This window comes from uncultured Kordia sp. (genome assembly GCF_947489565.1).
Lineage (GTDB): Bacteria > Bacteroidota > Bacteroidia > Flavobacteriales > Flavobacteriaceae > Kordia.
The window spans coordinates 1-45799 of sequence record NZ_CANLEA010000033.1 but is presented as its reverse complement, the minus strand read 5'-3'; the positions used below and the strand labels follow the sequence as shown (position 1 = coordinate 45799).

Sequence of the window (45799 nt, the reverse complement as noted above, 5' to 3'; positions counted from 1 at the left end):
CTGCAGAAATGTGGGAGAGTATGTCGCCGCCTTTTTTTAAAACCCTTATCTTAACTGATAAGGGTTTTTTTGTATCATAAACTCAATGTTTTCTTTCTATCTTTCTCAAATGATTAGAAACAACCAACTTCAGACTTTAATACACTCTTTAAATCCTTCGTATTTATTTGTTAGAATACTTTAATTGCCTTTCTAATAGATTGTCGAGACATCAGTGAAAAGTATCTTGAGAGGTATTTAAAATTTATTATAGTAATCTTATCTTGATTTGTTTTTATAAAGAAAAGATTCTTTTAGTTGAATTTTAGATATTTTATTACAGAGGAGAGTTTCTACATAAGTAGGCAAGTAACTATCTAATCGTTTTATTATGATTTAGTGATGAAGGAAAATTGGGATAAGAGATTTTTCAAAACCTATAGATGTATGCAATAAGTATAAAAAAATAAACCTCTTGAGTGATCAACTCAAGAGGTTTGTGAAACAAAAAATAGAAGCTTATTATTTTACAATAAGCTTTTTAGTAGTCTTTATATCATTAGATGTTATATTGATTAGATATAACCCAGATGCAATGTTACTTACGTCTATAGTATTATCAGCAGATAATTGCATATCAATTACTTTTCCTGTATTATCAAATACTTCGATTTCAATATCTTGTATTCCATTTGGAAGTTGAATTTTAACAATATCACTAGCTGGATTTGGATATAATGATAAACCAGATAGTTCATTTTCTTCCTCAACAGATAAAGTGTTAAAGTCAAATGTACTCATTCCAGAGACAGCAGAAGCATTTGGGTCTACTACATTTGCAAATTCTGCCATTCCATTATCAATCATATCCGCTTGCATGAATGATTTTAGAGGTGTTACTGTGTTTGCTAATGCAGAATTATTTTCCAATATATACATAGTTCCAGTTGTTGGACTTCCATTTACTGTAAACGTATACATATTAGAGTTCGTTGCAGCAGAAGGCGCAGGCAATGATGCAGGCGTTCCTAAAGTTTCTGTAACTAGATACCCGTCAATAGTCGGTTGTGCAACATTATTTCCATCAAAGAACGTCGCACTTGCGGCACTTCCTAAAGAAGTAGCCGATCCTGTATCAATGGTTACTCCATCTGGAAGTATAAGTGTAAATCCATAACTCTGAACAGAGGTTGCAAAGTTATTTGAACTTGTATTTGGTACTGCTTGTACTGTAAAACTGTACCCGCCGTTATGCATCAACGTATATGTGTATCCATCTTGTGCATTCAGCTGGAAAGCTAAAAGACAAATACAACTCACGATAAATATTCTTATTGTATTTTTCATAATATTAGTTTTCTGGTAATTGTTCTTGAATTTGATATGTACTAAAGTTTAGGAAATTCCCTGGATGTGCTAATACATTTTGTAATAGTATTGGTGTATCAGGACTTGTTCCAGTATATTGTGTATTTCCGTCCATGTTAATATCATTTGTATTATAACCATTTACTACATAAGTAGGGAAGTTTAAAAAGTTCCCAGGATCATTCAACACTTCTGATAGTATACTTGGTGAATCAGGAGTTGTTCCTGAATATTGTACCATGGTATCACCATTCGCATTTCCAGCCCATAATGCCATATCTCCACTAGCTAATTGTACACGTGAATTTGTTCCAAATACAGCAGTACTATTTCTAGTAAAATCTGTAATCCCTGTAGTAGCTACCGATAATGCTCTGGTAGTTTGTGTCATTACACCTAAGTGATTTCGATGTTTTACTGTAATAAAATAGTTGCCAGTAATTCCTCTTAAGATTACATCCGATGTTCCATCTAAGGCAACAATATCTCCATCACGTTGTACTAAAGCTGATGTACCATCAATAACAGTTGTATTGTTTGCGCTACTTCTGATTTCAATCCATACCCAATCAACAATATTATCTTCAGGAGTACCTACTCCAGAGATTCCTCCATCATTAAATACATTAGAGTTATTGATTACATCTCCAGCATCATAAGGACTTATTTTTGGAATTAAGTTTCCAGAACGTAAGTTATCATTCATCAAGTCATCATCAACAGAGTTTAAAATAGGACCCTGTAAGAAGACTACTGCTCGTACTCTTAGATCTACAACTTGATTTGGATCCAAGAATCCATTGAATTGATCAACATCAAATCCGTCACCATTACTACCTTCATAAAGTACAGATAATTGTAAATTATCAAGTGTCGTTGAAGGTAATAGTCTTAAAGAAAACCCATCACCGTTACTTCCGTCATATAATACCGCTAAATCTGTATTTTCAAGTGTAGTGGCAGAGAGAGTTCTATTAGAGAACCCATCACCATTACTACCATCATATAATACTGCTAAATCTGTATTTTCAAGTGTAGTGGCAGGTAATAGTCTTAAAGCAAATCCATCACCATTACTACCTTCATACAATACTGCAAGTGAAATGTTTTCAAGTGTAGTGGCTGTCAATATTCTATTAGAGAACCCATCACCATTACTACCTTCATACAATACTGCAAGAGAGATATTTTCAAGTGTAGTGGCTGTCAATATTCTATTAGAGAACCCGTCACCATTACTACCTTCATACAATACTTCTAATGAAAGATTGGTTAATGTGATTGATGAGACAATTTCTCGGTCAAATCCATCACCATTACTTCCTTCAAATTGAGCAGCAACTTGCATACTATACAGGAGAGAAATAGACAATAAGAAAATAATTCTTTTTTTCATCTCCTTCATCTTATGGTGCAGTTCTAGCAGCTCTAAATCCTAAACGGTTATTTCCAGAAGCGATTATTGATGCTCCGTCAAATCTATCTGAAACTCTAATGAAGTCTGATCCATTTAACCAGCTTCCACCTCTGTAACTATATCCGTCTCCAGTAGTATTGTTTGGCCAGTTAATAGCGGTACCATTTCCGGTAGAACTGATAATTCCATTTCCATGTACACCTGTAAAGTTACGACCTTGCACAGTTCCTACAGTTATAACTCTTTCATATAAATTTCCTGACATTTCCATAACACCGTAGTATGAACCACCAGTTTCTTCACGATTGTTATTTACAGCACTTGCAGCAAAGATTCCATTACGTAATGGTCCGCTAATTGTACCATTCGTATCGGAATAGATGGCATTTCCAGTATTTGTTTCTGGATTTGTGATTCGCTCACTTGAAAAACCTGAGTTGACTAAAGTATACGCGTTGGAAGCAATATTAGCACTTCCCCAAGCAAATTCACCTGGTTTAGGTAATATTGGTCCCCTACAGGCTTTTTCGTATTCCAATTCTGTCATAGGACGCATTCCAGTCCAATCCATATAAGCATTCATGTCTCCAGGGCTTAAATAACTACAAGCTCTGTCGGGTGCTGAAGTTGTGGCACTTGCAGAACCTCCTGTCCATGAAATCGTATTTCTACTAATTACTGCATCACTGTTTTTGTGAGTGGCATCAGTAACATCTCTGTTCGTTTTTTGTGTTTCTGTTAAACTATTGAAGAATCCTAACCATTGTGCTTCTGTTACTTCATATTTCATGCTATAAAAAGCACCAAATCCTTTAGGGTATGAAGCACTCAATGATCCTGTTTGGTCTCCACCGTTTGAATTATCAGCCGTATAGTATAAGTTTCCTGATGTGTTTGCAATAGTTAACACACTTTCAGAAGTAATTCGGTATGAAGAACTTGTTGAAAATCCACCAGAGTGAAATTTATTTGCTTCATCACCCGTAGTTCCTCCTACATAGAACGAACCTTCTGGTACATATACCATTTCTATAGCAAATACTTGAATGTCAATAATGTCATTCGTATCTGTAGAACCAAAGTTCCAGCGTAATTGTGTGTTTTGAAAATTCACGTTTCCGCTACCGTCAGCAGATCTGTAGATAAAAGCTCCCATTCCATCAGATGTAACATCTAAAGTAGATCCAGCTGCAGCTACAGAACTTGCTTGACTCACAATACCGTGTGTCCAACTTCCATTATTTACTCTGTATTTAATAAATACCCAAGCAGCGTCCCAATTTGATGGACCTGAACTAATTCTCCATGAGTTTTCCCAAAATAGGTCAAATTCTACATGAACCCAGTTAGAAACTTCATTTAAGTTTTCAAGTGAAATATTGTTCACTTGGATGTTGTTTGCTTTTGTATTTGTGCTAAAGGCAAAACAAATTAACATTAAGAATAGTGTAATTTTTTTCATTACTTTGATTTTGATTGTTAGTATTAGATAAATTGTATTATAGTTTTACATGTGCGCATAACGTACATTTCTTAAATTACATAGCTATCAAAATTTGGGGTGGGCTTAATAACGATTCAAATATATGTGAAGAAAAAGTTAATAAGTTCAGTTTTTGTATAAATGGAATCAAATGTTGTATAGTTTGTTTTTACTGAAAAAAGGTGAAAATCCCCTTGTTTGTTATCTATTTAAGAAACTAAACCGCATATACATATTTTTGAACCAATGATACGAACGGCGTCAGAAATTAACCCGAAAAGTGTACCTTTAGACTATAAAACCATACTTATGTTAAAAGCAATTTTAATAGATGACGAACCTAAAGCTCTTGAAAGCCTTTCATGGGAGCTAGATAATTTTAGCGACGAGATTGAAATACTCGCTACATTTACCGATCCGGAAGAAGCTTTAAAGTATATAGAAAAAACTCCATGTGATTGTCTTTTTTTAGATATAGAAATGCCCACTATGGATGGTTTTCAGTTCTTAAACATGTTAAAATCAAAGGATTTTGCTGTGATCATCACAACTGCTTATAATGAATACGCTATTAAAGCGTTAAAAGAAGAAGCGATCGATTATTTGTTGAAACCGATTGATATGGATGACTTGAAAGTAGCCATTTCGAAAGTGAAAAAATATATTTCTAGAAATGATGTTTCTACCGAAAAGTTTGAACGCATTTTATCTGATTATAATAGCCGATTCAATAAAAAACGAATTACCATCAATACGGATGGAAAACTAATTTTTCTGGACTTAGATGATTTACTTTTTGCAGAATCTGACGGAAACTACAGTACATTATATTTGACCAATTCAAAGAAAATAGTGCTGACAAAAAAACTGAAAGAAGTAAATGCAATGCTGCCTGATGAACGTTTTTTTAGAATCCACAATTCATATATTGTCAATTTAGACAAAATCAAAGAGTTTATAAAATCTGATGGCTACGTCATTTTGGTTTCCAATCATAAAATACCAATTTCAAGACAACGCAAAGCAGCGTTCTTAGAAAAATTATAAAGAAAATTTAAAGTGTATGTGCCAATTACCTAAGAATGTATTACTCATTCTTTCCCTCTTCTTATCTACCCTTAGCTTTTCACAAACTGTAGACAATACGTTGGTGAAGGAAGCGAATGCACTTTTACAAGAAAAAGTTAAAGAATATGGAGAAATAGATGGAAAACTGAGAGCTTATAAAAAAGATTCTCTAAAACTTCAATACATCTTAGACCTTTATAAAGAAAAGAAATATCTAGAAGGAGAAAGTTATACGCTAAATGCAATAGGCGAATATTGCCGAAATACTTCTCAATATGACAAAGCTATTTTATTCCATGACAAAGCTTTAACCAAAGCGCAAGAAGCCGAAAACAAACAACTACATGTACGATCATTGAATATGCTAGGTGTAGTGTATCGTAGACTTGAAGATATACGAAAAGCATTAGATTATCACCAAGAAGCATTAGTACTTGCAGAAAGTATCGAAGAACGTACAAAAGTTGTCAAGAAAAGTATTGCTGTTTCCCTGAATAGTATGGGAAATATTTATTTGGCTTTAGAACAATACGATTTAGCGATACAGCGTTTCCAAAAATCAATGAAAATTGAAAAGAGTGTCGATAATAAACTGGGCTTGGCAATTAATTACCATAATATTGGGTATGCTAAGGAAGCCACTGGAGATTTAGAAGGCGCACTTGTTGATTACAGAGAATCGTTGCGCTACAACAATGAGATTGATTCTGATTTAGGACGTCTTATCTGTAATTCTACTATTGGTAGAATCTACATTCAGCAAGAAAAATATCAAGAAGCCGTTAAAATTATTACCAAAGCCTTAAAAATTGGAGAAGGACTGCGAGACAACTTCCATCTTTCAGGCGTTTACCTTAATTTAGGTTGGGTATATCTGGAATTGAAAAACTATAAACTCGCGGAGAAATTCTTAAATGAAGGTTTGGAACTTTCGAAAGAATTCAATCTAAAAAGTGCTGTTGCAGAAGCCTATATGCATCTATCTACGTTGTCTCAAAGACAAGGAGAATTTGAAGAAGCTTTATCGTATAGAGAGCAATCATACGAATTGAATGAAAAGATTAGAAATGATCAAAATTTTAGGTATGTCAATGATTTGATTGTAAAGAACGATCAAGAAAGATACAGTCAGAAAATAGAAAATCTTGAAAAAGAAAACGCTACCGTAAAGGAAACGTTGCAACGAAATAAAAATATTTGGGTTACAAGTAGTGTAGTGTTGGCATTTTTGGCAATTATGATTTACATTTTGTACAGACAGCGTTTGCTAAACAATGAAAAGAAGATTTTAACGCTAGAACAAGACATGCTTCGAAGTCAAATGAATCCGCATTTCGTATTTAATTCGTTGAACTCCATCAAACAATATATCATTAGTAATGAGCAAAAAAATGCGGTACATTACTTGAATAAATTCGCAAAACTCATTCGTAAAATACTAGATGCTTCCCGCGTAAAAGTAGTTTCTTTGAGTGACGAATTGGAAACCATGGATTTGTACATGAGTATTGAAAACATTCGTTTCTCTAATGAGATTAATTTTGAAGTATTGGTTGATGAATCTATCAATCTTGAGCAAATAAAAATTCCATCACTTGTATTGCAACCTTTCTTAGAAAATGCACTTTGGCATGGATTATCGTCCAAAAAAGGAGAAAAAAACATAAAATTGTCCGTGTCAAAAACACAAGGAGATTTTGTGACTATTGCAATAGAAGATAATGGAATTGGTCGTGAAGCTGCACAAAAAATCGCAGCCAATAAAATTGTAAAACGAAAGTCTATCGGGATAACACTCACCAAAAATCGTTTGACAAATTTTGTAAAAGGTTTCAAAAACAGTTTTACCATTCACTTCATGGATTTAAAAGATCAATATGAAAATCCAAGAGGAACCGAAGTTGTTCTCAATATTCCGCTACGATAGTTTTTAGAGTATTAAATAATAGATTTTACTAATTGCCTCCGCGACTTCTGCTTCTACTTTCTGTAGCTCTTGATGATGTTATTGGACAACCCGGAACGGCTGAATAAGTACACTCTTCTTGTGTGTCGCAAAAACGAGTTTCTTGGGTTCCAGCAGCACCTCCCGTAAGTTGATGTAAATTTTCCATGCTGGAAATTGTCTTTTTCGTAAAATGAAGTTTTTTCATAAGGTTTCTAGGTTTAATTAAATAGGTATGTAAATGTATGCGATTGAACCTTATGAAAATAAAAGTTAGCTTGACAATTTATAAATTATCATATTTTATCTTCTTTAAATAGTAGGAAGGAGAGATGCCTGTTTGCTTTTTAAAAACTCTGCTAAAGGTTTCATGACGAGCAAAACCAAACTGTTCGGCAATATATTTTAGGGTGTATTGTTGATAGTGTTTTTCAGATTTTAATTTGACCAATACTTTATTAATTCGATATTCATTCAAGTAATTTGCAAATGATTTCCCTTTATATTCATTCACAATTTTGGAAAGGTAAGACGTATTTGTATCAATTTCTTTGGCTACGGAATTTAAAGTACAACTTACGGCTAAAAAGTATTCGGTATTTTCTAATTGTGCTAAAGAAGCTAAAATACGTTTCACTTCTACATCTTCAATTTTTTTAGTGTGAACTGTGGTAAGATTGTGTGTTTCTTTACGAGTTTTAGTGTCAATTTTTTCAAGAATCTCCGCTAACTTTTTACTATTATAACGATTCTTTCTATAATAAAATAACGCAACGATTCCGATCCCAATAATTCCAATGATGGTAATTAATAAAATAATTTTTTGTTGATAGGTAGCCTGAGTTTCTATCTGAGAAATCTTTTTTTCTAACACAGAAACATTATACGCATTCTGCAATTTTGCGTATAACTTTCGATTGTCTTGTTGCACTTTACCACTTGAGTTTTTGTATTTCTCAAAGTATTGATCTGCTTTCTCGTGATTATTTACATGAAAATAGTTTTTAGTGAGCAATAAGAAGATTTCAGCAGTGTCATTAAAATGAAAATCTTTAGTAGCTAAAAGAGCACTTGCTTTTTCGAGTATGTCAATAGCAGCTTGATGTGCTTTGGTTTCATCATGCAATCGTCCTAAATATAAGTACAAAAATATCTTCCATTTGGCATCATTGTTTTCTTCAAAATAGTGCAATGCCTCCTGAAAAGCTTTCAAAGCTTTGTCGTATTGTTTTGTAGCTTGAAACCATTGTCCTTGTGTGCTTAAGAACAGAAAATATCCAAAAGTATCATCGTATTGCTTGCTTTTCTTTAGTCCGGAGTCTACATAAAATTGCGTGGAGTCTAAATATTTAGCATTTGCTTCTACGCGAAACATATCTAAATATAACTCTCCAATAAGATGCATGGCACTAATTTCACTGTAGAACTCTTTTTCTTTTGCAAAACCTTTTAACGCAATATGTACATCTTTTAATGCTTCTTTAGGTGTTTGCAATTCTTTCTTGATGAGTGCAATATTATTCAACGCAACCCAACTCATATACGGATCGTCTGAATTTGCATTTACGGTAATGATTTTTTTATAATTAGAAAAAGCAGTCTCCAAATCTCCATCTTCATAAGCTATTGTTCCTTTCAAGTTATAACAACTGACAAGCATGTAGGAGTCATTAGCTTTGGTTGCATAATACTGAAGACTATCAATAGCTTGTGTTAAGTTTACTTTTTTTCCTTGTCGTTTATATGCTAAGGCGAGTTTGTAAAACGCTATATTCTTTTGATCTAAATCGTTCGATTTTCTAGCGATTGCCAACATTTTTTGCGCATATATTTCTAAGGATTTAAAATCAGTATTCTGATCCGTCATGAATAATGAATCGAGTTCATCGAATGAAAGTGAACTGAGGTTAAGTTGTTTTATTTCTGTTTGAGCAGATAATTCTAATGAAAGAAAAGAAAGTAGTATTAAGAAGTATCTGTAAATGCGCGGTAGGCTATTTTGTATCATTTGTTATAGCAAAGATTTATTCGCAAAATAGAGATATTGAATTGTTTACCAAAATTTCATTCCAAGTAAAACAGCGTAAAAAGCACTTTTTGACCAAAGAAATTTGACTTTTTATAAATTATCAAGACGTTTCATAAATTGGCAAGAAGCTCTTTTTTTTCTCTCAAAATTCCCCTGTTATTTAGCGGCATTGTTAACCAAACAAAACTAAAACAATGAAAAAAAAAGACCTGAAAAACTTGACACTGACTAAGAAAACCATTTCTAAAATAACCACAGAAATGTTGCAAGGAGGCGCTATTGATACCTTAAGAGCGTCCAAACCATACAGACCTGTTCCTATTTCGGCAAGATATAGTAATTGTGCATCGTATTGTTACGCGTGTCAATAACAAAACAGAATGAGCGGCTTACATAGGAATGCATAGTATTTCTATTTCTCTACATATTAATACCACAACAATTTATTACGAACCCTTTTAAACCTTATTAAAATGAAAAAGCAGAATTTAAAAAATCTAAAATTGACAAAGAGCGTTATTTCTCAATTAGAAATTATCAACGGAGGAGCGCAAGATCGTAGAACAAGAGGCGATGGCTGTGTTCCAGTTAGGCCATTGACTTATCAGCGTACTTGTCCAGTATCAGCATGCTATGAATGTTCATAATTATATAGTATTGCTTTAAAAGAAAGAAGCGACTGCAAGTCGTTTCTTTCGTTATAATGACTCATTATAAGCGGCTAATTCAAAAAATGGTTTTCTCCTACAATTCCCAATACTGTTTATCTATAAATCTTTTAAATCAAAACAAAAATGAAAAAACAGAATTTAAAAAACTTGACTTTTACAAAGAGAACAATTTCTAATATGAATGCTATCAGCGGAGGAGAAGCTCAAAGAACCAGAGGAGGTTGTGTTCCACCAGCATCTACAATGCCATGGGTAGATTCGTGCAGAATATCAGCATGTTATGAGTGTAAATAATTTAATATAGTATTGTTGAAATGAAAGAAGCGGTTTTTTAACCGTTTCTTTTACAAGTCAATACTTAAATTATTACAAGCGATTTAATTTCAATAGAATACACGGTTTCCCCAATAATTCTATAACTGTCTTTATTTTATGAACCTTTTAAATTAAAACCAAAATGAAAAAGAGAAGTTTAAAGAAATTAAAAGTATCGAAGAAAACGATCGCAACTATTCAAGAAACATTAATTAATGGAGGCGCGCGTCCTTCAAAACCAATTCCGCCTGCTTCAACGTTACAAGTACTTACTTTATGTAAAAAAACATTGTGTTTTGCTTGTGACTAATTCAAAGCGAATAATTACAAACTGAACTAAAATCAAAATCATGGTTGAAAATTTTCTCAACCATGATTTTTCATGAATTATCGTGTGCAAATTATATGAATGGCATCAACGATTTGTATGTGTTCGTAAGTGTGTTTATTTCAAAGTATCGTTAACAATAGTATCTTTTACAACGGTCGTAGAATCAATTTCCGGTGTGCGTTTTCTGTTTGGATAGATGTCTGAGTCGGATAATTTTTCACTTATTTTCCAAGTTTCTCCCAATTGATTGACAATTTGTTCATTCCATTTTGAAGGATGTTTTGCATCAATCCAAACGACATCTTTATACGAAACATCAACCAAAGCTAAATCGGGTGTAGAACCACCATCAAACTGATTGCTGTTTTCACGTTTTGCAGCAATAGTACTCAACATGAACAAACGTCTTTTTCCTGCAATATCTCTAATAAAAGGTCTAAATTCAACAGGTTTATTCACGTTCCAATCGTATTCTTTGCGTGATTCCATTACTTTGGCTGGCATTGCAGAAACTCCTGCCAAACCTTCTTTTTTGTTAGCGTGGTTATAGTAATACACTTTGTCGCTTCCGTCTGCAGGAATAAAAACACTGATTGATAAACCTGTACGTTCATTTCCAATAGGTTCTAAACCAAACCAATGATACAAACCGTCATAAGCACTATCAGTTGTTCCTGTAAATTTAAAATCGGTTACAAAAGGTTGCTGATTTTGATCTTCTTTTAAATCTGGAATTTTCACTGCCGTTTTCTTATTCCACGGAAGTGGATCTGTAAATCCGCCTAAAAACATCATTGATTTTGCTTGAATGCGTGATACTTTTTCCGATAAGGTATTTTGACGTGTTAAATATGGATACTTGTGAACTTCTTCTGCGGGAATAAAAGTTCCTTTACCAATCAACAAGCGTTCTAAATAATCATTAAAATCGTGTTCTCCAGTTTCTACAACCATCACACCACCAAAAGTTGGATATGGGAAAAAGAAACCATTCCATTTAATCAAACTAACCACCTGAACCCATTTTCCTTGATCGTTTTTCATATAATACGCTTCATGCGGCTCATAATTAAACAACTGCCAAGGATTGAAACGTTGTACAACCGCATTATAGGTGTTTCTACTAAAGGCTAACGATTCACCAATAGAGAATGTTGCTTTAATTCTATTATCGTTTGAAAAACGAGGAGAAGGCGACGTACTTGACACTGAAAATAATTCTTCAATATTGTCTTTTGTACGCTGTATAAAATATTCTTGAGAAGGTTGCACGGCCATAGTCCATTGGTTACGATCGTCTACACGAACCAATTGCGGAGCCGAAACTTCTTGTGTTTCTGTAATAGATTCATACGCCATTGTTTTGATATTATTGTATGGCTGAATGCGCTCGTTTCTACTCAATGGTAAATCTGCAATTTCTTGCAAATTCATATTGTTGTATACGTTATAGGTCTGCATATATTCATACATTCCTACGGTAAATAAAACAATATAAACCAATACGATACTGGCTAAGGTTAAAAAACCTTTGAGTATTTTTTTGGGTGTACTGACTGTTCTTCGAACAAATCTGATTCCAAAAAACAGAATCACACCAAACAATAATAATACAAATAAGTACTTTCTTAAAAAGAGCAAAAACGGCTGATATTCATCTCTTAAAATAAAAAGCGCACAGAAAAGAATCAATCCTACAACAATAAGAATGATTTTTTGTTTTGTTCCACGGTTCCAAAATCTTTTTAACATAGTTCTTACTTTATTAGTCCTTTATCTTTTAAACGTTCTCTAGCACTCTTTTTTGGTGCTTCTGGTTCTTCGGTTGTTTTTTCTTCGGTTGTTTCCGCTTTTTTATCATCAGATAAACTGTCCACAGCTTCTTTCCCTTTGGTTTTTAGATCGTCAATAATTTCTTTGCCGGTATCAACCACTTGATCAATGATTTCTTCAGATTTATCTTTAATGCTGATCATAAAATTACCTAGATAGATTCCGATCATAATTCCAATCAAAGCAGATACATATTGATATTGGATTCCAATATTTTTTATAATAGGAAGAAATAATACCACAATCAACACAAAAATTAAGAAAATATTTATGTAGATAAATCTTGGCATAAATCCTTGTTCTATGATAAATCCTTTTTTGCTATTTGCGGGTATTTGCAATTCCTTAGAATTGAAAAGTTTATTGAAAAATCGATATAATTTATTGTTTTTAGATTCTAACCAGTAAATGCTGATTCCAAAAACAACGCTTGAAGCAAATATGATAACTTCTAATATGTTCATGAGTTCCAGGTGTTTTGTTTAATTAATTTTATGACCCAATCTTGATAGGAGCCATCCCAAGAATTATATTCTTTATAAAATGTTTCCTTGTCGTACCAATACAAGAAAAGTGGATCTTTATATGCGGACGTTTTTACAATAAGCTTCCAAATAAGTTCCTGTAATTTCACAGGAATGTCTGGAGATGGTATTTGAATACATGCCAATATTTCTGGAGTCAATCCGCCTTCAACAGCCAGCGCATTGGCATCTTTTGCTTTGAGTTGCATACGATTTATAATCATAAGTTGCTTACGCGTATCTGGGCTTAAGCGATTCAAATATCGTTTGTATACATTTGAGTTCTCTATAATATCACTTAATGAATGTGTAGCATCTTTAATATGTGATAAGAAAATTATTTTTTTCACACGTTCAAAATATCCAATTTCATCGCTTTTTTCAGGATCTAGAATGAGCATTTTTTCAGCGGCCAAAGCACTAAAAAAGCGTCCATCACTAATGTGAAATGATTTTGTTTTGTTCGAAGTTTTTACTTTGTCAGCTTCTTCTTTATTTTCAAAAATTAAAATATTTTTTCCGCTTTCTTGCTTTCTAATCACGTATACGCCACCAAAGGCTTTTGTGTAAAAAGAAGTCGTTAAGAAATTCATGCGATCCATTTTGAGCGTTCGCGAACGTAAATCTCCATGTTTTCTAGCAGAAGCTAAAATTTTTAAATGCAGATTTTCTTCTAAAAAATTATCTTCTTCATGAAACTCTTCAATCAACTTTAATTGTTGTTGTTGTATGTTGTATAAATCTTCAACAACCGTAAAATCAACAGAAATCTGATTGTATTTTAATAAGTCTTCAGGTTCATAAAAAGCATCTATATATTGGTTTAAATCAACACAAATTGCGGCATCACGCGTAATGTCTTTAATAATGTGATTTTGCTTTTTAAATATGTGATGCATAATGTCTTTATCAAAACTATGAAAAGGCGAATATGCAGGTTTTTCGTTTTGTTTAGGCGAAAGAATAATAGCATTTGGATTGGCTTCCCCCGAATTTAAATATAAAAAATCATCTTTTTCATCAGCAATTTCTGGACTCCAACCTGTGACATCAATATGAAAACTTTTGAGTTGTGTTGGCGCAGTTCCAATAAAAGAAAGACATTTATTATAGCGTTCTACCAAAGCACCAGTTACAGGGACTAAGGCAGCGCCAAATAATTCAGATCGTTTTAATTTTTCCATGTGTTAATTTAATTCACCTTTTTTCAAAAATAAGGTATCTCTTGCTAAGATACTTTATAAGTAGCTAATTTTTGTTGCTTGTTACAGCGAATGCACTATGCAATTTAAAATTCTTAAAGAAAAATGCTGCTTTATAATAGAAAAATAAAGTTTTTTTAGACCATCTGCACAAAAATGAGATTCCTGTTTTGTGGTCGAGATTTCAATAATTTCGACTTGTGATTGTTGAATGTCGAGTAAGCGCTGTTTTTTCAACAAACTCTGCAATATATCTTTGATTCGTATTAATCATTAAAATATTTAAAAAGATGAAAAAGCAACAATTCAAAAGTTTACAATTAAACAAAAAGTCTATTTCTAGTTTACAAGAATCTTCAGTAAAAGGAGGAACGTTTATTACACTTATTTCATGTCCGGGAGTTGGAATTTGTGCTCCAACAGGAGGAGGTTCTAATAATACATGTCCGCCACCACCACTGACAAATGGATGCCCAACTATTTCTTGTGACGATGTAGGTATTTGTGCTCGTTAAAAAGAAAAAAGGGAAAGCGACATATATTCGCTTTCCCTTTTTTTTTGAAGTCAACTAGTACTGTTATCCTAATCCTGGACACGTAGCTGAAAGTTTGATACTTGAGTTAGGTCTCGAATCACCTGGATTTGTTTGATTACAGCTTGCAGGTTGGTTGGTTTGTTCATCACAACTATTTGTATGACAAGTGACTGAAACCTCACCAGTTTCTTCACAAATTGTGATTGCATTTGAGTTTTCAGAGCCACCCAAAAGAAGATTAGGAGTGTTTATTGCAGCAATTTTATACTTATATAATTTTAATTTTCGCATGATTTAAAGTATTTGTAAAGGAAAAATGAGTGTTTTTTTAAATAAAAATTTCTTTGTTCTTAGTTTTTGAATCAAAAACTATCCTTGTAAATCAGGACAAGTTGCAGATAGTTGAACACTATTGTTAGGTCTGGTATTACTTGGATAACCTGTTTTACAACTATTGGGTAAGTTTGTGATGTTATTACCACAATTACAGTTAGTAAAACATGTGACTGAAACTGCTCCTGTTTCTTCACAAATTGTGACTGCATTTGAGTTTTCAGAGCCGCCAAATACTGAATGGATATTTCCAATTTTGGCAATTTGCATCTTTTTTAAGCTTAATTTTTTCATATGTCTTAATGTTATTTTTTGATGCTAATATAGAAGCACATCTCTTTGAAATCAAGGGTTTATAGTCGAAATCCAATAATTTCGAGCACTATTTGGTTTTTTAGACTTCAGTTTCGTTTATTTTTTTGATATAATACGAAGGATATAATTTGGTTCTTCTTTTGAAGTCTTTCGAAAACGATTCTGCAGAATTATAACCAAGTTCAGCAGCAATTGATCTGATGTTATACGCTCTAAATTTTCTGTCGTTGGTTAGTTTCTCCAAAGCATAATCAATACGAAGATCTGTGATGTACTGAATGAACTTTTTTTGTTTGTGTGTTTGAATGACTTTGGATAAATACGTACTGTTTGTATTAATTTTATTTGCCACAAAACTCAAAGAACAATTTTTATTTAGAAATAATTTGTTGTCTTCGAACTGTGTTAAACCTTCTAGAATTTTTGAAATATTCTCTTGACTGATATTTATTTTTTTAGGAGAAGATTTTTTCTGATTCTTTTGCTTCAATTTCTCTAAAACACGTTGGAAATGTTGTTGATTTTGTGATTGCTTTCGTTTGTAATACACCACAATTCCAAGAATGACAAACAACATACATCCCAAAATAATACTATAATGATAACTTTTTTCTTCAAGATTAGTTTCTAAGGTCTCAATAGAATCTTTAAACTTAACAACATCATATTTATGATACAATTTATCTAAACGTTGCTGATTTAAATCATCGTTTCGCGCATCTTTTTGATGAAACAAATTAAAATATTTGATGGCATTTTCAGAATCGTTTTGTTGCTCGTACGATTTTGCCATGAGAATGTACAATTCTTGAATATCAGGAAAATCGGTTTTTGTTTGCTGTACTAAAGAATCTGTTTTTTTAAAATACGAAAGCGCTTTTTTATACTTGCCTGTGACATAATAATTTTTACCTCTGTATAAGTATAGAATGATGAGTCGACTCGGAAGATTTAAATTCTGAATTAACTCTTCGGCCTTTATCAAATCGGTAGTAGCTTGTTCAATATTGCCTTCTTCGTGATGAATAATTCCTTTGAGTCCAAGCGAAATGGCAAAACCCAAATCGTCATTATATTGCAAGCTCTTTTTGATGGCAATCGTATTGTAATATTGTGCAGAATCTAAATATCTTGTATCTGCTTTTCTTTGATCAATAAACATATTTGTATAAATGTCACTGATCGTCATTAGCGAATTAATATATGGCAAGCCATACTGTGCACCATCTTTTTGATTCACTAAATCTTCATAAAATGGAATGTTTTTCTTTACCAATTGTAATGCGTCTGCATTTTGACCTATTTGCGTTTTGATCAAAGCAATATCGTTGGCAATATTTGCTTGTGCCAACAGATCATTTTGTTGTTTTGCGATCTCGTATACTTTGGTGTAAAATTCAATTGCTTTTAAATAGTCGCCAAATTCATAATAGATACCTCCTTTAAAATAGATATGATTGACAAGGAATTTTTCATCATTTTCAACTTGTTTGATGGCAATATTTATATGATGTAACGCACTGTCTTTATTTCGCAACGTACTATACATATTCGCCAACTGAAAATGAATTTTATGCGCGATGATTTCTTTTGAATCACTAGAAGATTGTTTTAAAAGTGCAATTAAATACTCTTTAGCAATGTTGGGATTTGTTTTTTGAAACTTTCGAAATCCACTTTTTAAACTATCAATTGATACTTTTTGAAGCGTAGTTTGTGTTATTTTCTCAGAAGTTTGCGCAACTGTGAGTTGTATGAAAAAGACAGCGACGAGTATGTAATACAACTTTTTCATGATGTCTTTAGTTTGTCTAAGTATAGCTGTGTTTCAGGAATCATACTCTGCCATTCACGATGTGAAATAGGAGCAATATTATGTGCTTTTAATTCAGAGATACAACGTTTTACTATAGGAAATATGACTTCATACTTAGGCATTTTTAAAGCATATGATTTTTTGACAACGACACTATTAATATGCCAAGAAACATTTTTTTCACTGTATTTTCGAATCATACGATATATGAATTCATTTTCAATATACTGATTGTTCTGCTTAGGATTAAAAATAACTTGAATTTCAATCCATTTAGAACCTTGAAATTCGTTATGTGCAGCATGCATAATCACGATATATTCATCAATTTTCCCCACAACATAGCCGTCTTCTAATACTTTGAAGTGATGTCTTTCTATAAATGTTTTGAATAATTTTTTCTTTGCTCTTTTACGACGATGTCTTCTATGTAATTTTGGATGAAGCCAATAAAGGATAGGTGCAAGTACGATAGCAACACCTAGTGGAATTAACAAAATCAGTCCAGTTTTTTCTTTCCATGACAAGGTTTCGTCTGGAAAAATAGACGTTCCTACAGGAGCCAAACAAACTAAATAGGTTAAAAGGAAGTATTTTAAAAAGTTTTCTCTTTTCAAAATTATCGTTTAATATAGTACACTTCCGCAATCTTTTTATCTTTCACGACATACATGACTACAAACTCCTTTGGTGTTCCGCCTTTTTCATAAATTACTTTCTCTTGGTCTATAATGGTGTTGCCAGATACAATTCGCTTCTCAATATAACTAAATAATTCAGGTGTTTTTTTAAAGAAGTCTCCATAGCGTTTAATTAATTTATCTTTCCCTTGGTAGCGTAATTTTTTTGGAAAGTCATATACCTTAACGTCGTCACTAAACAAGTCTGAATATGCTTTTATATCATGAGCATTATAGGTTTCCATTTGTTTTTGTGCTATAATTTTCACTTCTGTATTTTCTTGTGCTGTCGCAAAAGAAGTCACAAATAGAAACAAGAAGAATAATTTTTTCATGGTAGTTTTGTTTATGTTATTGTGGACGTTTTAAGAAATAGACTTCTTTGATTTTGTCATTTTCTACTTTGTACATCACAATAAATTCTAGAAAAGCTTGTCCTTTTTGAAACCGAACGTTTTCTTGTAAAATTACAGTATTACCCGTCGCAATTTTATTTTCAATTTCGCAATACAAATCAGGACTTTTTCTAAAAAGATCACCGAAAATTTCACGTAGTTGTTTTTTACCTTTTAAAAATACTTCTTCTGGAAAGTTATAAAATATCACATCATCACTAAAGGTTGCTGCAAAAGCATCAATATCTTTAGCATTATAGGCATTGATTTGTTTTTGAACTAAAATTCCAGCGTCATTTTGTGCTTGAACAGTATACGTTGTCAAGGAAATGGCTGCAAATACTAAAATGAGGAGTTTTTTCATAAGCTTGGTGTTACAAAGATTAAAAAATTAATCTTCAACGAAATAAACTTTCGCTATTTTTCCATTTTCTATTTTATAAATTGCTATAATTTCACTGTAATTTCCATCGGAATATTTTATACGTTCGTGATCGATCACCGTATTTAATCTAGTTGTTCTATTTAGAATTTCGCAATGCAAATAAGGGTATTCTTCAAAAAACTCTTTCCAATCTTTTTTGAATTCTTCTTTTCCTTTTTTTTCTAATATATCTGGGAATGTGTAAATTTCAATATCATCACTATACGTCTCTAAAAAAGCTTCTACATTTCCTAGATTATAAGCATTCACTTGTCTTTGAACAATATTTTCAGGAGTTTCCTCTAGAATGTCTTCTTTTTTATAAACACTTCCTGCTTTTACAACATGACTAATTTGTTGCAATGCTTTAATATCTTCTAAAGGATTTTTATCCAGAATAATCAAATCTGCCATTTTTGACACTTCAATACTTCCTATTTCGTTGTCTTTATCTAAAACTTTTGCAGCATTAATTGTAGAAGCTTGAATAATTTCTAAGTTAGACAATCCAGCAGTTTTCATGTCTTGTAATTCTTGTTGATATGAAGTAGCGTGTAAGGTTCCAATATTTCCAGCATCAGTTCCTGTTGCAATATTAATGTTGTGTTTTTGCAACAAGGCTAAATTATCAGCTTTAATTTTATCAAAAGTAGCTAATGCTTTTTTTCTAAGCTTACCATATCTTTTATAATCATTGAATAATTTTATATTACCCAAATGTTTGTAATCTTGAAAGCTCTTAATTGGAAACGGATTTGATAATCGTAGTTCTTCATTGGTAAAAGAGATTTCTTGTGAAAACGCTTCAGCATATTGATTGCTCACCATTAAAGTAGGAACATAACTTACCTTCGTTTTTTTAATCATTTGTATGAACTCTTTATCAATTGGTTCATCGACACTGTGTACTAAAATATCAGCTTTGGCTTTTAAAGCGCGTTTGGCAGTTTCTAAATCTGTTGCGTGTACAGCTACTTTTAAATTGTGTTTATGACTTTCCTCAATGGTAGCTTTCACAATTTCATAATTTAGTTCTGTATTCTCATTATTGATATACCAAATTTTGATAAAGTTAGGTTTGTAGGGTAATTGCTCCTTTACTAAATTAACAGCGTTCTCTACAGTATGTGCTTTGATAATAGGACTGTCTTCAATGTCAAAAGCCTTTGGTTGATAGGTAGAAATTAAAGGTCCTGTTAAATAGATATTTGGGAATTCAGTATTATTACTGTAACGATCACGAATTTTAAAATTATACATTGGTCCACCAACATCAATAATAGTTGTAATTCCACATTGTAAATAGCGTTTCAATAAGTCGGCAGCATGAACACGCAACCATTTTCGCTCTTCGTTATAAGGTCTATATGTTCGTAAATCAAATGCATCTGGACGTGTATACAAGCTTCCAGATTGAAATAAATGTACATGACTATCAATTAAACCAGGAAGTAACCATTTTCCTGTTCCGTCGATTTTTATAATATTAAAACTATCTGCGGAAATCTTCTTTTTAATCTCAACAATTTTTTTGTCACGAATTAAAACACTCTGTACTTTCTGTTTTCCATTGATAACATCAATGATAGCTATATTTTCAAGAAGTACATCCTGACCTTTTGCATTGAGTTTAATACTTTTTATTTCTATAGGAATTTCATTAGGAGTAAACTCACTTTTAATTAATAATGAATTTGAATTTTCATTACTGTCAGGTGTTTTGGGACTTAAATTATATGAAAAGTTTTTATTTGCATAATCAGCTCTCCAATAGCGTATAAATTTATAATGTAGCGCTTCTTCAAATCCGGAATTTGCAATAGTTACATTGTTCCAAGAACCATCTTTCTCTTGAACTTTCAGTGTGAAATTGTCTAAATAAAATAGTCCAGCTCCTTCAGTCGTCGCTCCAAAGTGTATATAGTTGGCCGAATCTTTTATAAAGCCTTTAAGCGAATATGTTTGCCATTCATTCTTTGTAATAGGTGAATCGTACATTCGTCCTTTATGTAAAGACTGTCTTTTGCCATTATATACGTTTATAAATAGTTGCGCATTTGCCTTGGGAGAAAATTGTTTTACTTTAGCTTGAACAGAAAAAATAAACTTTTTATTAACATGCTTTTGTATTGGAACTCTTTGAGAAATAAAGGTCGATTCACTATTTTGACTGTAGCTGACAAGTACACATAAAAATAATAAGAGAGCACTTTTTTTTATCATCACTATAACCCTTCTTCAAAACGACTGCGCGCTTCTGTTCCTATTTTCATTTGCATGATTTGTTGTTCTACTTTACGTGAGAAATCAGTATCTGCAATGGTAGCCACATTGTCTAAATAACGAATGACTTCTTGCTTACGAATTTCAGCAAAATTGAGTCCTTTCATGTTAGACTTCATCAATTCTTTCAGCATACCCAATTTGGTATCGTAATCTTTTTGGAAATAGACTTCTGGATTTTCAAACCAATCGTCTTCCAAGTTAAAATCTGTCAAACGTAGTGAAATGGCACTTTGAATATTTCGGATATCTCTAGAAGAGAAAAACGGAAATTCTTTTTGAACAGCTCCATATAAATTTGAGTAAAAAACATGATCAGTTAATGAACTATTTTCTAAAGTATCATTAAAGATTCTTTTGATTTTATCGTCTTCCGGTTCTTTAATATTCCCAAGAATTTCGCCAGCACTGTTCGCTAATGTTTGATCACTTAAATATTTGTACGAAGGATGATCTTTCATAGAAACGAAACCAGGCAAGGTTTTTTCAATTTTAGACCACCAAATATAATCTTGATCTAAGAAATCTTGTTCCGTACGCGCTCCGTCAATTTTAAAACGTCCTTGAATTCTCGAAATAACGGCTTTGTCTAATTGTTCGGGTAAATTGGTAAATAAACCAATGGAACTGTTTCCGTGATTTACCGCATAAGCACCTTCTGTATAACGTAAAAATACACCAATTACTTCTTTTACTCCGGCCGAAACACCTTGAGCAGTTCGTTCTTGTAAATTGTTTTCTGCATCATCAATAGGCGCAAAAATCAATCGTGAAGGATCTTGCATTGGCTTCATCCATTGTACCATTTTTTCTGCTGATCCACCTTGAAAAGTCGAAACTACAGTATCTGGCATTGGGTGAAATAAAAATGGAATATCCAAATGATCACAACGTTCTTTTAACATCGTTGCAATAGCCGCAATCAGCATACTTTTTCCTGTTCCAGGAATTCCGTATCCCATAAAAACAGGCATAAATCCGCCCAATTCTTGAAAAGGATTTCTTTTGGTCGCAATGTCGTAACTCATCAAACGTTCTACCAAACGCTTGGCAAAGTGTTTTGCATCTTTGTTTCCAACAATTTGCTCAAAACGAATTGGATTAAATTCCACACTCTTGGCGCTTCCTGTAAAAACAGTTTCCCATCCTGCAATAGAAAATTCAGAATCTTCCAATTGATAGGTTCTGTCTGTAATGACATCGGTATGATCTAACGCGCCTTTTCGTTGAATGATTTCGTCTAAATACGCTTCAAAGTACATTACGGTAAAATCAATCACATCTTGTTCAGAGTTGACCAAGTTTGGATGATTCATATATTTGTCATAATAGAACAATTGACAAGAAATTCCTTTTGTAGGAGACAACAATGACACTTCTGGAATACCTGCAAATTTGTTTTGCATTACAGTATTTTCTTCCGAAGCTTTTTCTTTTAGTTTTGCTACTACATAATACGCCAAACTGAACAACATAAATGCCGTAGCGGTTTGTTGTTTGGATTCGTATTCTTTGCGTTGATCTGTAGAAAGACCTGCTCTTTTTTCATGAAGAATAGACAAACCTGACGCATCATAATAACTGTCTCGGATCCATAAACCAATAGCAATGGCTTCCTGTAGATTGAACAGTGTTTCATTCAGCGAAAGCGGTAAAGCAACAGAATCTGGTAATAAGCGTTTTTTAAGACTTAAAATCGTTTTGGAGATCGAAATTGCATTAGCGCCACCATTTCCTTTGGCTTTCGATAGATATAGTAAAATATCTTCTTGCTCTTTGTTTCCATCTCTACTTCTTGCTTTATAACCTTGTTCCCATTGTACACTTTTGATGAACGAAGAAGCTTCTTCACGCAAAATTGTCAATTCAGTCTTTTTGATAGGAAATGTCGGTTGTTTCTCCATGTATGTTTTTTTGTTTGTTATTGGTTTGTCGCTGTGCTCTTTGTTTTTTTGTCAATTCGTTGATTCGTCAATTTGTTGATTCGTCAATTTGTTGATTTGTTCTTTTGTCAATTCGTTATTCGTTTGAACTGAGTGAAGTCGAAGCGTCAATATTTCAACTTCAATTTCGAGTTCAATTTCAAGCTCAATTCTCAGGCAATTCTTCTACTTCAAAAGGTTCATGATGTAAGTGAATAATAGTGTTTGGAATTTTTCCATACAACAATTGAATGACTCTATGCGGAGCTAAAATATACTTGTGCGTTGTGATGTCACTCCACACTTGAATTTCTTGCTTCTTAAATGATAATAAATCATTGCTTACTTTTGATGAATTTACTGCATTGATTGTTTCCACAGTCGTCGTCAGCGAGAACGAATTTAGTTTTACATCTTTTTGCGCAATTGCTTGCAACAAAGCTTGTGTAATTTCATGATCATCTTTGGAAAAAATACTGTGTAAAATTCCTAAATCAACACGTTTTATTTTGCGCGGATGCACATTTTTCAAACGTTTGTCAATCATATACGCCATATTGTTCAAATCTTGATGGCGATCGGCACAATCTTTTATCGTATCGTAAATTTCTTGTTCTATTTCATCATCATGTTTATAATCAAAATACATAAAACAAATAAACGGTCTGTTGAGCGTTACATCGTAAAAAGCCCAGTCGAGCACATAAGTCGCAAAAGTACTTTTCGTCTTTTTGATTTTCCCTAAAACAAACTTTTTGAATACTTTTTCTTCCTGAATTCTATTGTAATAGAGAGACGAAGATGCTTCAAACAAATCGCGTTTGCTCACATGTTGTTTGTGCACCATTAATTGGCGAATGAACTTTTCTTTGAATTCGCTAGCAGCTGGTAATTTGGCTTTAAACTCTTCTTTCAAGTCCAGATCGTTGTGAATATAACGCAACTCTAAATAGTTTGGAAAACCAGATTCGGTCAAATCGACCTTCATTTGCTCTTCGTCAAAGCGATATTTTAACTGCATTACACGAAGTGAGAACGCCAAACGTTTGCAATAGTTTTCTAAAGCTTTCAGTTCTTCTTTGGTGCAAATTCGGTAATGATTCCATTCCACCAAATTAATCTCAAATTCATCCAGAACATGCATTACCATTCGGTAATACAAATCATATTGGTCGTCCGATTCTAGCGCTGCAGAATCTAAAGGTGTTGTGATATCGTTTAAAGACATTAAAACAAAATTATATACGTAATTACTCGATAATCGAGATTTAAATGTTTCGACGCTTGCGTCAATTTTTTTAGTCGTTTCTTATCAATGTTTCACGAATATGCCTCGAAGTAGTTAGCTATTTTTTGGCATGTCCGCAATACGACCAGGCTTTCGGCTGTATCTTTTTAATACGTCATTGCGAGATACATTGAAAATTTTAGTGACAATCTATTTTTTTACAAACAAATTACTTCGTCGCAAACTCCTCGTAATGACGTTTCAATTTTAAAAAGGATGCCGCCTCAATCCTTCATGCAATATCGATGAATATGTAGTTTTCAGAATTAACCTAACAAGTCATCAGAACCACCATCATTGGAAGAAGCAGGACTTCCGCCACCGCTTTCTCCACCAGAAGCGTCGTTTCCGCCAGCATCTCCAGTAGATGGATTTTCATTGTTTTGATAATACTCTTCGAATAATTCTTTCATGTCAATTCCGTAACGATCAGCAAAATTCTTGCGGATTTCCACATCCTTTTCACGAATTTCTTGTAACGATTCTGCATAACTACTATAAATACCTTTCATTACTTTTTCGTGAACAGGAATATTTTCCATCATATCTTGACGCGCTTTCGAACTTGCAGTGTACATTGCTGCCAATGTTTCTCCGATTTTCTCATCAGTTTTTACACCTAAGTGTTCTAAAATTGCAGCAAACTCTTGATCAGTACGTGCTTTTAAAGCCACTACATAACCATCGTAATAACGGATTCTTTCTTCCGTATCAGATTTTAGTTTTGCTCTGTGCGTTTGTAAGTTGCTACGTAAAGATGTCAATACTTTAATCGTTAAGTTGTGTTTGTGCACAAAACTATCTTTACTGGCTGCTAATGTGATGTATGCAGTTCGTAAACCATCAAGCTCTTCTACTTTTTGTTCAAGTTGCGTAATTTTAGCCAACGCTTCAGAATATTCAGGAGATTGCTTGTCAACAATTTCTTCCAATTCTTGTCGTGCCTGACTCAACAATGCTTTTTGTTTTTCGAGATCTGCTTCTGTTTCTTCTTTCTTCTCTAAAGCTTTTGTGTGGTTTTTACTAGCTTCTACGATAGCAACTTGTAGTCTGTCCTCAACTTCTTTGATTTCTATTTCACGATCTTTCAAACGTTTTACAGCTGCCTGACTCTTAAATGAAAGTTCTTTCAACAACGTTTCCGTATCTGAACTTTCAATACGCTTTTGAAACATTTCCTTTGCTTTTGAGTCTGCAAATTTTCTGTCCTTTTCCGCTTGTTCTAATTCGGTTTTCTCTCTTTTAATTCTAGACTTTCGTCCCCAAAGATTATTCCACCATGTATCAGGCTTGTCTATAGCAGCTTGGTATTCTACTTTTGCTTTTTCAAGTTCTTTCTGCGCATCATCAATAACACGTTGTTCTTCATCGTTTAATGTTGAAAAACGCTCAAAAATAATTCCTACTTCGTCTTGATAATCCGTTAAGTCTTTAATGGCATCGAGGAGTGAAGTACGATCTTTTTCAGCCATATCCACCACATTGTCCAAAGTTGCGTTCAATATTTTTTGGCGAACTTCGGGACTATCTTCTTGGGCAAGTTTCGACTTCATTTGGTCAATTGCTCTTCCCCAATCTACTTTGTCATTAGATTTTTGTTTTTGTTCTGCTCCTGAAGTTTCTAGTAAATCAAAATCGTCAGCCATATATTACGTGGTTTTTTATTAATGAATGTATTTTTTTGTCGTTTGTTTTCGGTACTAGTTGTTTTTAAAATGTATTGAGCTATGAAAGCAAAAAAACGTTTTTGAAACTAGCTTTTAAATATAAAGAATTTAACAATAATATCTGTCTATTTTTTTCCGAGTTGTTACAGGTTGGAATTAAAAAAGTGAATTTACGTGTTATTTTATAGTGTTTTTTTGGTGTTATGATAGTTTTACTACAATAAATAAGTATTAATCAAAACCCAAATAATTAAAATTCCAATTCCTAATAAGCGAATGATGAATAGTTTTTTAGCAGAAAATACCTTTTCTCTATTATGTTCCATAAGTGCAATAATCATATTGCCCGCATCCAAACCAGGCAGCGGAATTAGATTGATGATGACCAACATCAATGCTGTGAAACTGAATACACTTAGAAAGGATAGAAAATTATGAACTTCAAATATTGCTACCGGAATTCTTCTCAGATAACCGTTCATTTTTTCCGGACCTATAATTAATGTTCTTACATATTCAGTAGTCGTTTCTAAATTTTTATAAAAACGAGCTGTGATTTCGGATACACTGTAATTTTCATGAGTAAATTCTAATTCACTAAGATTTCTAGCCATAATAAATTGATTCATACTATCACGATTGGCAAGAATCATTTTCTTTTGTTCTTCAGAAATTGACAATCGAATTTTTTTAGAATCTCTGGTAAGATCAATATGTACACTATCAGTTAGTAATACATCTATCATTAATTCTTTAGCATCAAATTCAGTAATTTTTTCACCATTAATTGCTATTAGTTTGTCACCATCTTGAAAACCTATATGTTCTGCAACTTCGCTCGCTTCAATACCATAAATCAAGTTGTCATTTGATAAATATACTTTTCCGTAATACATCATTATAGAAGCATATATTATAAACGAAAGAAGAAAAAGAAATATAGAACCACTTAGTTCATATACAAAACGTTTCCAGTGCCATTGTTTTCGAAGATCTCTCAGTTTTGTTTTAAAAAGTTTTAGACAGAGAAATTTCCCAATGTTTTGGAATAAGACAGCAAGTAGCATCATACATTAAATCATATAAGGAATTCGTGAAATTACACAATTCATTAGAAACTGAGAGAAAATACTTTAAACTATTAAATGAATAACCTCATTAATACTAACGATTCAAAAATACGTATAATTAAGTATTGTTTTAAGCTAGTTTTTGAAGGATATTTATAAAGAACGAAAAAAATTAACCAAATGAAACCATCAAAAACAACTATTCAAATCGGAAATCAATTTAAAGAAGTAGAAATCTATTATGACGAAGTGAAAGAATCCAATTTGACAATAGCCATTAATAATAATCAAGTGACTGTTTCCCAAGAATAGCAGGACTTGTTTTTTGACTTCCCGATTTTGACGTTACGATACAGAGATTTTTTGGCACTTTTCTTGATGAAGTTTGGCAACGTTAAAACCAATTTTATGAAATCAAAAATTTTACTCTCTCTACTCGTATGCAGCTTTGTTTTTAGTGTAAGTCATGCGCAAGGAAAATTAAACAAAGCTAAAAACGACCTTTCGGGAAGTGGCTCCAGTAATAACGATTCACGTTCTTGGAATGATGATGACGATGATTGGGGAGACGATGATAATATCAATTTTTTTGAAGGTGTTTTTTTTGAAATTGCTTACCAAATAACCATCGGGGTTTTTATTGGAAATGCAGAAGAACGCTATTTTTATAAATATCCATATTCAAACGGTTCTCATGGAGAATATGCATATCCAGAAGACGATGTGCCTGTGAAAAATGCTCAAGTGATTCTTTCTAATACATTTTTTACGAGTGGAAAAGAATTCTATGGCAATGATGTAAAACTAAATTATCGTTTTGTTCCCTTAGCAGGTATTGAAGTGAATCATCTGCACTTTTTCGAAGAAAATCCCAAAAATGAACTTGGTGTAAGTTCTTTTATGTTTAATTATTATCGAGTTCGAGAGCAATATATAACTGCTTTTTGGGGAGTTGGAGCTACATATGTAGGGAATGGTGTAGATGAAGCAGGATTCGCATATCAAGTTGGTGTCGATGTGTATTTAGATCAGCCAATAAGTATTAGTGCTTTTTGGAAACAAAGTTTTATCAATGATTCTTCGATAGATGAGTTGAAGCTACATGCACGTTATCACCTGAAACGTTTTTCTGTTCACGGAGGTTACAATCGTTACAATCTTGGAAGCGTTCGTATCAATGCTTTAGGTTTTGGAGTTGACTATCGTTTTTAGAAACATAACTTTATAAAACAAAAAACGCGTTGAAGAAGTTCAACGCGTTTTTATATACTATATATGGAGTTTATCCTTTAATAACTCCTCTTGAAATTACAATTTTTTGAATTTCAGAAGTTCCTTCATAAATCTGTGTAATCTTAGCATCACGCATCAAACGTTCTACATGATATTCTTTTACAAAACCATTTCCTCCGTGAATTTGAACAGCCTCTACGGTATGTTCCATTGCTACTTTAGAAGCAAATAACTTTGCCATAGCACTTTCCATATCATAATTCTCTTTTGCATCTTTCTTACAAGCTGCTTGCATTACTAAATGACGTGCAGCAGTAATATCTGTGTACATGTCCGCTAATTTAAAAGCAATAGCTTGGTGATTGCAAATTTCAGTTCCAAAAGCTTTACGTTCTTTCGAATATTTCAATGCCAATTCATATGCTCCAGAAGCAATTCCTAAGGCTTGTGCAGCAATTCCAATACGTCCACCAGAAAGCGTTTTCATCGCAAACTTAAATCCAAAACCATCTTCACCAATTCTGTTCTCTTTTGGAACTTTAACATCGTTAAATTGTAAGGTATGCGTGTCGCTTCCGCGGATTCCTAATTTGTCTTCTTTTGGACCAATATCAAAACCAGGCGTTCCTCTTTCTACGATAAACGCGTTAATTCCTCTATGTCCTTTATCACGATCTGTCTGTGCAATTACTAAATATACATCTGCGCGTCCACCACTAGTAATCCAGTTTTTAGTACCATTAATTACATAATGATCGCCCATGTCAATCGCCGTTGTTTTTTGCGAAGTAGCGTCACTTCCAGCTTCTGGTTCACTTAAACAAAATGCTCCTACATTTTCTCCAGTTGCTAACTTTGTTAAATACTTTTGTTTTTGCTCTTCAGTACCATAGGCTTCTAAACCATAACATACTAATGAATTGTTTACAGATACAATTACAGAGGCAGATGCATCAATTTTAGACAATTCTTCCATAATTAATACATAAGAAATTGTGTCCATTCCGCTTCCTCCATATTTTGGATCTACCATGATTCCCATAAATCCTAATTCGCCCATTTTACGAACCAACTCATTTGGAAACTCTTGTTTATTATCACGTTCAATAACTCCAGGAAGTAATTCGGTTCTCGCAAAATCTCTCGCTGCATCACGAATCATCATGTGTTCCTCTGTAAGATTAAAATCCATAATTATATATTGTAATTGTATTAGTAAATTTTTAAAAAAGTCGCACAAAGATAATTCTAAAATAGCAGATTTTCAATAATAAGCACTTATTTTTAGGAATTCTTAATTTATTGGAGTGATAATTATCAATCTTGTGTAAAAGTGAATTTAAAACAATAAATTTTAAATACATTTACAATATGAGTCAGTACAAAGTGATTGGTGTCATGTCAGGAACTTCCCTCGATGGAATTGATTTAGCCTATATACATTTCGAAAAAGCAGCACACTGGAAATTTAAAATTCTAGTGGCGGAAACCATTCCGTATCATAAAATAATGGAGAAAGATTTGCAAGATGCTATTCATTATAATAATCGAGATTTAGGACGCTTTGATACATACTACACGAAGGAATTGGCCAAGGTTATCAATTCGTTTATAGAAAAACATAACATTACGGATGTAGATGCTGTATGTTCACATGGACACACTATTTTGCATCAACCAGAAAAAGGAATTACTCATCAAATAGGCAATTTGCCAGAATTAGGAGGTTTATTGAAACATCATGTAAAAACAATAGTTTGTGATTTTAGAGTGCAAGATGTGAAACTTGGCGGACAAGGCGCACCTTTAGTGCCAATTGGAGACGAATTGTTATTTTCTGAATATGATTATTGTTTGAATTTGGGCGGATTCGCAAATGTGTCTTTTCATAAAGAAGGAAAACGTATTGCGTATGACATTTGTCCCGTAAATATTGTGTTGAATAAATATGCAAAGCAATTAGGGTTTGATTATGATGATAAAGGAAAATTGGCAAAATCGGGCGAATATCTATTAAGTTTAGGTTCAGAATTAGATAACTTACCGTATTACAAACAGCTTCCACCAAAATCATTAGGATTGGAATGGGTTCAAAAAGAAATATTTCCCCGATTAGAAGCATTTAAAAGAAAAGAAAAAGATCTTTTGCGAACATTTACAGAACATGCAGCAAGACAACTGGCAAAAAACTTTAAGATCAGATCGAAAATACTAGTCACAGGCGGCGGTGCATACAACGATTATTTATTAGGCAGAATTCATTATCATAAAGAACTCGATTTGGTAAAACCTGCCGATGAATTGATAGAATACAAAGAAGCGCTAATCTTTGGGTTTTTAGGTGTGTTACGCTTGCGCAATGAAGTAAATTGTCTGAAAAGTGTTACAGGCGCAACCCAAGATCATAGCTCTGGGAAAATTTACGATTATCATTAAGTTAAATTGTCTTAAATGTTTGCCTCTAAGAAGCGAACAATTTTTATATTTGCTAGAATACAAACTATAGTACACTAAATACAAATACTTGAAAGAATTACTCAAAATATACGAAAATAAAGCACCTGAGATCATTTTCAACTGGAAAGATCCTGAAACAGATGCGGAAGGTTGGACGGTAATCAACTCACTTCGTGGAGGTGCAGCAGGAGGTGGAACGCGCATGCGCAAAGGCTTGGATATGAATGAAGTCCTTTCGTTAGCGAAAACCATGGAAGTAAAATTTACAGTTTCTGGTCCTGCAATTGGAGGCGCAAAATCGGGAATTAATTTTGATCCACGTGATCCGCGAAAAAATGGCGTATTAAAACGTTGGTATCAAGCAGTAGCACCTTTATTAAAAAGTTACTACGGAACGGGAGGAGATTTAAATGTTGACGAAATTCATGAAGTAATCCCAATTACCGAAGATAGCGGTGTTTGGCATCCGCAAGAAGGTGTCTTTAATGGGCATTTTAAACCAACAGTTGCAGATAAAATTAATAGAATTGGTCAGTTACGTATGGGCGTAATCAAAGTCATTGAAAGTGACAATTATTCTCCAGATGTTTCTCGTAAGTACACAATTGCCGATATGATTACTGGTTTCGGTGTGGCTGAAGCAGCGCGTCATTTTTATGATATTTATGGCGGATCCATCAAAGGAAAACGTGCTATTGTACAAGGTTTTGGAAATGTTGGAGCAGCAGCAGCGTACTATTTGTCTCAAATGGGCGCAAAAATAGTCGGAATTATTGATCGAGTTGGAGGCGTTATCAACGAAGAAGGATTCTCTAATGACGAAATCAAGCAGTTTTACTTGAATAAAGATGGAAATACGCTTGTAGCAGATAACATGATTCCATTTGAAGAAATAAATCAACGTATTTGGGAATTGCCAACAGAGATTTTTGCACCATGTGCCGCATCACGATTGATTACGCAAGAGCAAATTGATAAAATGATTGATACTGGATTGGAAGTTATTACCTGTGGTGCAAATGTACCGTTTGCAGACAAGGAAATTTTCTTTGGATCTATCATGGAACATACCGATCAAAAAGTGAGTTTAATTCCGGATTTTATCTCAAATTGCGGAATGGCACGTGTGTTTGCTTATTTTATGGAACGCAGAGTATCCATGACCGATGAAGCTATCTTTGAAGATACTTCTAGAATTATCAAAAAAGCATTACAAAATACATTCAAACGAAATGCATCAAAAGTAGATGTAAGTAAAACAGCTTTTGAAATTGCATTAAAAGAATTAGTCTAAACATCAACATAAAAAATAGAAATGGAATCAGCAATAATAGCCGTATTTGTCTTAGGATATTTAGCCATAACCTTAGAACACAACTTAAAAATTGATAAGCTCATTCCCGCATTAGCCATGATGGCAATTTGTTGGGCATTTATCGCTTTTGGAATCGAAGATTTTCAAAATTGGTTTGACTCAGGAGCACATGCGCTCGTCGGCGGAGATGGTGGTTTTGGAGAACTTGCCAAACCCGAAAAGATGCACATGATGGAAGAAGGTCTATTGCACCATTTGGGGAAAACCGCAGAAATTTTGGTCTTCTTGCTTGGAGCGATGACTATTGTAGAAATTATTGATTATTTCAATGGTTTTGCAACAATAAAAAGCTTTATCAAGACCCGAAGTAAAAAGCGTGTTCTCTGGATTTTTGGATTCTTAGCATTTATTTTATCTGCTATCATAGACAATCTTACAGCAACAATAGTGTTGATTTCCATCTTACAAAAAATCATTTCCGATAGAAACATTCGTATTTGGTATGCAGGTTTAATTATCATTGCAGCAAATGCAGGTGGTGCATGGTCACCAATTGGAGATGTTACCACAACGATGTTATGGATTGGAGATAAAGTGTCTACAGGAAAACTATTTGGATACTTATTCGTACCATCATTATTATGTATGATAGTTCCAACATTTATTGCTTCATTCCTAAAACCATTTCAAGGTAATTTGCCTGATGAAGAAGAAGGAGTAGAAGAGAACAAAACACATCGTTTTGGGCCAACCATGTTATATTTAGGGTTATCAGCTATTATTTTCGTACCTATTTTTAAAGTAGTAACACATTTACCACCATATGTGGGAATGATGTTATCACTTTCGGTAGTGGCAATATTTGCAGAAATATATAGTAACTCCAAATTTACAATGGCTTCAGTTGGAGCAAACGAAGGGCATGATGCCGATGGCGGATCTGCACATCACAGTCCGGTACATCATTCTTTATCAAAAATTGAATTGCCAAGTATCTTATTCTTCTTAGGAATATTAATGGCTGTAGCAGCCCTGGAATCTCTGGGATTACTGTTCAACTTTGCAGATTGGTTAAAAGATGCTACGCCACAATTAGGTACAGAAATGCATGAAGGAGGAGTTTCAGACTTAGTAGTTATGGCACTTGGAGTAGGTTCGGCAGTAATTGATAATGTACCATTAGTAGCAGCAAGTTTAGGAATGTTTACAGAGCCTTTAGATCACGAACTATGGCACTTTATTGCTTTTGCTGCAGGAACGGGAGGAAGTATGTTAATTATTGGTTCGGCTGCTGGAGTTGTAGCTATGGGAATGGAAAAAATAGACTTCTTTTGGTATCTTAAAAAAATATCTTGGTTAGCCTTTATTGGATTCCTTATCGGTTCAATAGCTTTCATGGTCATGCGAACCTTGTTCTAAGTATATCAGCACCGTATACTTAATTAAAAAAAACACCGTTATTATAGTCTAAATCAAAAAACAACTATGTTATTATTTCAAACCCCAACAACAGCTGTTGAAAATACTGAGCCTCAAGAAGAAACATTCTCTATAATACAATTAATTCTTGATGGAGGAATTGGTAGTATTATTATTATCAGTATTTTGTTGCTAATGCTTGCCGTTGCATTGTATATTTATTTTGAGCGAACATTTGCAATCAAAGCAGCTTCAAAAATAGATAAGAATTTTATGAATCAAATTCGAGATAATGTCTCTGCTGGAAAACTAGATGCTGCAAAAATGTTATGTGCACAAACAGATTCTCCGGTGGCAAGATTAACAGAAAAAGGAATTTCTCGAATTGGAAAACCCTTAGAAGATATTAACAAGGCTATTGAAAATGCAGGTACTTTAGAAGTGTACAAACTCGAAAAAAATGTAAGTATTTTGGCAACTATAGCTGGGGCAGGGCCCATGATTGGATTTTTAGGAACGGTAATCGGTATGATTATCGCCTTCCGTGAAATGGCAACAAGTGGCGGTCAAGCCGAAATGGGATCACTTGCAGGAGGTATTTACACTGCGATGACGACAACAGTTGCTGGTTTAATTGTGGGAATTATTGCGTATATTGGGTACAATCATTTGGTTGTGAAAACAGACAAAGTAGTGCACCAAATGGAAGCAAATGCGGTAGACTTCTTAGATTTATTAAACGAACCTGTATAACCTGAATCTATGAAGTTAAGAGGTAGAAATAAAGTAAGTCCAGAATTTAGTATGTCGTCCATGACAGATATCGTATTCTTATTATTGGTGTTTTTTATGTTAACATCTAATTCACCAAACGCACTTGATTTACTCTTGCCGAAAGCCAAAGGAAAATCAACAAACACGCAAAATGTAGCTGTAAGTATCAAGAAAAATTTGCAAGTATATATAGATTCGGATCGAGTGCGAGAAGGGCAATTGGAAGCAAAGCTAAAAGCGAAGTTGAGAGGGCAAGATTCTCCAACAATAATATTAAGAGCTGAAGAAGGTGTTCCTATCGAAAAGGCAGTGAATATCATGGATATTGCAAATAAAAATAAATATAAAATCATTTTAGCTGTTCGACCGCAATAATGAGTTTGCTTGAAACAAGGAATAAAAAATTTAATTTGCCCTTCGTTTTTATTGCAGGTGTACTCTTTTTAGCTGGTTTAGCGTATTTCGCGAATTATTTAGAAAACCTATCAGAAAAAGTAACTGATGTTGAGGTTCAACAAGCGAAAACTAAAAAAACAATAAGAATTCGAGTTGAAGAAAATTTAGATGTTTTCCTTGATGGAACGAAAATTGATGTTAATCAGCTTGAGGAAGTATTAAAAATACAATTTGAAGGGTATGCAAATCCAGTCATAACGCTAAAAATAATAGAGAATATTTCTCTGGAAATTATGGGAGATATTATGGAAATTGCAAGAAAAAATAATTATGAGATTATTCTTGAAACAGCACTAAAATAAAGTATTATGTCAATATTCAATACAGAACACAAACGAAAATCAGCAACTATTACAACAGTGTTGATGGTTATTCTATTATTATTAATGTTTGTATTTGGAATGAAATACATGAATCCGCCAGAGGAAAGCGGAATTGCCGTAAACTTTGGAACTACAGATACAGGAAAAGGTCAGGTGGAAACACAAAAAAATCCAAAACCTGTAGCGAAATCTCAACAAGAAGAAGTAGAGCAGCCTCAAGAAACGGAACCTGTAGAAGAAACGCAACCAGATACGTCTGCAGCTGAAGAAGTAGTAACCCAAGACTCTGAAGAGGCAATTGCCATAAAAAAGGCAGAAGAAGAAAAAAAGCGTAAAGCAGACGAAGATGCTAAAAAGAAAGCAGAAGCAGATCGTATTGCAAAGGCAAAAGCAGAAGCGGAAGCAAAAAAGAAAGCTGAAGAAGCAAAAAAGAAAGCAGATTTTGAAGCGCTGACGAAAGACTTAAATAGTGAAGGTGGTACTGGAAGTGACGATGGAGAAGGAGAAGGGCCAAATGATGGAGATGGAAACAAAGGAAATCCAGATGGAGATCCATATGCGACAAGTTATTATGGTGCACCAGGTACAGGCGGCGGTGGCGCAGGAGGTTATGGTTTAAATGGAAGAAGCAAGCTTAGTGGAGGAAATGTAGATAAGCAAGATTGTAACGAAGCTGGACGTGTAGTTGTGAAAATTACTGTAAATCGTGCAGGGAAAGTAATTGATGCCGTTGCTGGAGTAAAAGGAACTACAAACAGTGCTAAATGCCTCTTAAAACCGGCAGAAAAGGCTGCATATGAGTACCGTTGGAATAAAGATTCAAAAGCACCAACTACACAAGTTGGCTTTATAGTGGTGAATTTCAAATTAGGACAATAGTACTTTTTTAATGACAGATAAAAAAGCCTTGCAATGGTTGGAAGCACAATATGAAGCTTCTTATCAAAAAAAAGGTGCTTCAAACAATTCGGGAGCATGGGATTTAGTGAAAATTACCAAGTTTGCGGAGCATTTAAAAAGTCCTCATACAAAATTTAAAAGTATACATGTGGCTGGAACCAACGGAAAAGGTTCTACAAGCCATATGATTGCTTCTGTACTTCAAGAAGCAGGTTATAAAGTCGGTTTGTATACGTCTCCGCATTTAAAAGAGTTTAGAGAGCGCATTCGCGTGAATGGCGAAATGATTTCTCATAAGGCAACTCTTGAATTTGTAAGAGATTATAATATCTATGTAACTTCAGAAAATCTTTCGTTTTTTGAATTGACTGTCGCAATGGCTTTTAACTATTTTGCGCAGCAGGAAGTTGATATAGCAGTTATAGAAGTTGGTTTAGGTGGGCGATTAGATTCTACAAATATCATTACTCCAGAAGTCAGTGTGATTACAAACATAGGATTGGATCATGTGCAATTTTTAGGAAATACATTGGCAAAAATAGCAGCTGAGAAAGCAGGAATTGTCAAAAAAAATATCCCTGTAGTGATTGGAGAATATCACAAAGAAACCTTTCCTGTTTTTGTCGAAAAAGCTGAGAATTTGAATTCAGAAGTATATCTAGCAGAAAAAACAATTCAACAAATCTATCAAACAGATCTTTTAGGAGATTACCAGCAGAAAAATTACAAATCGGCAGTGCAGGCCATTCGATTGCTAAAAAGCTTTCAGATAGAAGAAAAACATATTCAAAACGGATTATTAAATGTAGTTTCAAATACAAACCTCCAAGGGAGATGGCAAATCGTATCTGAAGTTCCAAAAATAATTTGCGATACAGCACATAACAAAGAAGGTTTGCAAATTGTCATGGAACAATTGCAAAAAGAAGATTTTCAAGAATTGCATATCGTTTTTGGGGTTGTGAGTGACAAAAATTTAGATAAAATATTCCCGCTATTTCCTAAAAATGCATATTATTATTTCTGTAGTCCAAAAATAGATCGTGCTTTAGATGTTTATGAATTACAGCAAAAAGCGGAAGAATTTGGTCTAAGTGGAAATGTATATAATTCAGTTTCAGAAGCCTATATTGCAGCAAAAGCTAAAACTACGGATAACGATGTCATGTACATTGGAGGAAGTACTTTTGTGGTGGCTGAAATACTTTGAAATTTTTAGGTTTAAATTTTGTCAGATATAAAATCTATTTTATATTTGCATCCGCTATAAGCAACAAGGGTGATTAGCTCAGCTGGTTCAGAGCACCTGCCTTACAAGCAGGGGGTCACTGGTTCGAATCCAGTATTACCCACAATATTTACTGAAATTAATGAATTTCGGGGCGATTAGCTCAGCTGGTTCAGAGCACCTGCCTTACAAGCAGGGGGTCACTGGTTCGAATCCAGTATCGCCCACAAAAAAAGCTTCTTATTTAAGAAGCTTTTTTTAGTTTATAACAAATCTAAAATTCGTTCCAAGGCCATTCCGCGAGAGCCTTTAATTAATAAAGTGCTATTTTTCACTTCTGGGAAATGTTCTTTTAAAGATTCGTAAGTTTTGTAAATGCTAACTTTTGAGTTTGTGTTCTTAGTGATTCCGAAGTTTTCTCCAATCAAATAAATATGATCAATTGCTAAAGTACTAGCATATTCATTTATAAATTGATGTTCTGTTGCTGCACTAGGACCAAGTTCAAACATGTCGCCCAAGAAAGCAATTTTAGTGGTGTCGGTTAGGTTTGAAAAGTTGTCTAAAGCAGCTTTCATGCTTGTAGGATTTGCGTTATACGCGTCCAAAATGATTTTATTGGAGTTTTTATGTATAATCTGCGATCGGTTATTAGAAGGAATGTATGCTTCAATGGCGTCTTTTATTTGAGAAAGCTTTACGCTAAAATAAGTTCCAATAGCAACAGCAGCTGCAATGTTTGAAAAATTATACGCACCAATTAATTGACTGTGGATTTCAGTGTCATTTACAATTGCTTTTACCATTGGGTTTGCACTTTGAAAACGAATGTTTGGTGTGTGTGTGTCGGAGCTTCCAAACGTGTAACTCTTTGCTTCGCGTGTTCTTTCTGCTTGTTTGGAATCATCTCCGTTGACAAAAATGAGTTTGTCATTTGCCTTTAAATAGTCATATAATTCGCTTTTTCCTTTGATAACTCCTTCAATACCGCCAAAACCTTCTAAATGAGCTTTTCCAAAATTCGTAATATATCCGTAATCTGGTTCGGCAATATTGCTAAGAAAAGCGATTTCTTTTTGATGATTTGCGCCCATTTCTACAATTCCAATCTCTGTGTCGGAAGTCATGGAAAGTAAAGTCAGCGGAACACCAATATGATTGTTTAAGTTTCCTTTGGTGGCAGTGGTTTTATATTTTTTGGAAATTACTGCGTTGATCAATTCTTTTGTGGTGGTTTTTCCGTTACTTCCTGTGAGTCCTATAATAGGAATGTTTAGTTCTTTACGATGTAAATTAGCTAACTTTTGCAGTGTTTCTAATACATCTTCAACAAGTATCGTGCGTGTGTTTAGTTCATATTCTTTTTCGTCAATAACAGCATATGCAGCGCCTTTTTCCAAAGCATCCTTAGCATATATATTGCCATTAAAATTCTCACCCTTTAAGGCGAAAAAAATACAATTAGGTGTTATGTTTCTTGAATCGGTTGATACTGTCGGGTATTTTTGGAATATTGAATATAATTCTTTCATCATCACTTCTGAATTAAATAAAGTTTAAACGAAAAAAAGCCCTGATAAGTCAGGGCTTTTTTTACACATATGAGTGTGTATATTATTTTCTAGGACTCTTTCTTCCTTGTGCTTTTGAACCTACTCTTGACATTGCACATCTAAATCCGATGTAAGAAGTTGCCATATATTCAGGGAAAGCTCTTCTTTGTGCTGGATCAATCCAGTACGCTCTATCTTTCCATGAACCACCTTTGTAAACTCTTACGTTGTCATCAATTAATGTAGTTCTTGTGTTCGACTTGTCATATTGTCTTAACATTCCAGTTGAATCAGCTCCAACTACGTGCTTTGGTGCGTTATACATGCGCTTCGCATCTGATTCTCCGTCTTCGTCTTCGTTAAATAAGTCGAAGTATCTAGAAGAAGAAACATCACCATCACGATAGTTTCTGTTGTCAGATTTATCGAAATTCGTTCTTAAGTACGTTTCGTTTTCATCAATAGGAGTTTCGGCTAATTGACCTGGAAGGTTTCTTGCCATAACTCTTCCGTTAGGAAGTGTATCTAAAGTGATTGTACTTGTCGTTACGATTTCAGACTTTCCTTCGTCAGTAATTACGTTCTTAGTATAAACGTTACCACGATAGTAGTTAAAGTCACTTGCTTCATCATCTACAATTGGACGATATACATCAGAAACCCATTCTGCAACATTTCCTGCCATATCATACAATCCAAAATCATTTGGAGGGTACGATTTTACACGAGCAGTAATATCTGCACCATCATCAGACCAACCTGCAATTCCACCATAATCTCCTTTAGAGTTTTTGAAGTTTGCTAACTGATCTCCACGTCTTTTTCTGTTTCCACTTCTTGTAAATTCACCTTTCCATGGATATTTCTTTCTACCACGAACGTTGTTGTATTCTCTTAATCCATCTAAACCTTTAGCGGCATATTCCCACTCAGCTTCAGTTGGTAAACGATACTCAGGTAAAATAACACCAGAAGTACGTTTTGCATATACATTACTATCTGATTCTGTAGAATCTTTTGATTTATTTGATTTTTCAGCAATTCTTCCTTTATACTCATCGATCTTACCTCCATATGTTTTGGTAGGATCTGTTAAGTATGCTTCAGTGCTGAATGTAGCTTCAGGGCTTAAACTATCAACAGATTTTGCACCTTTAGCAATATATCCTTCACGTTCTAAAACTGCTTCGTTAACTCTATCAGTTCTCCACTGACAGAATTGGACTGCTTGAATCCAGTTTACACCAACTACAGGATATTCTGCATATCCAGGATGTCTTAAGTAGTTAGTTGTCATTGTTTCGTTAAATCCTAAACGATTTCTCCAAACCAACGTATCTGGCAATGCACCAGTATAAATGTTTCTGTAGTTTTCATTCTCTGGAGGGAAAACAGTTTTTGTCCAATATAAGTACTCTGTGTACATTAAATTGGTAACTTCTGTTTCATCCATGTAGAATGATTGAACGTGTTGTTGGTTAGGGGTATTGTTCCAGTCGTGCATAGGATCATCCTGGGTTTTTCCCATTGTAAAAGTACCTCCTTCTACAAATACCAATCCAGGAGCAGTTTCCTGGTCTTTGTATTTTGTATTGGCTGTGAATCCTCCATCTTTTCCGTCAATACGCCATCCTGTGGCTTTTGAGGTGTTATTTGATGATGATCTTTTACAGCTAAAAAATCCGAATGATACTACTGCGACAAGTAGCATAATTTTTAATGTTCGCTTTTTCATAGTCAAGACTTGAGTATTGAAAATTTTAGGTTTGCAATATAGTAATTAACGACAAATTATCAAGATTAATTTCAAAAATTAATATGACATTCTACATCAATTATAAATATCAATAGTTTTCATATAACGGGCACAGTTGTTATTTATTATTCTTAATTTTGTTTTTTTAAAAAATTAGCTAAAACATTGAATAATATTTCGATGTATTTATCGTTAAAGATGCAATGAAAAAAACTCTTACTTTTCTATTAGGCCTCCTTTTTATAAGTGCATATGCGCAAAATAAGCACTTTGATTTAACGTGGAGCGAAACACCAAAAGAATTTTCAAAGGAAAATTCGTCTGTGAAATTGCCAACATTCAACGAAGAATATTTTGTTAGTAATGATGATGGTACGATCAGTTTTATAGCGCTATGGGACGATGATCGCTTTGTGAACAAAAATTCTATGCAGATTGAAAATGTAGTGTATGGAAGCATTACCAATCAAAATCTAGGCGGAATTGATAAGCAACGATTGCCAACATCACTTCAGGCAAAAATTGTAAATTCTGGCGCCAGAGGTAAAAATGCACACATATTAATAGTTTCTCCTTTAATTAGAGAAAATGGAGTTGTTAAGAAGGTGCTTAGCTTTGATGTAAACTATACATTTTTGGCTGGAAGACCGAATTCTATAGCAAAAAATAATACCAATATTACCAGTTCGGTACTCGCTAGCGGTAATTTTTATAGATTCTCAATCGTAGAATCTGGAATTTATAGATTAGATGCAAACTTTTTAAATCAAGTAGGATTAAATACAGGAAGCATTGATCCAAGAAAAATAAAAATCTATGGAAATGGTGGAAGAATGATTCCGCATTTAAATTCTGCGAATGAAAATTATGATGTCACTGAAAACGCAATTACGGTTTTTGGTGAAGAAGATGGAGCATTTAATGCCGAAGATTACATATTATTCTATGCGGAAGGAACAGATGTATTCAATGATGATAGTCAGACACATATTAATGCATACACGGATAAAACCTATTATTTTATTACTGCAGATGGTACCGAAGATGGAAAACGAATTCCAGAAGCAGTACAGCCAACAGTGGCACCAGATGTAACAATTACGACATATGATGATTATCAATTTCACGAAGTAGATAACGTAAATATTGTAAAACTAGGAAGAAGATGGTTTGGAGAAGTTTTTAATATTGAAACGGAACGTACTTTCAATTTTACATTACCAAATTTAGTGACTTCTGAACCAGTACGTATCGGGATTAAACCTGCAGCAATCTCGAATAATATCACAAACATGAATACTATTATTAACGGTCAGCCTGCAGAAAATATCAATGGACAATCTGCATTTAACTTTACATTTCCGCAAATAAATGATTCAAGATTGGCAACAGAACACAATGTAAGTGGTGTTCCTGCAAACAGAAATGGATTAATTATAGATGAAGTAAACTTAAGTTCTGGAGATTTAAATATTACCTTAAACTATCAAAATAATGGAATTGCAGGATCTATTGCCTATCTCGATTATATTTCGGTAGAATCGAAGCGTACATTAATGGGAATTGATGATCAATTTAAATTCAAATATAATGATGCGCGAAACATCATAGGAATTGGTGAATATGTGATTTCAAACGCAGCAAGAGTGTACGAAGTTTGGGATATCACAGATATTTGGAATGTTACGAAAGTAACAAATACTGATTCGGCTACTTCATTCTCGTTTAGAGCGCCAATGGGAGAAATCAGACAATATATTGCTGGAGATACTTCTCGATTCTTAATTCCAACGATAGAACCAAATAACCAAGTGCAAAATCAAGATTTAAAAGGATCAATTTTTGCAAATGGCGATATAGAATATATAATCATCTCGCCTGAAAATTTAGCTTCACAAGCAGAACGTATTGCAGATTTTCATAGAGGAAACTCAGGAATGAATGCGCAAGTAGTGACACTAACAAGTATTTACAACGAATTCAATACTGGAAATCCTGATATTGGTGCTATTCGTAACTTCTTAAAGTATGTATATGACAATGCAACTGTTCCAGAAAATCGCTTAAAATACGTGTGTTTCTTTGGAGATGCTTCGTATGATTATAAAGATAGAATTCAAGGAAATACCAATATTGTTCCAGTTTTTCAAGCATATGATAGCTTTAACTTGACAAGTGGTTTTATGACAGATGATTTCTACGGAATGATGGACGATAATGAAGGAACTATGGCTGTTACAGATCGTTTGGATATTGCTTTGGGAAGAATGTTAGTGCTCGATCCAAATCAAGCAAAAAATATTGTAGACAAAACGTTGGTATACTACAGTAAAGAAGCTTTTGGACGATGGAGAAATACCGTAACCATTGTTTCCGATGATGCTGAAAACAACTCAGACAAAGACTTAGAAGTAGATTTAGATGCACTTGGTGATGTAATTTCTACCGAAAAACCATTCATCAATATCTCTAAAATACACTCAGATGCCTTTCAACAACAATCATCAGCAGCTGGTGAACGTTATCCAGATGTAAATGAAGCCATCAAAGATAACATTGCTTTAGGTTCTTTAGTTGTAAATTACTTTGGACATGGTGGTGAAGATGGATTAGCAGGAGAACGAATTTTTGAAAAAGGAGACTCGCAAGAATTGGCAAACGATTGTCGTCTTCCATTATTTATTACAATTACTTGTGAATATACACGTTTCGATAATCCATTACGTGAAACAGCAGGAGAATTTATGTTTTGGAATGAAGGTGGTGGAGCTGTCTCTTTATTAACGACCACACGACAAATATTCCAGAATGTTGGAGTAAGTATCAATGAATTGCTAGCAAGATACCTGTTTTCATACGGTTCTAACGAATATGAACCAGTATCGGAAGCATTGCGTCTAACAAAAAATTTAGTAACTACAACGAATAAACGTACGGTTTTCTTTATTGGAGATCCAGCAATGAAACTTGCAATTCCAAGACCAAGAGTAAATCTTACGGCAATTAATGATGTGCCAATTACACAGCCAACAGATACGCTAAAAGCACTAAGTAGAGTAAAACTGGCAGGAAACATTACGGACGATTCAGGAAACTTAATGAGTAGTTATAACGGAACTGTTTTTTCTACGATTTACGATAAAAACATTCAGCGTCAAACACTGGCAAATGACTTTCCTTTTGTATTGGACTTTGAAACTTTAGGTGAAATTATCTTTAGAGGAAAAGCCGAAGTTGTAGAAGGAGAATTTGAATTTGAATTTGTAGTGCCGCGAGATATTACAATTCCTGTTGGAAATGGACGTATCAGTTTTTATGCTGAAAAAGAAGGTGTTTTAGAAGATCATACTGGATTCAACGACAGCTTTAAAGTTGGAGAACTCAACGAAGATGCTCCTGTAGATAACGATGCGCCAGTAGTCAACTTATTCTTAAATGATGAAAGTTTTGTCTCTGGAGGAATTACCAATGAATCTCCATTTTTGTTAGCCAAACTCTCTGATGCTAACGGAATCAATACAGCAAGTGGAATTGGGCATGATATTGTTGCGGTCTTAGATGGCGATGAAGTCAATCCGATCGTATTAAATGATTATTACGAAACCGAATTAAACGATTACACGCGAGGAATTGTAAAATTCCCACTGCGTGATTTAGAAGAAGGAACGCATACATTATCGCTCAAAGCATGGGATGTATACAACAACTCTTCAACAACAGAAATACAATTCACAGTTTTCAATGAAAGCAACTCGCTTACGATTACCAATGTGTTAAATTATCCAAACCCTTTTGTAAGTTATACAGAATTTTGGTTCAATCACAACAGTTCTAGTGAGCTTGATATTATGGTGCAAATCTTTACAGTTTCAGGAAAAGTAGTACGTACATTAGTAGGAAAAACAAATGCAGGTGCTACAAGTAAAGACTTCAGTTCATTGTCAAGAGATATTGTCTGGGATGGCAAGGATGATTTTGGCGATAAACTAGCAAAAGGAGTCTACGTATACAAGATTACTGTAAAATCTCCGTTAACAAATCAGAAAGTTGAAAAATTTGAAAAACTTGTAATACTATAAATAAAAACTATATTTGTTAAAATTTAACTGAATGAAGAAGATATTTTTATCCTTATTGTGTTTAATCCCATTGGGAATGATGGCACAAACGACGGTAGTAAATCCAAATGATACAAGAGTAATTACCACAGGAGTTCCTTTCTTATTAATTACACCAGACGCAAGAGCAGGTGGAATGGGAGAACTAGGAGTTGCAACATCACCTGATACATATTCGCAACAATGGAATCCAGCAAAATATGCTTTTGCAAAGGAACAAATTGGAGTAGGAATCAGTTACACGCCTTATTTAAGTGACTTAGTAAATGATATATTTCTAGGAAACTTAACGTTTTACAACAGAATCAGCGAAAGAAGTGCATGGTCTGCAAGTATCAAGTACTTTAGTTTGGGTGAAATTGAAATTATTACACAACAACAAGCAGATATTGGAAACTTTACGCCATTAATTGAAAGACCAAACGAATTGGCAATTGATGCGTCGTATGCATTGCGTTTAAGTGATCAGTTCTCAATGTCGGTAACAGGTCGTTTCTTGCGTTCTGATTTGAAATTGCAATCGCAGCCAGATGTAGAAGCGAATGCCGCAAGTACATTTGCAGTAGATATTGCAGGATACTATCAGTCTGAAGAAACTGCATATGACAGTTTCAACGGACGTTGGAGAGCTGGATTCAACATTTCGAATCTAGGGCCAAAATTAAAATATGACGAATTAGGACAAGAAAACTTCTTGCCTACGCAATTAAAATTAGGAGGTGGATTTGATTTTATCTTTGACGAATACAACAAATTAGCAGTAAGCGTTGAAGTAAATAAATTATTAGTACCAACACCACCAAAACTCGGATTCGTTGATTTAGATGATGATGGGAACCAAGATTCAGACGATTTATCGACACCTGATGTAAATGAAAATGAACCAACAATCATTGTAGAAGGACAAGATGATGATGTAAGTTTCGTTTCAGGAATCTTCCAATCTTTTGGAGATGCACCAGGAGGTTTCAGTGAAGAATTAAAAGAATTCACATATGCTTTAGGAGCAGAATACTGGTACCAAGATTCATTTGCTTTACGTGCAGGATACTTCAATGAAAGCGAAATCAAAGGAGCTAGAAAGTTCTTTACGCTTGGAGCAGGATTCAAATACAGTGCTGTAAAAATTGATGTATCTTACTTATTCTCTGCATCACAAGTTCGTAATCCATTAGAAAATACATTGCGTTTCTCTTTAACATTCAACTTAGGAGACACGTACGACGAATTGTAAAATTCACCACATAAAAAATATTACAAAAACCTTTCAAGTTCCTTGAAAGGTTTTTTGTTTTTCAGATAAACAGATAAACAGATAAACAGATAAACAGATAAACAGATAAACAGATAAACAGATAAACAGATAAACAGAT

At 33.8% G+C, this 45799-nt stretch carries 41 protein-coding genes and 2 tRNA genes; 21 read left to right on the top strand and 22 right to left on the bottom strand.

Annotation, left to right across the window (positions count from 1 at the left end):
• Positions 1-501: 501 nt before the first annotated feature.
• The 3 genes from Q0845_RS26505 to Q0845_RS26495 are packed head-to-tail and all read right to left on the bottom strand — an operon-like array spanning position 502 to position 4226.
• Positions 502-1326, bottom strand: coding sequence for a T9SS type A sorting domain-containing protein (locus Q0845_RS26505; protein WP_298520701.1), 825 nt, complete (start codon positions 1324-1326; stop codon positions 502-504).
• A gap of 4 nt (positions 1327-1330) precedes the next feature.
• The gene (locus Q0845_RS26500; protein ID WP_298520699.1) at positions 1331-2743 is read right to left on the bottom strand and encodes a hypothetical protein; all 1413 of its coding nucleotides are present in this window, start codon (positions 2741-2743) and stop codon (positions 1331-1333) included.
• 10 nt (positions 2744-2753) lie between these two features.
• Positions 2754-4226: an SUMF1/EgtB/PvdO family nonheme iron enzyme gene (locus tag Q0845_RS26495; RefSeq protein WP_298520696.1), complete on the bottom strand. Its 1473-nt coding sequence runs from the start codon at positions 4224-4226 to the stop codon at positions 2754-2756.
• A gap of 330 nt (positions 4227-4556) precedes the next feature.
• Here Q0845_RS26495 and Q0845_RS26490 point away from each other — a divergent pair, with 330 nt between their 5' ends.
• Both Q0845_RS26490 and Q0845_RS26485 read left to right on the top strand, forming a co-directional pair.
• Positions 4557-5294, top strand: a complete 738-nt coding sequence (locus tag Q0845_RS26490; protein WP_298520693.1) for a LytTR family DNA-binding domain-containing protein — start codon at positions 4557-4559, stop codon at positions 5292-5294.
• 16 nt (positions 5295-5310) lie between these two features.
• The gene (locus Q0845_RS26485) at positions 5311-7242 is read left to right on the top strand and encodes a tetratricopeptide repeat protein (RefSeq protein ID WP_298520690.1); all 1932 of its coding nucleotides are present in this window, start codon (positions 5311-5313) and stop codon (positions 7240-7242) included.
• A gap of 28 nt (positions 7243-7270) precedes the next feature.
• Here Q0845_RS26485 and Q0845_RS26480 read toward each other — a convergent pair whose 3' ends face one another.
• Both Q0845_RS26480 and Q0845_RS26475 read right to left on the bottom strand, forming a co-directional pair.
• Complete coding sequence (locus Q0845_RS26480) at positions 7271-7468, bottom strand: hypothetical protein (protein ID WP_298520687.1); 198 nt, start codon at positions 7466-7468, stop codon at positions 7271-7273.
• Between the two features lie 78 nt (positions 7469-7546).
• Positions 7547-9268, bottom strand: coding sequence for a helix-turn-helix domain-containing protein (locus Q0845_RS26475; RefSeq protein WP_298520683.1), 1722 nt, complete (start codon positions 9266-9268; stop codon positions 7547-7549).
• Positions 9269-9483: 215 nt separating this feature from the next.
• Here Q0845_RS26475 and Q0845_RS26470 point away from each other — a divergent pair, with 215 nt between their 5' ends.
• The 4 genes from Q0845_RS26470 (at position 9484) to Q0845_RS26455 (ending at position 10585) form a co-directional block, all read left to right on the top strand.
• The gene (locus Q0845_RS26470) at positions 9484-9660 is read left to right on the top strand and encodes a hypothetical protein (protein WP_298520680.1); all 177 of its coding nucleotides are present in this window, start codon (positions 9484-9486) and stop codon (positions 9658-9660) included.
• 102 nt (positions 9661-9762) lie between these two features.
• Positions 9763-9936, top strand: a complete 174-nt coding sequence (locus Q0845_RS26465) for a hypothetical protein (protein WP_298520677.1) — start codon at positions 9763-9765, stop codon at positions 9934-9936.
• A 147-nt stretch (positions 9937-10083) separates the two neighbouring features.
• Positions 10084-10254 (top strand): hypothetical protein, encoded by a 171-nt coding sequence (locus Q0845_RS26460; RefSeq protein WP_298520674.1) that lies wholly within the window; start codon positions 10084-10086, stop codon positions 10252-10254.
• A gap of 163 nt (positions 10255-10417) precedes the next feature.
• Complete coding sequence (locus Q0845_RS26455; protein WP_298520671.1) at positions 10418-10585, top strand: hypothetical protein; 168 nt, start codon at positions 10418-10420, stop codon at positions 10583-10585.
• Positions 10586-10720: 135 nt separating this feature from the next.
• On the opposite strand, the gene Q0845_RS26450 is transcribed toward Q0845_RS26455, so the two are convergent.
• From Q0845_RS26450 to Q0845_RS26440, 3 genes are read right to left on the bottom strand one after another with little or no spacing between them, the layout of a single operon-like run.
• The gene (locus Q0845_RS26450) at positions 10721-12358 is read right to left on the bottom strand and encodes a hypothetical protein (RefSeq protein WP_298520668.1); all 1638 of its coding nucleotides are present in this window, start codon (positions 12356-12358) and stop codon (positions 10721-10723) included.
• A gap of 5 nt (positions 12359-12363) precedes the next feature.
• Positions 12364-12903, bottom strand: coding sequence for a hypothetical protein (locus tag Q0845_RS26445; RefSeq protein ID WP_298520664.1), 540 nt, complete (start codon positions 12901-12903; stop codon positions 12364-12366).
• The gene (locus tag Q0845_RS26440) at positions 12900-14147 is read right to left on the bottom strand and encodes a DUF6638 family protein (protein ID WP_298520661.1); all 1248 of its coding nucleotides are present in this window, start codon (positions 14145-14147) and stop codon (positions 12900-12902) included. Before Q0845_RS26440 ends, Q0845_RS26445 begins: the two co-directional genes overlap by 4 nt.
• Before the next feature lie 308 nt (positions 14148-14455).
• Between Q0845_RS26440 and Q0845_RS26435 the strand changes: the two genes are divergently transcribed.
• A complete protein-coding gene (locus Q0845_RS26435; RefSeq protein WP_298520658.1) occupies positions 14456-14680 on the top strand; it encodes a hypothetical protein in 225 nt (74 codons plus the stop codon).
• A 63-nt stretch (positions 14681-14743) separates the two neighbouring features.
• Here the strand turns inward: Q0845_RS26435 and Q0845_RS26430 are convergent, their stop codons facing one another.
• From Q0845_RS26430 to Q0845_RS26380, 11 genes are all read right to left on the bottom strand, one after another.
• Positions 14744-14992 carry a hypothetical protein gene (locus tag Q0845_RS26430; RefSeq protein WP_298520653.1) on the bottom strand — a complete coding sequence of 83 codons (249 nt, stop codon included), beginning with the start codon at positions 14990-14992 and terminating at the stop codon, positions 14744-14746.
• A 78-nt stretch (positions 14993-15070) separates the two neighbouring features.
• On the bottom strand, positions 15071-15328 hold the full coding sequence (locus Q0845_RS26425; RefSeq protein ID WP_298520650.1) for a hypothetical protein: 258 nt from the start codon (positions 15326-15328) through the stop codon (positions 15071-15073).
• A 100-nt stretch (positions 15329-15428) separates the two neighbouring features.
• Positions 15429-17144 carry a tetratricopeptide repeat protein gene (locus Q0845_RS26420; RefSeq protein WP_298520647.1) on the bottom strand — a complete coding sequence of 572 codons (1716 nt, stop codon included), beginning with the start codon at positions 17142-17144 and terminating at the stop codon, positions 15429-15431.
• Positions 17141-17782, bottom strand: a complete 642-nt coding sequence (locus Q0845_RS26415; protein WP_298520643.1) for a hypothetical protein — start codon at positions 17780-17782, stop codon at positions 17141-17143. Before Q0845_RS26415 ends, Q0845_RS26420 begins: the two co-directional genes overlap by 4 nt.
• Positions 17783-17784: 2 nt before the next feature.
• The gene (locus Q0845_RS26410; protein ID WP_298520640.1) at positions 17785-18180 is read right to left on the bottom strand and encodes a nuclear transport factor 2 family protein; all 396 of its coding nucleotides are present in this window, start codon (positions 18178-18180) and stop codon (positions 17785-17787) included.
• A 16-nt stretch (positions 18181-18196) separates the two neighbouring features.
• Positions 18197-18604, bottom strand: coding sequence for a nuclear transport factor 2 family protein (locus Q0845_RS26405; RefSeq protein WP_298520636.1), 408 nt, complete (start codon positions 18602-18604; stop codon positions 18197-18199).
• Positions 18605-18631: 27 nt separating this feature from the next.
• The gene (locus Q0845_RS26400; RefSeq protein WP_298520634.1) at positions 18632-20662 is read right to left on the bottom strand and encodes an amidohydrolase family protein; all 2031 of its coding nucleotides are present in this window, start codon (positions 20660-20662) and stop codon (positions 18632-18634) included.
• A 227-nt stretch (positions 20663-20889) separates the two neighbouring features.
• A complete protein-coding gene (locus tag Q0845_RS26395) occupies positions 20890-22851 on the bottom strand; it encodes an AAA family ATPase (protein WP_298520632.1) in 1962 nt (653 codons plus the stop codon).
• 184 nt (positions 22852-23035) lie between these two features.
• A complete protein-coding gene (locus tag Q0845_RS26390) occupies positions 23036-24097 on the bottom strand; it encodes a hypothetical protein (RefSeq protein WP_298520630.1) in 1062 nt (353 codons plus the stop codon).
• A 326-nt stretch (positions 24098-24423) separates the two neighbouring features.
• Complete coding sequence (locus tag Q0845_RS26385) at positions 24424-25803, bottom strand: microtubule-binding protein (RefSeq protein WP_298520628.1); 1380 nt, start codon at positions 25801-25803, stop codon at positions 24424-24426.
• A gap of 236 nt (positions 25804-26039) precedes the next feature.
• Positions 26040-26894, bottom strand: a complete 855-nt coding sequence (locus tag Q0845_RS26380) for a M50 family metallopeptidase (RefSeq protein WP_298520626.1) — start codon at positions 26892-26894, stop codon at positions 26040-26042.
• A 180-nt stretch (positions 26895-27074) separates the two neighbouring features.
• On the opposite strand from Q0845_RS26380, the gene Q0845_RS26375 reads away from it, so the two are divergent.
• Together Q0845_RS26375 and Q0845_RS26370 are read left to right on the top strand one after the other, a co-directional pair.
• Positions 27075-27206, top strand: coding sequence for a hypothetical protein (locus Q0845_RS26375; protein ID WP_298520624.1), 132 nt, complete (start codon positions 27075-27077; stop codon positions 27204-27206).
• 96 nt (positions 27207-27302) lie between these two features.
• A complete protein-coding gene (locus Q0845_RS26370) occupies positions 27303-28106 on the top strand; it encodes a hypothetical protein (RefSeq protein ID WP_298520622.1) in 804 nt (267 codons plus the stop codon).
• Positions 28107-28176: 70 nt separating this feature from the next.
• On the opposite strand, the gene Q0845_RS26365 is transcribed toward Q0845_RS26370, so the two are convergent.
• Entirely contained in the window at positions 28177-29319 is a 1143-nt protein-coding gene (locus Q0845_RS26365; RefSeq protein WP_298520620.1) for an acyl-CoA dehydrogenase, read from the bottom strand.
• 179 nt (positions 29320-29498) lie between these two features.
• Between Q0845_RS26365 and Q0845_RS26360 the strand changes: the two genes are divergently transcribed.
• The 10 genes from Q0845_RS26360 to Q0845_RS26315 all read left to right on the top strand — a co-directional run bounded on the left by Q0845_RS26360 (position 29499) and on the right by Q0845_RS26315 (position 37226).
• Complete coding sequence (locus Q0845_RS26360) at positions 29499-30563, top strand: anhydro-N-acetylmuramic acid kinase (protein ID WP_298520618.1); 1065 nt, start codon at positions 29499-29501, stop codon at positions 30561-30563.
• Between the two features lie 88 nt (positions 30564-30651).
• Positions 30652-31878, top strand: coding sequence for a Glu/Leu/Phe/Val dehydrogenase dimerization domain-containing protein (locus tag Q0845_RS26355; protein WP_298520617.1), 1227 nt, complete (start codon positions 30652-30654; stop codon positions 31876-31878).
• A gap of 21 nt (positions 31879-31899) precedes the next feature.
• On the top strand, positions 31900-33318 hold the full coding sequence (gene nhaD, locus Q0845_RS26350) for a sodium:proton antiporter NhaD (protein WP_298520615.1): 1419 nt from the start codon (positions 31900-31902) through the stop codon (positions 33316-33318).
• 66 nt (positions 33319-33384) lie between these two features.
• On the top strand, positions 33385-34071 hold the full coding sequence (locus Q0845_RS26345; RefSeq protein WP_298520613.1) for a MotA/TolQ/ExbB proton channel family protein: 687 nt from the start codon (positions 33385-33387) through the stop codon (positions 34069-34071).
• 9 nt (positions 34072-34080) lie between these two features.
• Positions 34081-34467, top strand: a complete 387-nt coding sequence (locus tag Q0845_RS26340) for a biopolymer transporter ExbD (protein WP_298520611.1) — start codon at positions 34081-34083, stop codon at positions 34465-34467.
• The gene (locus Q0845_RS26335; protein ID WP_298520609.1) at positions 34467-34850 is read left to right on the top strand and encodes a biopolymer transporter ExbD; all 384 of its coding nucleotides are present in this window, start codon (positions 34467-34469) and stop codon (positions 34848-34850) included. Before Q0845_RS26340 ends, Q0845_RS26335 begins: the two co-directional genes overlap by 1 nt.
• 6 nt (positions 34851-34856) lie before the next feature.
• The gene (locus Q0845_RS26330) at positions 34857-35750 is read left to right on the top strand and encodes an energy transducer TonB (protein WP_298520607.1); all 894 of its coding nucleotides are present in this window, start codon (positions 34857-34859) and stop codon (positions 35748-35750) included.
• Positions 35751-35760: 10 nt separating this feature from the next.
• Positions 35761-36981, top strand: coding sequence for a folylpolyglutamate synthase/dihydrofolate synthase family protein (locus Q0845_RS26325; protein WP_298520605.1), 1221 nt, complete (start codon positions 35761-35763; stop codon positions 36979-36981).
• Positions 36982-37048: 67 nt separating this feature from the next.
• Positions 37049-37123, top strand: a tRNA-Val gene (locus Q0845_RS26320).
• A 28-nt stretch (positions 37124-37151) separates the two neighbouring features.
• Positions 37152-37226: transfer RNA gene (locus Q0845_RS26315), tRNA-Val, on the top strand.
• 36 nt (positions 37227-37262) lie between these two features.
• Here Q0845_RS26315 and murF read toward each other — a convergent pair.
• Together murF and gldJ are read right to left on the bottom strand one after the other, a co-directional pair.
• Positions 37263-38534 (bottom strand): UDP-N-acetylmuramoyl-tripeptide--D-alanyl-D-alanine ligase, encoded by a 1272-nt coding sequence (gene murF, locus Q0845_RS26310; RefSeq protein ID WP_298520603.1) that lies wholly within the window; start codon positions 38532-38534, stop codon positions 37263-37265.
• Positions 38535-38613: 79 nt separating this feature from the next.
• Positions 38614-40287: a gliding motility lipoprotein GldJ gene (gldJ, locus tag Q0845_RS26305; RefSeq protein WP_298520601.1), complete on the bottom strand. Its 1674-nt coding sequence runs from the start codon at positions 40285-40287 to the stop codon at positions 38614-38616.
• 224 nt (positions 40288-40511) lie between these two features.
• Between gldJ and porU the strand changes: the two genes are divergently transcribed.
• Positions 40512-44387, top strand: a complete 3876-nt coding sequence (porU, locus tag Q0845_RS26300) for a type IX secretion system sortase PorU (protein WP_298520599.1) — start codon at positions 40512-40514, stop codon at positions 44385-44387.
• Positions 44388-44418: 31 nt separating this feature from the next.
• Positions 44419-45660 (top strand): type IX secretion system outer membrane channel protein PorV, encoded by a 1242-nt coding sequence (gene porV, locus Q0845_RS26295; RefSeq protein ID WP_298520597.1) that lies wholly within the window; start codon positions 44419-44421, stop codon positions 45658-45660.
• Positions 45661-45799: the final 139 nt, after the last annotated feature.

Coding starts and splice junctions, on each gene's coding strand:
- Q0845_RS26505 (WP_298520701.1), bottom strand. CDS start 1,326: ATGAAAAATACAATAAGAATATTTATCGTGAGTTGTATTTGTCTTTTA.
- Q0845_RS26500 (WP_298520699.1), bottom strand. CDS start 2,743: ATGAAAAAAAGAATTATTTTCTTATTGTCTATTTCTCTCCTGTATAGT.
- Q0845_RS26495 (WP_298520696.1), bottom strand. CDS start 4,226: ATGAAAAAAATTACACTATTCTTAATGTTAATTTGTTTTGCCTTTAGC.
- Q0845_RS26490 (WP_298520693.1), top strand. CDS start 4,557: ATGTTAAAAGCAATTTTAATAGATGACGAACCTAAAGCTCTTGAAAGC.
- Q0845_RS26485 (WP_298520690.1), top strand. CDS start 5,311: ATGTGCCAATTACCTAAGAATGTATTACTCATTCTTTCCCTCTTCTTA.
- Q0845_RS26480 (WP_298520687.1), bottom strand. CDS start 7,468: ATGAAAAAACTTCATTTTACGAAAAAGACAATTTCCAGCATGGAAAAT.
- Q0845_RS26475 (WP_298520683.1), bottom strand. CDS start 9,268: ATGATACAAAATAGCCTACCGCGCATTTACAGATACTTCTTAATACTA.
- Q0845_RS26470 (WP_298520680.1), top strand. CDS start 9,484: ATGAAAAAAAAAGACCTGAAAAACTTGACACTGACTAAGAAAACCATT.
- Q0845_RS26465 (WP_298520677.1), top strand. CDS start 9,763: ATGAAAAAGCAGAATTTAAAAAATCTAAAATTGACAAAGAGCGTTATT.
- Q0845_RS26460 (WP_298520674.1), top strand. CDS start 10,084: ATGAAAAAACAGAATTTAAAAAACTTGACTTTTACAAAGAGAACAATT.
- Q0845_RS26455 (WP_298520671.1), top strand. CDS start 10,418: ATGAAAAAGAGAAGTTTAAAGAAATTAAAAGTATCGAAGAAAACGATC.
- Q0845_RS26450 (WP_298520668.1), bottom strand. CDS start 12,358: ATGTTAAAAAGATTTTGGAACCGTGGAACAAAACAAAAAATCATTCTT.
- Q0845_RS26445 (WP_298520664.1), bottom strand. CDS start 12,903: ATGAACATATTAGAAGTTATCATATTTGCTTCAAGCGTTGTTTTTGGA.
- Q0845_RS26440 (WP_298520661.1), bottom strand. CDS start 14,147: ATGGAAAAATTAAAACGATCTGAATTATTTGGCGCTGCCTTAGTCCCT.
- Q0845_RS26435 (WP_298520658.1), top strand. CDS start 14,456: ATGAAAAAGCAACAATTCAAAAGTTTACAATTAAACAAAAAGTCTATT.
- Q0845_RS26430 (WP_298520653.1), bottom strand. CDS start 14,992: ATGCGAAAATTAAAATTATATAAGTATAAAATTGCTGCAATAAACACT.
- Q0845_RS26425 (WP_298520650.1), bottom strand. CDS start 15,328: ATGAAAAAATTAAGCTTAAAAAAGATGCAAATTGCCAAAATTGGAAAT.
- Q0845_RS26420 (WP_298520647.1), bottom strand. CDS start 17,144: ATGAAAAAGTTGTATTACATACTCGTCGCTGTCTTTTTCATACAACTC.
- Q0845_RS26410 (WP_298520640.1), bottom strand. CDS start 18,180: ATGAAAAAATTATTCTTCTTGTTTCTATTTGTGACTTCTTTTGCGACA.
- Q0845_RS26405 (WP_298520636.1), bottom strand. CDS start 18,604: ATGAAAAAACTCCTCATTTTAGTATTTGCAGCCATTTCCTTGACAACG.
- Q0845_RS26400 (WP_298520634.1), bottom strand. CDS start 20,662: ATGTACGATTCACCTATTACAAAGAATGAATGGCAAACATATTCGCTT.
- Q0845_RS26395 (WP_298520632.1), bottom strand. CDS start 22,851: ATGGAGAAACAACCGACATTTCCTATCAAAAAGACTGAATTGACAATT.
- Q0845_RS26390 (WP_298520630.1), bottom strand. CDS start 24,097: ATGTCTTTAAACGATATCACAACACCTTTAGATTCTGCAGCGCTAGAA.
- Q0845_RS26385 (WP_298520628.1), bottom strand. CDS start 25,803: ATGGCTGACGATTTTGATTTACTAGAAACTTCAGGAGCAGAACAAAAA.
- Q0845_RS26380 (WP_298520626.1), bottom strand. CDS start 26,894: ATGATGCTACTTGCTGTCTTATTCCAAAACATTGGGAAATTTCTCTGT.
- Q0845_RS26375 (WP_298520624.1), top strand. CDS start 27,075: ATGAAACCATCAAAAACAACTATTCAAATCGGAAATCAATTTAAAGAA.
- Q0845_RS26370 (WP_298520622.1), top strand. CDS start 27,303: ATGAAATCAAAAATTTTACTCTCTCTACTCGTATGCAGCTTTGTTTTT.
- Q0845_RS26365 (WP_298520620.1), bottom strand. CDS start 29,319: ATGGATTTTAATCTTACAGAGGAACACATGATGATTCGTGATGCAGCG.
- Q0845_RS26360 (WP_298520618.1), top strand. CDS start 29,499: ATGAGTCAGTACAAAGTGATTGGTGTCATGTCAGGAACTTCCCTCGAT.
- nhaD (WP_298520615.1), top strand. CDS start 31,900: ATGGAATCAGCAATAATAGCCGTATTTGTCTTAGGATATTTAGCCATA.
- Q0845_RS26345 (WP_298520613.1), top strand. CDS start 33,385: ATGTTATTATTTCAAACCCCAACAACAGCTGTTGAAAATACTGAGCCT.
- Q0845_RS26340 (WP_298520611.1), top strand. CDS start 34,081: ATGAAGTTAAGAGGTAGAAATAAAGTAAGTCCAGAATTTAGTATGTCG.
- Q0845_RS26335 (WP_298520609.1), top strand. CDS start 34,467: ATGAGTTTGCTTGAAACAAGGAATAAAAAATTTAATTTGCCCTTCGTT.
- Q0845_RS26330 (WP_298520607.1), top strand. CDS start 34,857: ATGTCAATATTCAATACAGAACACAAACGAAAATCAGCAACTATTACA.
- Q0845_RS26325 (WP_298520605.1), top strand. CDS start 35,761: ATGACAGATAAAAAAGCCTTGCAATGGTTGGAAGCACAATATGAAGCT.
- murF (WP_298520603.1), bottom strand. CDS start 38,534: ATGATGAAAGAATTATATTCAATATTCCAAAAATACCCGACAGTATCA.
- gldJ (WP_298520601.1), bottom strand. CDS start 40,287: ATGAAAAAGCGAACATTAAAAATTATGCTACTTGTCGCAGTAGTATCA.
- porU (WP_298520599.1), top strand. CDS start 40,512: ATGAAAAAAACTCTTACTTTTCTATTAGGCCTCCTTTTTATAAGTGCA.
- porV (WP_298520597.1), top strand. CDS start 44,419: ATGAAGAAGATATTTTTATCCTTATTGTGTTTAATCCCATTGGGAATG.